This window comes from Pseudoselenomonas ruminis, from assembly GCF_008271295.1.
Taxonomy (GTDB): Bacteria; Bacillota; Negativicutes; order Selenomonadales; family Selenomonadaceae; genus Selenomonas_A; species Selenomonas_A ruminis.
Window position 1 is genome coordinate 1 of sequence record NZ_VTOY01000012.1, and the last position, 57,671, is coordinate 57,671.

At 51.8% G+C, this 57,671-nt stretch carries 48 protein-coding genes and 1 tRNA gene (1 of these 49 running past the window's edge); 13 read left to right on the top strand and 36 right to left on the bottom strand.

The window, feature by feature from the left end; translation table 11 throughout:
* Positions 1–145 precede the first annotated feature (145 nt).
* Positions 146–221: transfer RNA gene (locus tag FZ040_RS11165), tRNA-Gln, on the bottom strand.
* Between the two features lie 231 nt (positions 222–452).
* Here FZ040_RS11165 and FZ040_RS11170 point away from each other — a divergent pair.
* Positions 453–815, top strand: coding sequence for a PTS glucitol/sorbitol transporter subunit IIA (locus FZ040_RS11170; RefSeq protein WP_149172053.1), 363 nt, complete (start codon positions 453–455; stop codon positions 813–815).
* A 19-nt stretch (positions 816–834) separates the two neighbouring features.
* On the opposite strand, the gene FZ040_RS11175 is transcribed toward FZ040_RS11170, so the two are convergent.
* From FZ040_RS11175 to FZ040_RS11215, 9 genes are all read right to left on the bottom strand, one after another.
* On the bottom strand, positions 835–1,872 hold the full coding sequence (locus tag FZ040_RS11175) for a LacI family DNA-binding transcriptional regulator (RefSeq protein ID WP_149172054.1): 1,038 nt from the start codon (positions 1,870–1,872) through the stop codon (positions 835–837).
* A gap of 154 nt (positions 1,873–2,026) precedes the next feature.
* Entirely contained in the window at positions 2,027–2,707 is a 681-nt protein-coding gene (locus FZ040_RS11180) for a uracil-DNA glycosylase (protein WP_149172055.1), read from the bottom strand.
* Entirely contained in the window at positions 2,685–3,710 is a 1,026-nt protein-coding gene (gene folK, locus FZ040_RS11185) for a 2-amino-4-hydroxy-6-hydroxymethyldihydropteridine diphosphokinase (RefSeq protein ID WP_149172056.1), read from the bottom strand. The genes FZ040_RS11180 and folK overlap by 23 nt, the downstream gene beginning before the upstream one ends.
* Complete coding sequence (gene folB, locus FZ040_RS11190) at positions 3,707–4,069, bottom strand: dihydroneopterin aldolase (RefSeq protein WP_149172057.1); 363 nt, start codon at positions 4,067–4,069, stop codon at positions 3,707–3,709. The genes folK and folB overlap by 4 nt, the downstream gene beginning before the upstream one ends.
* Before the next feature lie 13 nt (positions 4,070–4,082).
* On the bottom strand, positions 4,083–4,928 hold the full coding sequence (gene folP / locus FZ040_RS11195; RefSeq protein WP_149172058.1) for a dihydropteroate synthase: 846 nt from the start codon (positions 4,926–4,928) through the stop codon (positions 4,083–4,085).
* Positions 4,928–5,491, bottom strand: coding sequence for a GTP cyclohydrolase I FolE (folE, locus tag FZ040_RS11200; protein WP_149172099.1), 564 nt, complete (start codon positions 5,489–5,491; stop codon positions 4,928–4,930). Before folE ends, folP begins: the two co-directional genes overlap by 1 nt.
* A gap of 102 nt (positions 5,492–5,593) precedes the next feature.
* A complete protein-coding gene (locus tag FZ040_RS11205) occupies positions 5,594–5,779 on the bottom strand; it encodes a ferredoxin (protein WP_149172059.1) in 186 nt (61 codons plus the stop codon).
* 157 nt (positions 5,780–5,936) lie between these two features.
* Complete coding sequence (locus tag FZ040_RS11210; RefSeq protein WP_149172060.1) at positions 5,937–7,325, bottom strand: aspartate ammonia-lyase; 1,389 nt, start codon at positions 7,323–7,325, stop codon at positions 5,937–5,939.
* Positions 7,326–7,592: 267 nt separating this feature from the next.
* Positions 7,593–9,023 (bottom strand): DASS family sodium-coupled anion symporter, encoded by a 1,431-nt coding sequence (locus FZ040_RS11215; protein ID WP_255448862.1) that lies wholly within the window; start codon positions 9,021–9,023, stop codon positions 7,593–7,595.
* Between the two features lie 198 nt (positions 9,024–9,221).
* On the opposite strand from FZ040_RS11215, the gene FZ040_RS11220 reads away from it, so the two are divergent.
* Entirely contained in the window at positions 9,222–10,577 is a 1,356-nt protein-coding gene (locus tag FZ040_RS11220) for a sensor histidine kinase (RefSeq protein ID WP_187620313.1), read from the top strand.
* Positions 10,558–11,427 carry a response regulator gene (locus tag FZ040_RS11225; RefSeq protein ID WP_149172062.1) on the top strand — a complete coding sequence of 290 codons (870 nt, stop codon included), beginning with the start codon at positions 10,558–10,560 and terminating at the stop codon, positions 11,425–11,427. Before FZ040_RS11220 ends, FZ040_RS11225 begins: the two co-directional genes overlap by 20 nt.
* Before the next feature lies 1 nt (position 11,428).
* Here the strand turns inward: FZ040_RS11225 and FZ040_RS11230 are convergent, their stop codons facing one another.
* Entirely contained in the window at positions 11,429–12,412 is a 984-nt protein-coding gene (locus FZ040_RS11230; RefSeq protein WP_149172063.1) for a LysR family transcriptional regulator, read from the bottom strand.
* A 116-nt stretch (positions 12,413–12,528) separates the two neighbouring features.
* Between FZ040_RS11230 and cuyB the strand changes: the two genes are divergently transcribed.
* A complete protein-coding gene (cuyB, locus tag FZ040_RS11235; protein WP_149172064.1) occupies positions 12,529–13,272 on the top strand; it encodes a cysteate racemase in 744 nt (247 codons plus the stop codon).
* Between the two features lie 146 nt (positions 13,273–13,418).
* On the top strand, positions 13,419–15,605 hold the full coding sequence (locus FZ040_RS11240) for a transporter substrate-binding domain-containing diguanylate cyclase (protein ID WP_149172065.1): 2,187 nt from the start codon (positions 13,419–13,421) through the stop codon (positions 15,603–15,605).
* A gap of 83 nt (positions 15,606–15,688) precedes the next feature.
* Here FZ040_RS11240 and FZ040_RS11245 read toward each other — a convergent pair whose 3' ends face one another.
* The 4 genes from FZ040_RS11245 to FZ040_RS11260 are packed head-to-tail and all read right to left on the bottom strand — an operon-like array spanning position 15,689 to position 18,029.
* Entirely contained in the window at positions 15,689–16,234 is a 546-nt protein-coding gene (locus tag FZ040_RS11245; RefSeq protein WP_149172066.1) for a glutathione peroxidase, read from the bottom strand.
* Positions 16,235–16,269: 35 nt separating this feature from the next.
* Positions 16,270–16,500, bottom strand: coding sequence for a glutaredoxin family protein (locus FZ040_RS11250; RefSeq protein WP_149172067.1), 231 nt, complete (start codon positions 16,498–16,500; stop codon positions 16,270–16,272).
* Positions 16,494–17,441: an NAD(P)/FAD-dependent oxidoreductase gene (locus tag FZ040_RS11255; RefSeq protein WP_149172068.1), complete on the bottom strand. Its 948-nt coding sequence runs from the start codon at positions 17,439–17,441 to the stop codon at positions 16,494–16,496. Before FZ040_RS11255 ends, FZ040_RS11250 begins: the two co-directional genes overlap by 7 nt.
* A gap of 45 nt (positions 17,442–17,486) precedes the next feature.
* Positions 17,487–18,029, bottom strand: coding sequence for a rubrerythrin (locus FZ040_RS11260; RefSeq protein ID WP_149172069.1), 543 nt, complete (start codon positions 18,027–18,029; stop codon positions 17,487–17,489).
* 204 nt (positions 18,030–18,233) lie between these two features.
* Between FZ040_RS11260 and FZ040_RS11265 the strand changes: the two genes are divergently transcribed.
* The 4 genes from FZ040_RS11265 to nadC all read left to right on the top strand — a co-directional run bounded on the left by FZ040_RS11265 (position 18,234) and on the right by nadC (position 22,217).
* A complete protein-coding gene (locus FZ040_RS11265) occupies positions 18,234–18,689 on the top strand; it encodes a MarR family winged helix-turn-helix transcriptional regulator (protein WP_149172070.1) in 456 nt (151 codons plus the stop codon).
* Positions 18,690–18,800: 111 nt separating this feature from the next.
* Positions 18,801–19,709: a quinolinate synthase NadA gene (gene nadA / locus FZ040_RS11270; protein WP_149172071.1), complete on the top strand. Its 909-nt coding sequence runs from the start codon at positions 18,801–18,803 to the stop codon at positions 19,707–19,709.
* A gap of 6 nt (positions 19,710–19,715) precedes the next feature.
* Positions 19,716–21,359, top strand: a complete 1,644-nt coding sequence (locus FZ040_RS11275) for an L-aspartate oxidase (RefSeq protein WP_149172072.1) — start codon at positions 19,716–19,718, stop codon at positions 21,357–21,359.
* 18 nt (positions 21,360–21,377) lie between these two features.
* Positions 21,378–22,217 (top strand): carboxylating nicotinate-nucleotide diphosphorylase, encoded by an 840-nt coding sequence (gene nadC / locus FZ040_RS11280; RefSeq protein WP_149172073.1) that lies wholly within the window; start codon positions 21,378–21,380, stop codon positions 22,215–22,217.
* A gap of 708 nt (positions 22,218–22,925) precedes the next feature.
* Here the strand turns inward: nadC and FZ040_RS11285 are convergent.
* The 4 genes from FZ040_RS11285 to FZ040_RS11300 all read right to left on the bottom strand — a co-directional run bounded on the left by FZ040_RS11285 (position 22,926) and on the right by FZ040_RS11300 (position 27,684).
* Entirely contained in the window at positions 22,926–23,417 is a 492-nt protein-coding gene (locus tag FZ040_RS11285; protein ID WP_255448863.1) for an SH3 domain-containing protein, read from the bottom strand.
* 141 nt (positions 23,418–23,558) lie between these two features.
* Positions 23,559–25,271, bottom strand: coding sequence for a phosphoenolpyruvate--protein phosphotransferase (gene ptsP, locus FZ040_RS11290; protein WP_149172075.1), 1,713 nt, complete (start codon positions 25,269–25,271; stop codon positions 23,559–23,561).
* A 170-nt stretch (positions 25,272–25,441) separates the two neighbouring features.
* Positions 25,442–25,708, bottom strand: coding sequence for an HPr family phosphocarrier protein (locus FZ040_RS11295; RefSeq protein ID WP_149172076.1), 267 nt, complete (start codon positions 25,706–25,708; stop codon positions 25,442–25,444).
* Positions 25,709–26,001: 293 nt separating this feature from the next.
* Positions 26,002–27,684, bottom strand: coding sequence for a sigma 54-interacting transcriptional regulator (locus FZ040_RS11300; RefSeq protein WP_149172077.1), 1,683 nt, complete (start codon positions 27,682–27,684; stop codon positions 26,002–26,004).
* A 253-nt stretch (positions 27,685–27,937) separates the two neighbouring features.
* Between FZ040_RS11300 and FZ040_RS11305 the strand changes: the two genes are divergently transcribed.
* Together FZ040_RS11305 and FZ040_RS11310 are read left to right on the top strand one after the other, a co-directional pair.
* Entirely contained in the window at positions 27,938–28,984 is a 1,047-nt protein-coding gene (locus FZ040_RS11305; RefSeq protein WP_149172078.1) for a tetratricopeptide repeat protein, read from the top strand.
* 27 nt (positions 28,985–29,011) lie between these two features.
* Entirely contained in the window at positions 29,012–29,968 is a 957-nt protein-coding gene (locus FZ040_RS11310; protein ID WP_149172079.1) for a PRC-barrel domain-containing protein, read from the top strand.
* Between the two features lie 75 nt (positions 29,969–30,043).
* Here FZ040_RS11310 and FZ040_RS11315 read toward each other — a convergent pair whose 3' ends face one another.
* From FZ040_RS11315 to FZ040_RS11345, 7 genes are all read right to left on the bottom strand, one after another.
* Positions 30,044–32,068 (bottom strand): OPT family oligopeptide transporter, encoded by a 2,025-nt coding sequence (locus tag FZ040_RS11315; protein WP_149172080.1) that lies wholly within the window; start codon positions 32,066–32,068, stop codon positions 30,044–30,046.
* A 191-nt stretch (positions 32,069–32,259) separates the two neighbouring features.
* Positions 32,260–35,739: a pullulanase X25 domain-containing protein gene (locus tag FZ040_RS11320; RefSeq protein WP_149172081.1), complete on the bottom strand. Its 3,480-nt coding sequence runs from the start codon at positions 35,737–35,739 to the stop codon at positions 32,260–32,262.
* 210 nt (positions 35,740–35,949) lie between these two features.
* A complete protein-coding gene (locus tag FZ040_RS11325; protein ID WP_149172082.1) occupies positions 35,950–37,629 on the bottom strand; it encodes an S-layer homology domain-containing protein in 1,680 nt (559 codons plus the stop codon).
* Positions 37,630–37,894: 265 nt separating this feature from the next.
* Positions 37,895–38,668, bottom strand: coding sequence for an HAD-IIB family hydrolase (locus FZ040_RS11330; RefSeq protein ID WP_033170841.1), 774 nt, complete (start codon positions 38,666–38,668; stop codon positions 37,895–37,897).
* Entirely contained in the window at positions 38,665–40,368 is a 1,704-nt protein-coding gene (locus FZ040_RS11335; RefSeq protein WP_149172083.1) for a glycoside hydrolase family 13 protein, read from the bottom strand. Before FZ040_RS11335 ends, FZ040_RS11330 begins: the two co-directional genes overlap by 4 nt.
* Positions 40,369–40,392: 24 nt before the next feature.
* Positions 40,393–42,504, bottom strand: coding sequence for an alpha-glucoside-specific PTS transporter subunit IIBC (locus FZ040_RS11340; protein WP_149172084.1), 2,112 nt, complete (start codon positions 42,502–42,504; stop codon positions 40,393–40,395).
* Between the two features lie 227 nt (positions 42,505–42,731).
* Positions 42,732–43,520 (bottom strand): MurR/RpiR family transcriptional regulator, encoded by a 789-nt coding sequence (locus FZ040_RS11345; RefSeq protein ID WP_149172085.1) that lies wholly within the window; start codon positions 43,518–43,520, stop codon positions 42,732–42,734.
* A 222-nt stretch (positions 43,521–43,742) separates the two neighbouring features.
* On the opposite strand from FZ040_RS11345, the gene FZ040_RS11350 reads away from it, so the two are divergent.
* On the top strand, positions 43,743–44,600 hold the full coding sequence (locus tag FZ040_RS11350; RefSeq protein ID WP_187620314.1) for a 4Fe-4S binding protein: 858 nt from the start codon (positions 43,743–43,745) through the stop codon (positions 44,598–44,600).
* 82 nt (positions 44,601–44,682) lie between these two features.
* On the opposite strand, the gene FZ040_RS11355 is transcribed toward FZ040_RS11350, so the two are convergent.
* From FZ040_RS11355 to FZ040_RS11365, 3 genes are read right to left on the bottom strand one after another with little or no spacing between them, the layout of a single operon-like run.
* The gene (locus FZ040_RS11355) at positions 44,683–47,727 is read right to left on the bottom strand and encodes an efflux RND transporter permease subunit (RefSeq protein WP_149172087.1); all 3,045 of its coding nucleotides are present in this window, start codon (positions 47,725–47,727) and stop codon (positions 44,683–44,685) included.
* Positions 47,724–48,815 (bottom strand): efflux RND transporter periplasmic adaptor subunit, encoded by a 1,092-nt coding sequence (locus FZ040_RS11360; protein WP_149172088.1) that lies wholly within the window; start codon positions 48,813–48,815, stop codon positions 47,724–47,726. The genes FZ040_RS11355 and FZ040_RS11360 overlap by 4 nt, the downstream gene beginning before the upstream one ends.
* Positions 48,802–49,284 (bottom strand): MarR family winged helix-turn-helix transcriptional regulator, encoded by a 483-nt coding sequence (locus FZ040_RS11365; RefSeq protein WP_149172089.1) that lies wholly within the window; start codon positions 49,282–49,284, stop codon positions 48,802–48,804. The genes FZ040_RS11360 and FZ040_RS11365 overlap by 14 nt, the downstream gene beginning before the upstream one ends.
* A 237-nt stretch (positions 49,285–49,521) precedes the next feature.
* Here FZ040_RS11365 and FZ040_RS11370 point away from each other — a divergent pair, with 237 nt between their 5' ends.
* Positions 49,522–50,361, top strand: coding sequence for a menaquinone biosynthetic enzyme MqnA/MqnD family protein (locus FZ040_RS11370; protein ID WP_149172090.1), 840 nt, complete (start codon positions 49,522–49,524; stop codon positions 50,359–50,361).
* A gap of 78 nt (positions 50,362–50,439) precedes the next feature.
* Here FZ040_RS11370 and FZ040_RS11375 read toward each other — a convergent pair whose 3' ends face one another.
* The 7 genes from FZ040_RS11375 to FZ040_RS11405 form a co-directional block, all read right to left on the bottom strand.
* The gene (locus FZ040_RS11375) at positions 50,440–51,768 is read right to left on the bottom strand and encodes an ATP-binding protein (protein WP_149172091.1); all 1,329 of its coding nucleotides are present in this window, start codon (positions 51,766–51,768) and stop codon (positions 50,440–50,442) included.
* Between the two features lie 262 nt (positions 51,769–52,030).
* Complete coding sequence (locus tag FZ040_RS11380; protein WP_149172092.1) at positions 52,031–52,270, bottom strand: hypothetical protein; 240 nt, start codon at positions 52,268–52,270, stop codon at positions 52,031–52,033.
* 109 nt (positions 52,271–52,379) lie between these two features.
* Entirely contained in the window at positions 52,380–52,832 is a 453-nt protein-coding gene (locus FZ040_RS11385) for a helix-turn-helix domain-containing protein (RefSeq protein ID WP_187620315.1), read from the bottom strand.
* 334 nt (positions 52,833–53,166) lie between these two features.
* The gene (locus tag FZ040_RS11390) at positions 53,167–54,834 is read right to left on the bottom strand and encodes a bifunctional metallophosphatase/5'-nucleotidase (RefSeq protein WP_149172094.1); all 1,668 of its coding nucleotides are present in this window, start codon (positions 54,832–54,834) and stop codon (positions 53,167–53,169) included.
* Positions 54,835–54,983: 149 nt separating this feature from the next.
* Positions 54,984–55,769 carry a phospholipase C/P1 nuclease family protein gene (locus tag FZ040_RS11395; protein WP_149172095.1) on the bottom strand — a complete coding sequence of 262 codons (786 nt, stop codon included), beginning with the start codon at positions 55,767–55,769 and terminating at the stop codon, positions 54,984–54,986.
* Positions 55,770–55,851: 82 nt separating this feature from the next.
* The gene (locus FZ040_RS11400; RefSeq protein WP_149172096.1) at positions 55,852–56,931 is read right to left on the bottom strand and encodes a hypothetical protein; all 1,080 of its coding nucleotides are present in this window, start codon (positions 56,929–56,931) and stop codon (positions 55,852–55,854) included.
* A 29-nt stretch (positions 56,932–56,960) separates the two neighbouring features.
* On the bottom strand, positions 56,961–57,671 hold the 3' portion of the coding sequence (locus tag FZ040_RS11405) for a 5'-nucleotidase, lipoprotein e(P4) family (protein ID WP_149172097.1). The gene runs 195 nt beyond the window's last position; only the last 711 of its 906 coding nucleotides appear in the window; the start codon falls outside the window, past its right edge — the gene reads right to left on this strand; it ends in the stop codon at positions 56,961–56,963.

Genomic DNA, 57,671 nt, shown 5'->3' on the forward strand with positions numbered 1-57,671 from the left:
GATAAACTGTAATTTGTAAAAAGTGCACGAAGTTATAGGAACCTCCATAAGGTAGATGAATCAAGCTTATGGAGGCTTCTATAACTTCGTGCACCTATAATCTATACACAAAAAAGCACCGCTCTCGCGGTGCTATGCTTTCATATGGCAGGGGTAGCTGGACTCGAACCAACGCATGCGGGATTCAGAGACCCGTGCCTTACCAACTTGGCGATACCCCTGTGTCACTAGCGCTCTGCGCCATCAACATAAAATATTATACTCAAGGATATTTCACTTGTCAACACATTTTTTATATTTTTTTACACCCAGCCAAAAATTCAAAAAAATGTCTGAAAACGAACCAGAAAAGGGCAATTGTCCCCTTTTCTTTAAGAAAAGTATGATATAATAAAAGATACCTAAAAATGTAAGTGACGATTCATGTGTATTTTATTGGAGGAATGTATCGTATGGATATTAAGTATGATGTATCAATTACCGCTATCGGCAATTTGGCTAAAACCTTCCTTTCGGATAACAGCAGTGCTATCCTGCTTGACGAAGGCATCCGTCCGAACCTGTCCGATATGGTCATCGAACACACTCCTGGCGAACTCAAGGAAGACATCAAGAAAGGCGATAAACTGTTGATGGGCGGTGTTAAGTACACGGTCGAAAAGGTTGGCGACGCAGTCAATGACAACCTCCGCGAGGAAGGTCATTGCACGCTCGTGTTCAACGCTACCGGTTCTATGCCGGGACAGATTATCGTGAAGGGCCCAAGCCTTCCGGTTCTTTCCAACGGTGCTCACATCACCTTCACCAAGAAATAATCCTCGAATCAAATACCATTCAGGCCAGGCCGTTCATCGAGCCTGGCTTTTCTTTTTCATAATCACGTTTCAGATTGCGGACGCTCTCGCGCTCGACAAAGAAAAGCGGCATTTCCATATTTTCCTGCACCGGCTCGTCACGAAGCAGGTTGAGCATATACTGCGCGGCCTTCATCCCCACGAGCTCATAGTCAAACGCGACCGTCGTAAGCGCCGGATACACGACAGCCCCCACTTCATAGCCGCCAAATCCGGCCACCGAAATCTCCTCCGGCACGCGGATGCCGCGTTCGTGAATATATCGCAAGATACCCAGGCTGATATTGTCCGTCGCACCGACTACCACACTGGCCTTGCAACGCAGCACATCTTCTGCCTGGTTATAGGCCGACAAAAAGTCAAACCCCGTCTCGACAAAATCAACCTTGGCTCCGAATCTTCCCGCCTTGAAGGCATCGATAAAGCCGCGCTTGCGGTCAACGCCCACCGCCGTATCCTGTTCGGTAACCCCGGCAAAAACCGCATGCTTGTGTCCCATCTCGCGCAGGTAAGCTCCCATCATTCGGCCAGCTGCCTCGTCATCAATTTTGACAAAGGGCACTTTATCGTTTTTCTGGCCCGTATAGAGGATGGGAATATTTCCCTCCTGCGAAATTTTCACATGTTCCTCGGTAATGCCGACCGAATCCACCAGGATTCCATCCACACCCTGCTGCTGCAAATTGCGGATATTTTCCAGTTCCTTCCGGCCCGAAAGCTGGCTGACCAGTAAAATTCCCTGATACCCAGCCGGTTCCAATACCCGGCTGATGCCTGCCAAAAGCTTGCCAACCGTTACCGAGTCCATCCGCGGCAGCACAATGCCAATCAATTTGCTCTCTTTTGTCTTGAGCCGCTTGGCGAAGAAATTCGACTGAAAACCAGTTTGTTCAATTGCGGCCCGGACGCGTTCCTGTTTTTCGGTGCTGATATATCCATGATTCAAATAACGGGATACCGTACTCTTGGAAACTCCCGCCAGTTCTGCCACTTCTTTTATCGTAACCTTTTGATCCATTTCCTCTGCGTCCCTCCATGGATTCATTTCTTGCTATAGTCTACTATTATTTTAGGGCATTTATCGCGAAAAGGCAAGAATAAAGCAGAACCGATTCCACAAGTAAGAACACCTCCCATAAAGAGGTGCTCTTACTTATATAAACGCAAAAAAGCTACACATTCGGCAACTGCCAATCGATGGGGTCCTGCCCCGTCGCCCGCAAAAAGTCGTTGACCTTCGAAAACGGCCGGCTGCCAAAAAATCCACGATGTGCCGAAAGCGGGCTGGGATGTGGCGATTCGACAATATAGTGTTTCGGATTCGTAATCATCTGCTTCTTGCGGCGTGCCGGCGCCCCCCAAAGAATAAAGGCCATGGGCTTTTCGCGTGCATTGAGCAGACTGATGATTTTATCCGTAAAAGTCTCCCAGCCATGATGCTGATGGGAACCGGCTTGATGCTCACGGACCGTCAATACCGTGTTAAGCAGCAGCACCCCCTGCTCCGCCCATGGCTTCAGGCAGCCGTTATTCGGAATGGTACAGCCAAGGTCTGTCTGGAGTTCCTTGAAGATATTTAACAGCGACGGCGGCGGCTGTACGCCCGGCAACACGGAAAAGGAAAGACCGTGAGCCTGACCCGGGCCATGATAGGGGTCCTGCCCCAAAATCACTACTTTCGTATCATGGTAAGCCGTATAATGGAGCGCATTGAATATCGCAAACATATCGGGATAAATGCGGTGCGTGCGGTATTCCTGTATCAAAAACTGCCGAAGCTCACGATAATACGGCTGCTGCAATTCATCAGCCAGCAGCTCTGCCCAGTCATTATGAAATATCTCCATTGTCATTTCTCTCCCTGTCTATGCGCAGCCAGCGTTGAAAACTGCCCTGCTCCATTTCTTGCTCATGATCAAGCTGGAACCCCGAAAGTTCCGGCAGCCAGGTGTCAGCTTTATAACAGCCCCGCAGTCTGGTAATCTCAGCCACCCGCACATACGGCAGCAGCTCACGATAAACCTCCCCGCCGCCGATACACCAAAACGTTTTATCCGGATGAGCCTTATGAATCTCGCCTAGTATTTGCCACAAGTCCGCCAGCCCATTGGAAACGATAAAGCCTGGAAGAGCCGGCAGGCTGCGGGACAGCACAATATTGATGCGGTCGTTCAGCGGAGCTTCCTTGGGCAGGCTCTCGGCGGTCTTTCGTCCCATAATGACCACATTGCCCGCCGTCAGCGACTTAAAATGTGCCATATCATCCGGGACATGTGCGAGCAAACGGCCCTCAATTCCGAGTCCCCGGTTTTCATCAATTGCCGCTATCAGCCGGAGCGGCCAGGGCGTATCCAGTTCTGCCGCTAGTTCGATTGCCTGGCTTTTAATCGCTGGCTCTTCGCACCATGCCGCGACAGTTTTGCCCTTCACGATGAGACGCCCCGCAATATCACGCAATGGATAAAGCACAAAGGCCCGCTCGGTAAGATACGGATGCGGCAGGCGCAGTTCCTCGGTATCAAAGCGCTGCCCCTCCGCGGCCAGCAGGTCTATGTCAATAGTCCGCGCCCCCCAGTGCTCATGGCGGACGCGGCCAAGATCCCGTTCAATGCGCTGGCACTCGTGCAAAAAGGCCAGCACGGGCAAGCTCGTCCGTACTGCAGCCGCCGTATTGATAAAGCCCGGCTGGTCAAGTTTCCCCCACGGGGCCGTCTCATAGAAAGAAGCCACCTGCCAAAGACAGGTGGCCGGAATAGCGGCAATTTTCCGCAAGGCCTCGCGGATCGTTTCTCCGCGATTGCCCAGATTGGCACCAAGGCTCAGCCAAATCGTATACGCTGTATCGTCTCTATTCATGAGCGCGTCCTTACTACACTGATTGCTGCATCCTCGAAAATTCCGGGAATCGGCGCCTGCGGCTTATGAACCGTCACGCGGACTTTCTGCACCTTGCCGAAATCCCTGAGGATTGCTGCTGCGGTCCGCTCGCCAACGGCCTCGATAAGCTGGCAGGGCTCGCCCTCCACAATCTTCTTTGCCGTCTCATAGACTTCCGCATAATTAATCGTCGCCGACAAATCATCCGTTTCGCCAGCCATCTTCAAATCCGCATACATCGTGATATCCAGCAGGAAATGCTGGCCCTTTTCACGTTCCTCGGGCAGGCAGCCATGATAGCCATAAAAATCGAGTCCCGTAAGTTTTATTTTATCCATCGTTTCTTTCACCTTAGCCTAATATAACATCTGTCATACGGCACATCCTGGCAATCGGCTTAACGTCATGTACCCTGACGATGCCGGCCCCTTTCATAATGCCGATGACGCAGGTTGCCCCGGTAGCCTCCATGCGCTCCTCTACGGGCAAATCCAGCGTCGCCCCGATAAAGCTCTTACGGCTAGTACCCAAAAGAAGCGGATACTCCTCGCCATCAATTGTCAAAAGCTCCTGCTGGCGGCGAAGGACTTCTACATTCCCCTCGGGCGTCTTGCCAAAGCCAATGCCCGGGTCCAAAATGATATTTTCCCGCTTCATCCCGGCAGCATCGGCCAAGGCAATCGACCGGCGGAAAAAGTCCTTCATCGAATCGATGATGTCCCCTTCGTATTCCTTGCCGTCCTGATTGTGCATGACGACAATGGGCAGCCCGCATTCCGCTGCTACTGCGGCCATCTTCCCCGGCTCTTTTTCATACTGCATGCCCCAGATGTCATTGAGCATGTGAACCCCATGCTCAGCCGCCACACGGGCCGTCTCAGCCTTAAAGGTATCCACCGATACCGGCACCGGGCATTCCGGAATAAGTGCATCAAGGAACGGCAGTAATCGCTCAATCTCTTCCTCCGCCGGCATCACGGTAAAGCCCGGACGGCTTGACTCCGCGCCAATATCAATGATATCGGCACCGTCTTTTACCATCTGCTCCATGTGATAGAGCATTTTGTCCCGGGTATTCCATTTGCCACCATCCGAAAAGGAATCCGGCGTAACGTTGAGAATGCCCATGACAAGCGTGCGCTCGCCAAGTACCAGTGATTTTCCATCGGCGAAGTTGTAAGTGCGATTGGCAGTCATTATGATTTTTCTCCTCCTAGAATCATCCATGCCTGCTGATAGAGCGCGGAATCCGTTTGAAACACCCCGTTTTTCTCCGACGTGACGGTCCGCGTGCCATGCGCGAGGTCGCCACGCATGGTCATGCAGAGCTGTTTGGCCTCGACCACAACCAGCACGCCTCGTGCTCCGAGGTCACGCTGGACTGCGGCGGCAATCTGAGCCGTCAGCCGCTCTTGCAGCTGCGGCTGATGAGAGAGGACTTCCACCAGCTTCGAGAATTTCGAAAAACCAGCTACCCGGCCATCCTTCGGCAGGTACGCAATGCTTACCTCGCCAAAGAACGGTACCAGATGATGTTCACACATCGAATAAAACGGGATATTGCGGACAGCCACAATACCATCCGAACCGGCATCAAAGGTCTCTCCCCAGATGTCCGACGTATCTTTTCCCATGCCATCGAATAAGAACTGATACATCTGTGCCACGCGCTCCGGAGTCTTCTCCATGCCCCGCGCTTCGATATCCACACCGACAGCATCAAGGAAATCGCGCATCGCCCGGATTGCCTTCTCATTCATCTTGCTCATGGTATCCGTCCCCTCTAAAATATCAATACTTCTTATATAATATACTAGAACGAATTACACCGCAAGCGAAACAACGCCCATACAGCGCAACCGTTACTTTACGGTTATCGCCCCCACCGGGCAGTCTTCAGCCGCCTGTCTGGCATCATCGATGCTGCTGTCCGGCAGTTCCTGCCAGCCTTCCGCCAAACCATCATCCCCCATGCGAAACCCTTCCGGGCACGCGCCCGTGCACATTCCACAACCTACACATAAATCTTTATCCACATAGCCTTTCACAATAAAACCTCCTATATAATATACAGCTTACAGATTCGAATCTGATTGTAACAAACTCCATCACACATTTCCGTAACCATGGTAACACAAAAACACCCCAGGACCTATGCCCTGGGGTGTTTTCTGGGAATCTATAGAAATTTTCTTGGTTAGGCGATTAACCAGCAATACCCGGAGTCGTCATCTGTTTCGGGGAAAGGATTTTCTCCATCTTCTCCTGGGAGATGAGTCCCTTTTCGAGGATGACCTGACGGACCGGTTTGCCCGTGTTGTAAGCTTCCTTCGCAATCATAGCAGAGTTCTCATAGCCGATGTGCGGCAGCATAGCCGTGACGACACCAACGCTCTTGTCGAGCCATTCCTGGCACTGCTCTTTGTTCGGCTCCAAATCGATGAGGAGCTTATCCACGAAAGTATCCACAGCATTAGCCATGTACTTCATGGAGTTGAACATATTGAAGCTGATAACCGGCTCCATGACATTGAGTTCGAACTGACCGTTCTCAACGCCGAGGGAAACGGCGATATCGTTAGCAATGACCTGATAGCAAGCCTGGTCGAGGACCTCAGCGATAACCGGATTGACTTTGCCCGGCATGATGGAGGAACCCGGCTGACGTTTCGGCAGCTTGAGCTCATTGAAACCGCAGCGTGGGCCAGATGCCATCATGCGGAAATCGTTAGCCATCTTGATGAGTACGAGAGCCGTCGTCTTCATAGCGCTCGATACATCGGAGAAGCCATCGGTGTTGTTCGTTGCATCGATGATGTTGTCAGCCGTAACATATTTCTCACCCGTAACTTCGGAGAGCGTCTCAGCGACTTTCTTGATGTACTCCGGCTCAGCGTTGAGGCCCGTACCTACTGCCGTGCCGCCCATGTTCATGACATGAATGCCATCGATAGCATGGTTGATGCGGGCGATGCCCCGGCGGATGGAGGAAGCGTAGGAGCCCATCTCCTGACCCAGCGTGATAGGAACAGCATCCTGCAGATGCGTGCGGCCCATCTTGAGGATATCCTTGTACTCAACCGATTTTTTCTCAAGTTCCGTTGCCAGACGATCGAGCGAAGCCGTGAGTTTCTTTGCCTTGTGGGAAAGGCAGACTTTAATGCTCGTCGGGAAGCTGTCGTTCGTGGACTGAGCCATGTTCGCATGGTTATTCGGGGAAATGATATCGTAGCTCCCTTTCGGTTTGCCGATAATCTCCAGGGCGCGGTTGCAGAGGACTTCGTTGACATTCATGTTGACCGAAGTACCAGCACCACCCTGAATCGGGTCAACCGGGAACTGGTCAAGCCATTTGCCCTCGATAATCTCGTCTGCTGCCTGTACGAGCGGTTCGCCAATCTCTTTTGGCAGACGGCCCGTTGCCATGTTAGCCATAGCAGCGGCTTTCTTTACTTTAGCAAAGGCCTGAACGAAATCCGGATCAATCGTCTGACCCGTGATTTTGAAGTTATCAATGGCACGCATCGTCTGAACACCGTAGTAAACCTCGTCTGGTACCTGAAGCTCGCCGATGAAATCATGCTCTGTTCTCATTTTTTCCACGTTCCTTTCTTTTGCCTGTCGCTAAATATCCCCGCGGCAGCACCAAAAACCTCACATCATAGTCTTTAGTAGATATAAATGATATTAATCATTCGATTAAACAATCGCTTGATTTACGTTTATTGTATCATGTATACAAAATACATGCAAGAACAATTTTAAAATTTTGTCCTTATTCACTGCACATTTTTCATAAACAATTTCGACAATTATTGCTAACACGGACAGGGCCCGCCAAGGCCCCGCCCGTTACACCAATTACAACATGCCGATGATCTTCATGACCGGCAGGCCTACGCCCATCCAGACTACGATATGAAGCATCGTGATGATGAAACCAATCTTCCACCACTGGCCCTGGCCCATGAAGTTAGCACCGAAGAAAATCGGGGTTACACCGCAGCCATAGTGCGTGAGGAAAGAGGCACTGTTGCAGAGTGCGCCCAAAAGAATCAGTACACCGAGAACCGGTGCGCCGGCAGCTACGAGAATCGTTGCAAAGGCAGCAAAGAGTGCCATGATATGCGCACTGTTGCTGGCCAGTACATAGTGTGCGAAGGTGTAGACAAGGCAGAGGATAATCAGCATCGTCATCCAAGGCATGCCAGCAAACTGAGCCGCCATCACACCTGCGAACCACTTCATCAGGCCGAATTTGGAAAGATAAGCCGCCATATTAACGAGGACGCCCATCCATACGAGAACATCCCAAGCACCATGCTGTTTCGTGATATCCGACCAATCGAGGATTTTCGTCAGCAGCATAGCGGAAAGGCCCAGCAAAGCAACGAAAGCGGAGTCAATATGGTGGATCGAACCCGTTGCCCACATGATGAGTGCCGCGATGAAAATCACGCAGAGGATTTTCTCTTTGATGCTCATAGCGCCCATCTCGCCGAGCTCTTTCTTAGCCAGCGCCATGGTCTCCGGAGAATCCTGAATCTCTGGGTTGATGAGTTTGTACAGAATATACGGCGTAGCAATCGTCAGGATAAGACCCGGAATGATGCAGGCCATAAACCACTCACCCCAGCCGATGGAGGTGCCAAACATCTCCTGTGCCAGCGTGTTGCAAAGGACGTTGTTCGATGCACCCGTCAGGAAGATGCAAGCCGACGTGATGACAGCGGCATAGGCACTGAACATCAGGAAAGCACCCGTCTTCTTGTTTTTGCCCGTCTCCGCATCAGCACCTACTGCTGCCGTGACACTGCGGACAATCGGATAGATGATACCGCCGCCGCGGGCCGTATTGGACGGCGTAAACGGAGCGATAATGAAGTCAGCCGCGCTCATAACATAAGCGACGCGCAGCGTGCTGCTACCGAACTTCGAAAGAAGCATATACGAAATACGTTTTCCCAAACCTGTTTTGATAAATCCCTCAGCAAACATAAATGCCGATACGATCAGCCAAATCGTCGTATTGGAAAAACCTGCCAGTGCTTCACCGGCTTTCATGATGCCGAGGACCGGCAGCAACGCGCAAGCGATGATCGCGATTGCACCGATTGGCATCGGCTGCAGGATGAAACCTGCAATCGTTGCGATAAATACCGCCAAGAGGCCCCATGCCTGTGGGCCCACCCCGGCTGGTGCCGGGATAAACCAGATAATTGCACCGATGGCCACACAGATGAGGCCACGAACCAGCGGGCTCATCCCCTGATTTCCCTTTGAATCTGCCATGATTGTTCCTCCCTATAATTCCGTTTCAGTGGTCAATTTTATTGTTTTCAATTGACGACTGAGTTATTTGATGATATTAATATAACTATCTGACTACGAGAAACTACAAAATTCTATGTATTAACTATAAATATATTGCTATATCTTTTATTTATGACAAATATGTTTTTCCATAAATTCTTTAACGGAGATGCTAACATGTTCAATCAAAAGCCACTGCGTCAAGACTGGTTCTTGTTCGTTTTCATGCTCATTCTCGTGCCAATTGCCGGCGAGCCAAAAATCCATCCCTTTACCGGCGATTTCGAAAACTTTCGCGTGAGTTTCGGCTCGCCGGTTTTCCTGCTTTTCCTCCTTTGGCTTCAATCTTTTTCACGGATTTTTCTCGGCATCTCCGTCGGTATCGCCGTGATGATATTCCGAGCTTGTCTCGATATTGCCCTGTACGGACAACCTGTAGGACATTCCTTTTTGATTCACGTTCCAAACTTTTTCTACTATTTTACTTATGCACTATTTTTTGCCCTGCCCCAGCTCACCCGCAAATCCATCTACGCACAAGCCCTGGAAATCGCCTTCTGGGCTATCTTTGCCGAGGTATTTGCCGGCATTGCCGAGCTTGCCGTCATGAATGCCATCGCCTATCAGCACGGCTACCGCTTTACCCTTGAGATGCTGCTGCGGCTATTATTCATTGCCATTTTGCGTTGCTTCTTTATCCTGTCGTTCTTCTTCCTGTTCCAGCTTTACAACACAGAAATCCGCCTCGCGCGTAAAATCAAGGAGCAAAACCGATTGGCACTATTGATCTCCAACCTCTATGAGGAAGCTTTCGAACTACGCTGCTCCCTGAAGAACGCCGAAGATGTCACGCATGACTGCTACAAGGTCTACGACAAGATAAAAAACTGGGCGAAAACCCCCGAAGAACAGGCAATCGCCCGGGAAGTCCTGCGCATTGCCGGAGAGTGCCATGAAATCAAAAAGAATCACCAGCGCATCTATGCAGGCCTGCAGGAGCTTACCAGCAACCGCCATGTCGAAGACTACCTGCCCCCAAACCAGATTGTAAAACTACTGGTTCACACCCAATCCAAATACGCCCGCTCGCTGGAGAAGCAGGTAGGGTTTCACACCGACATTCAAAAAGGACTGCCACCACTCCACGTTTTCATGCTGCTGTCAATTCTCGGCAATCTGGCGGCCAACGCCGTTGAGGCCATAAAGTATTCCGGCCTCATATCCATTGCCATCAGCGGCAAAAAAGGCGACGGCCTTTTACACATCAGCATCAGCAACACGGGCAGTTTTATCCCGCCGCGCCGGCTGGACAAAGTATTCCGCCCAGGCTATACCACCAAATTCGACAGTACCGGCAAAGCCTCCAGCGGCGTAGGACTGACCTACGTCCGCCACCAGACGGAAATGCTCGGTGGCACGATTGCCATTGACTCCGATGGCAAAAACATGGTCACCTGTGAAATCAAACTGCCCTGCGCCAAACTGCAAAAACAGCTGGAAAGGAAATCAGACGATGAACATAATGTTAATTGACGATGATGAAGCCATCCGCATGATGCTTCAGGATATCATCGAAGACTACGACCTCGGTGAGGTTGCCGTAAGTCTCGACTCGGCCGCCACGCTCGACAACGGCCTGCTCGCCCTCCACCATATCGACATTCTCATCATCGATATGCTGATGCCCGGCATCGACGGCATCGAAGCCGTGACCAAAATAAAAAACGGCTTTACCGGCAAAGTCATCATGCTCTCACAAGTAGAGAGCAAAGACCTTGTAGGCAAAGCCTATGGCGAGGGAGTCGATTACTACATCACCAAGCCCCTCAACCGGAATGAAATTGTCAGCGTCCTCAAAAACATCAGCGAACACCTGCGGCTTGAGGCGTTCGCACAAAATCTCCAGCATTCGCTGGCCAACCTTACGCCACAGGCAAATACGGCGCCACTAGCTTCCAAGCCCGCCGCCAAGGGACCTGCCATCCTGCAGGAACTCGGCATTGCCACGGCCCCCGGCGCCCAGGACCTGCTCGACATCTTAAAATGGCTGAACCAGCATCACGGACAAGTCCCGAGCCTCAAAATGCTCTTCACTTCTGTCGCCGGCATGCGTCCGGACACGACGGATGCCGCCCGCGAAGCCAAAGCAATGGAACAGCGCCTGCGCCGCACGATTTACCAGGCCCATCTCCACATCGCCACCCTTGGCGCCGTCGATTACACGGACCCGCGGTTTGAACAATATGCGCCGCTTTACTTTGACTATGCCGACCTCCGCAACACCATGCGCCTGATTGAAGACGAGCAAAAGCCCAGCCTGTCACAGGTACATATCAACATGAAAAAATTCATTTTTGCCTTGCACGATGCCGTGACCAGATAATCTAGCTACCGGATTTTCCGGCAACGGAGGAGTCTTGCTGGTAGAGTCCCAGACTCGACTGGATAAAGCCCTCCATTGCTTTCGTCCGGTAGCCTCTTTTTTTTACGGCCAGAAACGTCTCCCGCGTCGCCAGCTCGCCTGACAGCTGGTAGTAGACCAGCGCGTCCGTCGGTGCGGCCAGACTGACCAGCGTATCGGTCAAAATCGTAACGCCCAGCCCCTGTCTTGCCATGTGGAAAGCTGTCATCAGCTGATTGAGATAGAGCCGTACGTTTGGCACCACTCCCGCCGACTGAAACAATCCTTTGGCGCGGCGGTACATATCGTTTCCCTTGCCCAGCAGCAGAAAATCTTCCCCGGCAAATTCCTCAAGCGGTACCACAGGAACATCCCCCGACAAATGACGGCCTGCCAAAATATCGGCCCGCATCATTTTCCCTGCCGCCACTTCGCGGCGCTCATTGACCACCAGCCGGCTCGGCACAGCCAGCAGCAGATGGTCGGTATAAAAGGGCATAATCTCGTACAGCGAAGCATCATAGACACCGCTGTCCACAATGATATCCAGCTCCTCCGTCGAAAGTTTATCGTAAAGGTCCGCCGAATCCGACTCCGTCACAGAAAGCCGGATTTGCGGATATTTTTGACTGAATGCCTCTATCATCGGCGGCAAAAAGCAGGACGCAAAAAAATTAGTTCCGCCCAAATGCAGGGAACCGCTCTGGAGCCCTGCCAAATCACTGCAATAACGGGTAAGGTCATGCTGTATCCGATAAATCCGCTCCGCTGCTTCAATATAGGCCTTTCCTGCATCGGTCAGCTGCAGTGGGCTGCGGCTGCGGTCAAAAATCGGCAGTCCTAGTTCCCGCTCTACTTTTTTGACCGCTGCGGAAAGCGCTGGCTGAGATACAAACAAGCGCCGTGCCGCCGCCGAAAAACTTCGCTCCTGCCAGACCGCATAAACGTAATCCATGCCAGTTAACATGAATATCCCCTCCATATCTCATAGATTATTTTTATATAATTGTTAAAGTTATATGTATTTGCTTATATAATACGCCAATGCTATCCTATAGGCAAGAAGCAAAGGAGGGAACGATCATGAAGACTATCGGTATTATTGGCGGCATGGGCCCCATGGCCACTGTTGACCTCATGCAAAAGATAATCCTGGCCACCGACGCCCGGGAAGACCAGGAACACATCCACCTTCTCATCGACAACAACACCGATATTCCCGACCGTACGGCGGCGATTCTCGGTCAGGGAACCAGTCCGGTGCCAGAGCTTTTGAAGTCGGCGGACCGGCTCACAGCGCAGGGCGCCGACTTTCTCATCATGGGCTGCAATACAGCCCACTTCTTCCTGCCGCTCATGATGCCATTCCTCAAAATCCCCTTTATCAGCATGATTGAAGCCACGGCTGAATTCTGCCAGCAGCAGGGCCTCAAAAAAGTCGGCCTGCTGGCCTCTGCCGGTACCTGTCATTCCGGCATCTATCAACGCGCCCTTCACTATGCGGGAATTGAAACCATCCAGCCGGATGAAGCGCAGGAAACTGCCATCCACGACATGATTTACACCGGAGTAAAAGCCGGCAGAGACTATTACGATACCACGCAGGTACGAAAGGTGCTTGCGGACATGACGGCCGCCGGTGCCGAGGCCTTTATCCTCGGCTGCACGGAAATGCCACTAGCCATTTCGCAGTACCAGCTCGAAGGGAATTTTCTGGACGCGACCCAGATTTTGGCCGAAAAGGCAGCCGCTACGGCGGGTGCCAAAGTCATCAGCCGGCTTCCCGCCGGCAAAGCAGTTTTATCCACAGAAATATCCACATACTGACCGCAAACTGGGGATAACTTGTGTATTACTCGCAAGTTATCCCCAGTTTTTCTGTGACTATTTGACTAAAGGAGGAGAACACTGCTCCCGCACCGAATAAAAAGGTACAGTTTATTGCAAACCGCCTATTCGAAGGGAAACATATCATGATAAAACGAATCATTTCTATACTGCTTTTATTCTGCCTTTTATTGAGTACTACCGCCACGGCCACCGCTCCCAAATTGCGGATTGGCTACATCGAGCCGGACCAGAGTATCCTGTCGTCCATTTACATGCGCAACTATTATGCCTCCTATCTGGACGAGCTGGCCAAACATGCCGGCTGGAATTACGATCTCATCGATGTCTCCATTAACGACAGCCAAACGATGCTCACTAACGGCACCATCGATTTGCTGCTTTCGGTCGAAAATCCCTACACCGATACTCCCTCTGGCAAGTTTGCCTTCAGTAAGGAATTCTTTGGTTTTGACATCGAAAGCCTCTACACCCGTGCTGGCGACAAGCGCTTCAACGCTCATGACCTCAGTACCATAATGGGCGCTAAGGTCGGATTAATCAAAAACCGTCATGCCAATACACAGTTCATGACCTTCCAGCACGATAACGAACTCTCCTTTGATTTGCGCTATTTTGACAATCAGGATGAACTCATCCAGGCGCTGGTCGACCAGGAAATCGATTTAGCCGTCGATACGGCCACCAACTGCAAACCCGGCGAACAGTTCCTGCTGGCATTTGCCCGGATTCCGGTACGCGTTGCCAGCCGACTGGAAGATTCCGCACACCTGCGGGAATTTGAAACGGCTATGAACAATCTGCGCGTTGAAAATCCGTCCTTTGAACCCAACTTGAAAAAACAGCTCACCCAGCGCATTGACCACCAGCTGACACATTACACGCCAGCTGAGAGCCGCTTTATTGAAGCGGCCGAACCACTGCGCATCGTCATCTTCGGGGGCAGCGCCCCATACATCGAATTGGATGACAGCACAGGGATTGCCTCCGGCATCTACGCAGATTTGCTCAATCTCATCAGCCGCAACTCCGGACTGCGCTTTTCGTATGTTCACGTCAAAACCTACGACGAGGCGATTGCCGCACTGGAAAATGGTGATGCCGACATCATGATGGACATCTACACCAACCGTCCGGACGAAATTCCCTTCACCTATACCAATTCGTTCTTTACCGTCCCCTATACGCTGATTGGCGCCTTTGAGGCAAAATCGCCAACCACAACAGGAAAATCCCGCGTCATCATGTCCCAGCCCATGCCCTCCCTGGTTTATTTCCTGCAACAGGAATATCCGGATTGGGAAATCAATACCACGGCTAAGTCCTCTAATGACAGCCTGAATATGGTTGCACGCGGCGATGCCGACTTCGCACTGATTAACAACATCAATCTGGAAACGGAACGGAATCTGATTCTGCATCCGGATTTGACCATTGTTCCGGGCATAAACGTCCAGGTGCCCATGGCACTGGCCATAGCGGATGGCAAACCGCGCATCCTGAAAACCATCCTCAACAAGGCAATTATCCAGATTGACCCGCAGGACTTAGTCCGCATTATGCAGCAGCATACGGTTGCCACCAAACCGAATCTTTCCATCAGTCATTTGCTGGCCTTCTATCCCATCCAGATTGGCCTTGCCATCGGACTGTTCCTGCTGCTGCTGGCCGGCGGTGCGTTCCTCTGGCACTATGGCCGGAAGCTGAAACATCAACGGACACTGCTGGAAGAGAAAAATCAAGCGCTCCAAACAACGATCAATACGCTGGCTGAGGTAAACCGCAGCCGCGACAATTACAAAACCCTGGCTGAGACCGATGCCCTCACCGGGCTGCTGAACAAGGCCGCTATCGAAAAAACCGGCCAGGAAATTCTCGCCAAACCGCCAGCACCAGAACGCTGTCATGCACTGTTCATCATCGATTTGGACCATTTCAAAGAAGCCAATGACACCATGGGCCATCAAAAAGGCGACGACATCCTGCGCCGCTTCGCCCTCTGTCTCATGCATATCGTCCGAGCCAACGATGCGATTGGACGCTTTGGCGGCGATGAATTTATCCTGATACTTGAAAATCTGCCGCGGCCAGCGGCCATCGCCATTGCCACCCGTATCAACACAGCGGCCCGCAACCTCGAACTTAACGAAGAAGGCAAACCGGCCCTGTCCGCCAGCATCGGTATCGCGCTCTCCCCCGCCCACGGAACCACCTATGCCGACCTCCTGCACAATGCCGACCAGGCACTCTACCAAACCAAAGAAAACGGCCGCGACAACTGGACGCTGGCCTTCTACAAAAACAAGCAATAACGCTGACCGCAACAATGGACATAATAGCCATATATAAACCGCCCTCGCGGACTTTCGAAAGTCCGCGAGGGCGGTTTATTTCCTCAAAGCAGTTTCTCAATCTCTGCAGCCATCTCTGCCGGAGCAAAGGTAGGCTCGAAACGGGCAACCACCTTGCCATCACGGTCTACCAGGAACTTGGTAAAGTTCCACTTGATGGAATCCCCTTCCAGATACTCAGGGAAATTCTGCTGGAGGGCTTCCGTAAGTTTCGCCGCAATGGGGTGCGACGCATCAAAGCCCTTGAAGCCCTGCTGCTCAATCAGATACTTGAAAAGCGGCTGGGCCGTTTCGCCCCGGACGTCGCCCTTTTCGAAAATCTGAAAGGTTACACCATAGTTCAAACGGCAGAACTCCTGCACTTCGCTATTGCTGCCCGGCTCCTGTTCAGCAAACTGGTTGCAGGGGAAGCCCAGGATTTCCAGCCCCTGTCCCTTGTACTTCATATAGAGGTCCTGCAATTCCTTGAACTGGGGCGTAAAACCACACTTGGAGGCCGTATTGACGATTACCAATACCTTGCCCTTATAGTCCGCTAAAGATTTTTCCACGCCTTTATTGGTCTTTACCACAAAATCATAAATGCCCATAATAATTCTCCTCTCTTACAGCAAACTTGCTTTCATCAAAGGCCCAGCATTTCGTCCAGCCTGGCCTTGTCAAAACTCAGCACATAGTCTTTGTCATTGACCGTAGTGATCGGAACCATGGTGTCTCCCGTCAGCTCATAGCAGGCATCACGGTCAACATCATTTTCCTCGATATTGTGCTCTTCAAATTCCACATTCTTGCTCTTCAGGTACTTCTTTACCTTTTCGCACCAGGGACAATCGTTGATTGAATATACTTTTACCATACGGGATTACCCTCCTTTATTTTCACCAGATATTTCTCAGCCAGCAAGGCTGCTGCCGTGCCATCGGCAGCGGCGGTAGTCAGCTGGCGTATTTCCTTTTCCCGCACATCGCCGGCGGCAAAAACGCCGGGGATAGCTGTGCGGCAATCCTCCCCTGCCTCGACACGGCCAGCGGGAGTCAGTGGCAGTTCTTCCTTATATAGCTCTGTATTGGGCACCACACCGATATTGACGAAAATGCCGTCCACCGGCAGGCTGCGGAGCTTTCCCGAAACCTTATCCAGCACCTCAATGCTCTCCAGACGGCCCTCGCCCTGCAGACTCTTGATTTCCGTCTGCAGGAAGATTTCTGCCTTGGGATTTTCCTTTAACCGTTTTTGGGAGACTTCATCGGCCCGGAAATCCGAACGGTGTATCAGATAGAGCTTGCTGGCATACTTACTGAGGAAATTGGCGGCATCCACAGCCGCATTGCCACCACCCATAACGGCGATGACCTTATCCTGATACATGTGTCCATCACAGAGTTCACAATAATGCACGCCTTTGCCAGCAAACCTTTTCTCCTCCGGCAGGGGCAGCTTGCGGCGATTCATACCCGAGGCGATGATAACGGCATCGGCCTCATAGATATGCTCCTCCGTCTCCACCAGTTTGGGCTGCCCCTTCAAGGTGACCTTCACGATAGAGTCAAACTCATCGATGACCGCCCCAAAGCTCTCTGCTTGCTGCTGCAGGGTGCCCATGAGCTCCTTGCCGGAAACTTTGGCAAAGCCAGGATAATTCTCAATGCCTGCAGCATTGGCAATCTGTCCGCCTACAATGCCATTTTCCAGCACCAGCACATCCAGATTCATGCGTCCGGCATAGAGTGCTGCGGTCAGCCCTGCCATGCCTGCACCAATAATGACTATATCCTTGTGGATACGTTTTTTCTCCATACCATCAGCTCCTTGTCTCTACATGCCAATCATCGAATAGAAATATTATTTAGCTTCCTGGAAAACACTCTTGAGCTGGCCGCAGAGGGGGCAGACGTAATCGTCCGGCTCATCATTGATATCCCCTTCATGCTCGAAGCCGCAGACAGGGCAGATATAGACTTTCCCCGCGGGAGCTTTTTTCTCCGGCTGATATTTTTCCAGAATCCTGCCGATAACTACGCCATGATGGCCTTCCTGCTTGGCAAAGATTTCCATCTCATCGGCAGCCTCGGCAAAACCTGCCGCCCTTACTTTATCGGCCACGGCCTTGACCTGTGCCTCGCCATTTGTTTCTGCTTTCTGCACCGTACGCAGGAGGTTCCAGAAATCCTGCGGATACTTGCCATTCATCACAGCGTAGAATCCGGCATGAACAGCTTCCTGGTTGGCAGATTCAATGAGCTCAGCCGCAACATCGTCATAGCCCTGTTCCTTAGCTAAACGGGCCAGCGCGTAATACATCATGGTGCCATTGGCCTCAGCCTGCATGATAGCCTTCATCGTGTTCTCAAGATCCGTCCCCTTCGTCAGTCCGTAAATGCTCATAATGTTTTCCTCCTTAAATGCCATGCACCAAGCGGGCAATTCTGCACAGGACGCTTCAAGTCCTTAATTTCATCTTACACGCTTTATTATACAGCCAAATTCCATTTTGTCAAATGGAATTTTTTAAATCTCATTTGATTTGATATCAATAGGATGGTAGAATAGATGCTAGAAAAATTCACTTGTAACATTAAGGAGTAAACTATGAGTAACAAACCGACTTGCGACCCACTGCTGCTGGAAAACCAGTTATGTTTTCCACTATATGCCTGTGCCAGGAAAATCGTCGCGGCCTATACCCCTTTCCTGAAGGAACTTGGTCTTACCTATCCCCAATACATCACCATGATGGTGCTTTGGCAATATAATAAAATTTCCATGCGCGACCTCGGCAAACTTCTTTATCTCGATTCCGGAACGCTGACTCCGCTGCTGAAAAAATTGGAAGCCATGGGCTACCTCAAAAGATATCGCAATCCAGAAGATGAACGCATCCTCATGGTTTCCATCACCGATAAGGGAACGGCCCTCCGGAACGATGCGGAGAAAGTACCCTACCAAATGGGATGTCTTGTCAACCAAAAGGGCGAACTATTCGCCAGCGAAGAGGTTGATAAATTGAAAGAACAACTTTATCAGATTATCCATGCATTAGCGTAATTTACAGTCCTACCTTTTTCTTGCCACCAGCAACATTTGTGTTTATAATAATATTGTCTGCTGTCATGACAGTAGACAATATTATTTACTTTACAAAAATGGAGCGTTACTATGGAAGATATCATCGACGAAATCATGCGGCTGAAAAAAGAGCGCAATGCAATTATCCTTGCCCATGTCTACCAGCCAGAAGAAATCCAGGAAATTGCCGATTTCACTGGCGACTCCTACGGGCTTTCCCGTCAGGCGGCCGAAACGGATGCTGACGTTATCGTATTCGCCGGCGTCCGCTTCATGGCCGAAACCGCCAACATCCTGTCGCCAGACAAAATCACCCTGCTGCCAGCCGCTGATGCAGGCTGCCAGATGTTCACTGACGCCATCGAGGGACAGGTTCGTCAGGCCAAAATTGACAATCCTCATGCCCTCATCGTCTCCTATGTGAATACGCCGGCTTCGGTCAAAGCCATGAGCGACATCTGCTGCACCTCCTCCAATGCCGCCGCAGTAGTCGATTCACTTCCGAAAGACAAAGAAGTCATCTTCGTCCCGGACCGCAACCTCGCTTCCTGGGCCGAGGAGCAGTGCAACCGCACCCTGCTCAAATGGCAGGGTGGCTGTCCGATTCACGGAATGCTCACCGTAACCGATATCCGCATGGCCAAAATCAAATATCCAAATGCCTTAGTTCTCATGCACCCCGAATGCCGCGCCGAGGTCCGCGAACTGGCCGACTACGTCGGCAGTACCAGTGGCATCATAAAGTACGCAGAAAAAAGCGAAGCCACAGAATTCATCATCGCCACCGAGGAAGGTGTCCTGTATGAACTGTCTGAGCGCTGCCCAAACAAACAATTCCACCTGGCCTCCCGCCGCCTGCTTTGCACCAACATGAAGAAAACCACCTTGGAAAAAGTACGCGACGCCCTAAAAACGCTGGAACCACGCGTTATCGTTCCCGACGAGATCCGGGAACGCTCCGCCGCCGCGCTGGAAAAAATGCTTGCAATAAAGGGGTAATGAACAATGCAGCGCTATTTGATGAATTTTAACACCCGCAATATGGAAACCCGCAACACCGAATGCCTGGTCGTTGGCTCTGGCGTCGCGGGCCTTACGGCAGCCATCCAGCTGGCACGTCACGGCCACCATGTACTGCTCGCCGTCCGCGATACCCTTGCGGACAGCAACACCGCCAAGGCACAAGGCGGAATTGCCGCCTCCTTCGGCAAAGATGACAATCCCGCCCTTCATCTGCAGGATACCCTCACCGCTGGCGCCGGACTAAGCGACGAATCGGTATCCCAACTGGTCGTGACCGAAGGTCCTGACGACATCCGCTGGCTGGCAAATAACGGCGCCGAATTCGACCGTACCGAGGATGGCTCCCTCGCACTAGGGCGCGAGGGCTGTCACAGCCGCAACCGCATCGTCCACAGTCATGGTGACGCTACCGGTGCCGAAGTTGCCCGCGCCTTAACGGTACTAGCCGCCACCGAACCAAACATCCGCACTCTGGAAGGCTGTTATATCGTTGACCTGCTCACTCATGAAGGCCGCTGCTATGGGGCCATTTCCCTCTGGCACGGACGGAAAATCTGTCTGCGCGCCCAGCATACGGTACTGGCTACCGGCGGACTTGGCCGCCTATTTCTGCACACCACCAATCCGGAAGGGGCCACAGGCAGCGGCACAGCCCTTGCCGTTCGGGCAGGCGCCACGGTTGCCGATATGGAATTCGTACAATTCCATCCTACGGCACTGGCACTTCCCGGCTGCCCGAATTTCCTGATTTCTGAAGCCGTCCGCGGTGCTGGTGCGCATCTCGTCAATCTTGACGGAAAGCGCTTCATGCCAGCCCTTCACCCCATGGCCGAACTCGCCCCGCGCGACGTAGTAGCGCGCTGCATCTTCCAAGAGATGACCAAAGCCAATGCTACCCATATCTGGCTTGATGCCCGCCATATCAAAAATGCCGCCAAACTCTTTCCCATGATTGCCGCCACCTGCCGTGAATACGGCGTCGATATCGAAAACGATTTAATCCCCATCGCTCCAGCCGCTCACTATATGATGGGTGGGATCAAAACGGACACCTGGGGACGCACGAATCTAAAGGGCCTCTACGCCTGCGGCGAAGCCGCCTGCACGGGCCTGCAGGGAGCCAACCGCCTGGCCAGCAACAGCCTGCTCGAAGGCTTGGTATTCGGCCGCCGCGCTGCCACCATTATCGGCAAGACACGATTGCCACAGGCCGACCGCGGCCTCTATTGGCAGGAAGAAAATCTCTCCGAAGCCCCCTTAGAATCGGTCACGGAGGATTGCCGCCGCAGTCAGGAAATCATGAGCCGCTATCTCGGAATCACGCGCAATGCCGCCGATCTTACCCGTGGGAAGGAAAAAATACTAGATCTTACGAAACGTTACGAAGGCTGTGCCGCCCACACGCCAGAGGAACTTGACCTGCGCGCCCGCCTGACCTGCGACCTGCTGGTTGTCCATGCAGCCATGCGCCGCCAAGAGAGCCGCGGCGCACATTACCGCAGCGATTTTCCCCAAAAAGACGACGCCTACCGGAAGCACTTCAGTGATACGCGGCCTGTATACGACGATGCCCAAAACATAAAGGAAGAAAAAACAGCAGCCGCCGCCATCGGCTTTGCCCTATAACGAAAGGAAAATTCAACTATGACCATGTTAGACCTCGATTCCAAAATCATCGCTTGGCTCCAGGAAGATATTGGCAGCGGTGACATTACCAGCCTTGCCACCGTTCCCGAAACTGCCACCGCCCATGCCATCATCCACGCCAAGGATACCGGCATCCTCGCTGGTATCGAAATCGCCCAGCGCGTCTTTACGCTGCTTGACCCCACGATAAAATTCGCCGCCCAGCTCGAAGACGGTGCCGAACTCACCCCCGCCTCTGTCATTGCCACCATCGATGGCAAGGCTCGCACCCTGCTGTCCGGTGAGCGGCTGGCCCTAAACCTTTTGCAGCACCTGTCGGGGGTTGCCACCCGCACCCATAAACTCGCCGCCATCGCCGCACCCTTTGGCGCCAAACTCGTCGACACGCGCAAGACCACGCCGGGCCTGCGCCTGCTGGATAAATACGCCGTCAAAGTCGGCGGCGGTGCCAACCACCGTCTCGGCCTCTACGATGCCATCCTCATCAAGGACAACCACATCCAGGTAGCCGGCGGCATCAAAGAAGCCCTTGACCGTGCCCATGCCTATGCCTCCCATATGACCAAAATCGAAATCGAAGTGGAAGATATCGCAGGCGTCAAGGAAGCCCTCGAAGGCGGCGCCGATGTCATCATGCTGGATAATATGGCCCCGGCCAAGATGGCCGAAGCTGTAAAACTCATCGACCACCGCGCCATTGTCGAAGCCTCTGGCGGCATCGACGAAACCACCCTTGCCGCAGCCGCCCAAAGCGGCGTCGACATCATCTCTGTCGGAGCACTCACCCACAGCGTCAAAGCCCTCGATATCAGCATGGATATCGGCGAAATCAAATAATCAAAAAGAGACGGTGAAAAATCCCTTTACGGTGACATAAAATACAGAAGCCCCCATAAGTTAGATTGATTCGTCTAACTTATGGGGGCTTCCTGTGAAATTATCCATATACATTTTACAAATTACAGTTTGCAGGGGAGTAGTACCCAGTTCGTATTCGAGGTAAGTCGCCGGCGGCGGGGGCCCCAGTACCAACGCTCCACCGGTGACAACTCGCTACAAGAAATTTTTGCCTTTTAATTAAGAGTTGGAAAACAGTTAAACGCGCTTCGCTTGGACGAAACTGCTTTTCCAACGAGAACGCAGGCAAAAATTTCTTGCTTCACGCGGAACGTCAAGGCTACGCTTATGGTACTGGGGCCCCCGCCGCCTCGGTTAGAGTCGGCACGAATTGCTGCGCCCTCGGAGGGTGCAGCCCTACGAAACTTGCCACAGACTCAGCCGCCGCTAGGGGCAGTGCCATAAACGAAGCGTTTGATGTTTTTCGTGAAGAACGAAATTTTTATCCTCACCGTTCGTCGAAAAATTGCTACCGTTCAAGCGAAGCGCGTTTTGCAACTTTTTCGATGCTTAATTAAAGATAAAAATTTCGTTTAGAAAAACATCTCCCGCGTAGTGTTGGCACTGCCCCTAGCGGCGGCGAAGAGTTGCTTCGAATGAGATTCGTGTAACCTACAAACTGCAATTTTGCAGCCTTCTTTTCATCCCTCAGTCCAGATAATACGACAGGGCATACCCTAATCTGCCATTATATTCCACATAATAAAAGCCATTTTCCGCCTGTTTGACAAAGCGTACCTGTGCCCCTCGCGGAATGCGGGCTGCCACTGGTGCCTCCGTCGACGGTTCCGTGCGCAAGCTGATCCACTCATTGCAGTTGACCACGCGATACAACGTCCATTTCGGCGTCAGATAGCTATAGAGAACATACCCGCGCCGTCCCTGATACCGCACATGCGCAAATACCATCTCATTGTAACACGGGTCATTGTCATCGATAATCGTTACCTTCGCCCCCAGCGGAATCCGCTCGAGCACCGGCGCTTCCGTCGACGCATACGACCGCAGGCTGACCCAGCTTTCGCAGTTGGTCACATACATGCCACCCTCGGTATTAATCCCGCACATTGCAGCATCTCCCGCCTGCGGAAAAAGCAGAAATCCGGCCAGCATCATCATTGCTAAAAATACTTTTTTCAAAATCATTTCCTCCCCTATTGCGATTTGATTCCCTAGTAGTAATTCTTCATCAGCAGGCAAATCCCTGCGAAAAAGCCCTTGAAAAAAGGCTATGCTTCCTTTTCCCAAGGGCTTTTATTTCAAGCGATATAAAGTTTGTTCTTACAGAACTTTTGCCAGATATGCTTTGATTTCGTCGCCATCTTCCATCTTCATGACGTCAGCCAGGATTTCCTTAGCCTTGATGGAGCTGATGTTGCGAATCTTCTCTTTGACGCGCGGGATGGACGGTGCACTCATGGAGAGCTCGCTGATGCCCATAGCCATCAGCAGAACTGCTGCATTCGGGTCGCTGGCCATCTCACCGCACATACCAGCCCAGATGCCGTTCTCACGAGCGCTCGTAATCGTGCGCTGGATGAGCTGGAGGACAGCCGGGTTGAAGTGGTTGTAGAGGTAAGAAATGCTTGCATTACCACGGTCGCAGGCGAGCGTGTACTGAACGAGGTCGTTCGTACCAATGGAGAAGAAGTCAACGTACTTCGCGAGTACCGGCGTCATAACAGCAGCTGCCGGCGTCTCAACCATGATACCAACCTGAACATCATCAGCGAAAGCCTTGCCCTCATGGGTAAGTTCAACTTTAGCCTCTTCGATGAGCTCTTTAACCTTCTTGAACTCAGCAACATTGATGACCATCGGAACCATGATGCCAACTTTACCGAACTTACCAGCGCGCAGGATAGCCTTGAGCTGCGGCATGAAGAGGTCGCGGCGCTGCAGGCTGATGCGGACAGCACGGTAGCCGAGGAACGGGTTCTCCTCTGCCGGAATGTTGAGGTACGGCAGCGGTTTGTCACCACCGATATCCATCGTGCGGATAACGCAGAGGTTGCCGCCGCATTTCTCGACAGCTTCCTTATAAGCCTTGAACTGGTCTTCCTCGTTCGGGATGTCCTGACGGCCCATGAATACGAACTCAGAACGGAACAGGCCAACGCCCTCAGCACCGTAGGTCAGCGCGTTGTCAACGTCCATGTGCGTACCAATGTTAGCCATGAGGTCAACTTTTACGCCATCAGTCGTAACCGCCGGCAGGTCTTTGAGCTGAGCATAGTGAGCAGCCATTTCCTGCTGCTTCTTGATTTTCTCATTGTACTCAGCCATCTCAGCTTCGCTCGGATTGATGACAATCTGGCCGACTTCGCCATCGATGACAACATGGTCGCCATCAGCAATCTTGTCGATGCGGTCCTCTTTGTTGAGGCCGACAATCGTCGGGATAGCGCGAGCCTTAGCAATGATAACGGCATGAGCCGTCGTGCTGCCCGAGCCCAAGAGGACACCGGCAATCTTATCCGTCGGCATGCCAGCGATAACGGACGGCTCGATTTCACGGCCGCAGAGAATTACTTTCTCATCGCCGATTTCTGGCTCTTTAACGCCGAGGATGTATTTTGCTACGCGTTTACCAACGTCGCGAAGGTCAACAGCGCGAGCAGCAAAATACTCATCGTCCATAGCCTCGAACATCTGAGCCTGCTCCTCAGCAGCCTTGAGGACTGCATGTGGTGCACTCGGGTTCTCATCGAGTTTTTCCTCGATTTTCTGCGCCATCATCGGGTCCTGAACCATCATGCGATGTGCTTCCATGATAGCAGCCTGCTCAACCATCTCCTGTTTCTGCAGACGCTCAATGCTCTCGCGCAGAACCTCAGCAACAGCCGTCAGGGCTGCCGTAGCTTTTTCCTGCTCCGTCTCTTTGCTCTCCGGCTGGTAGTTCACGAGATAACCGTCCAGATTCTGTCCAGCCAACATGATTTTACCAACTGCAATACCAGAAATTACGCCTTTACCGCGAATCGTCTCTGCCATTTTCTTTATTCCCCCTGAAAAAAAACTCTCTATCAATCAATGTGCCAGTGATAAATGAAAGCCTTTTCTTATACTATCGAAATATTACTAAAACTGCACGAAAAGCCTCCCCCCAGGAGTCCTCCCGGGAGAAGGCTATTCTATTGTGCAACATTGCTCAGCGCCGTGAATTATTCCTCACCGAACTTGGAAGCAACGAGATCTTTCAGAGCCTTAACTGCCTCAGCCTCATCCGGACCATCAGCAACGATCGTCATCTCCGTGCCTTTGACAAGGCCCATGCTCATGATCATGAGGATGCTCTTAGCATCAACCGTCTTGCCTTTAGCCTGGATCTGAACTTTGGATTTGAATTTCGTAGCCGTCTGAACGAAAATGGATGCCGGACGAGCATGAATACCAGTTTTGTTCTCGATCGTGATAATTTCCTGAGTCATTATTATACCTCTCCCATCTAAAATGTAAAAAACTCTCTTTTTCCTGCCCCTGCAGGAGGTCAGCACGTTTTGACTAACTGCCATAATAATATGCAAGATGCGTGCCAACTTTTGCAGATTGGAAAAAATTTCTATATCTTTTCTCTGAATCCCCGTAAAATAAGGGTTCAGCAAAAGCCTAAAATTATATATCCATTTTCTCAAATAAATGGCGTTAATTATTTTGGTAAAAAATACCAAAATAATTCAATATGTTGGTAAATTTTACTACTCGTCGGTAAAATTTACCAGCTCTATTCCACCAAACCGTATTTTCGTGCTTTTGCCGCCACGGTCTTGTGGGTAATCTTTAGCATCTTGGCCGCCGCATTGAAACTACCACACTGTTTCAAGGCATTGGCGATAATCTGCTTTTCATACTCCTCCCAAGGCAGTACGGCGGTATCCGCAGCAAAATGCTGTACTTCCCGCACGGCCATCTCACCTTTTATATAGGAAGGAAGCGAAGCGATAATGATCCGGTCGCTGTCCATCAGCGTTATCACGCGCTCGATGACGTTTTCGAGCTCCCGGACATTTCCCGGCCATTTGTAGGCCATCAGGACCTCCATCGCTTCCGGCGAAATCCCACGGACATTCTTGCCGCTCTCCGCACTAACCTTTTCAATGAAATGCTCCACCAAAAGCGGGATATCATCGACGCGGTCGCGAAGCGGCGGCAGGCTGATAGGAATGACATTGAGACGATAGTATAGGTCATCGCGAAACGTGCCGTCTTTTACCATCTGTTCCAAATTGCGGTTGGTGGCCGCAATAATGCGCACATCAACATGTACGGTCTCTTCGCCGCCAATGCGGTCAAATTCTTTCTGCTGCAGCACGCGCAGCAGTTTTACCTGCATGTTTTTGTCCATTTCGCCGATTTCATCGAGGAAAATCGTACCCTTATCCGCCAGCTCGAACTTGCCGAGTTTGCGGCGGACCGCCCCGGTAAAAGCGCCCTTTTCATGGCCAAAGAGCTCTGACTCCAAAAGCGTTCCCGGAATCGCCCCGCAGTTCACGCGGATAAACGGCCCGCGGCGGCGTTCACTGGCATAGTGAATGCCTTCGGCAATTACTTCTTTACCCGTACCGCTCTCACCGCGGATCAGTACCGTAGCCGATGACCCCGCGGCCTTGGAAGCCAGTGCCAGTACGTCGACAACCTTGCCGCTTTTGCCGATATAATTCTTGAATGCCTGCGCCGTCTTCTTGGTACGCAGGAGTTCCTGCTCGAGATACTCAGCCCGAGCCGAAACCTGGGAAAGACGGGCCATGAGGTTCTGCAGCTCCGTGATATCCTTGATGACTGAGACGACACCGGCAATCTCGCCATCGACAAAAATCGGATTGACATTCGCCACGACAGTCGTGCCATCTTTCTTATGGCTGATGCTGCCGATGCGGGCTACCCCCGAGCGCAAGACGCCGCAGCGGTTGCCATCGGGTGCTGTCTTAAAGACATTCTGCCCGACTACCATCTCTGGTGTTTTGTGCACGATGCGCAGGTACGATGGATTTACATAGGTGATTTCGCCCGTGCGGTCGACGACGCAGATACCATCCTGTACCGCCTCGAGAATCATCTGCAAGCGTTCCTGCATCAGCGCATTCTCGTGGAGCAGCAAGTCCATCTCATGAATCTCCCCGGGAGAATTCATTTCGAAGTCGCCTTCCAGGAAGCGGACCATCTCGTAAACAGCCTGCCGCCCTTCATCGCCTTCGGCTGCCACAAAAAGCGAATCACCACAACTGATTTTGAGCGCGACCAATTTCATCAGGCTGTGCATCTCAAACCGCTCACTGCGCTCACTGCGAAGATAAAGCGGCGTACCGTATTTCTTTCCGAGTTCCTTTGCCCGTTGGACAATCATCGCCGCAATTCGGGCATGGATGCCGCTGTCGTGATGAATCACAGCTTCTTGCTCAAACATCATAGTGAATCGTTCCTTTCTGTTCTTTCTATTATACTATAAAACTTCGTCAAAATCTGCCACAAACGCGAAAAAATACTCTTTTCCCGTCAGCTTTTTCCTTCGTTTTGCCAGCGGCAATTTGCTATTGTTTCCACGCACCTCAACATGGTATAATAGTAGGGAAAATCTGCAAACGGCAGCAGGATTTTTCTCCACTATGTCGAATCTAGAAACTTAGTGGCATTATGCCCAAGCACAGGAAGAGGTGAGTAACATGACATTTATCCTGGTAACGGGCTCCATTATGGCCGTCAGCATTTTCCTAATCTATCATCTGTGCCGTTTCATCGGCATCGAGATGAAATGGATTTCGTTAGTGCTTTGTGCCATCATGGCCTTCCTGGTAAATGCCGTGGCCATCTCCATGAGTCCCTTCCTTGACCCATCCCATTATATGCGGTTGGGAATACTCGTAATCGTTGCAGCCGCCAGTGTCACTTTTGTCAACGAGCAGCTGCTTCGCCGTGGAGCAAAAGGAACCGACGCCACCGTCGAGTGTCCGAACGCCATCCCAGAGCCCATCAAGGAAGAACCCGTACCGGTTGCTGAGGTTCTCAGTACCGAGACAATTGCCGAAGCCGAAGAAAAGGCCGAAGCAGCAGTATCTGCCGTAATTGCCACTGAAGCAGCTCCCGCAGGCGAAACTTCTGAACCTGCCAAAGAGGAGCCGGCACCGGAGCCAGAAGGAACAGCATCAGCCGAGGAAGACGCTGCTGTCCAGGCGGCCAAAGCCCGAGCCGAAGCAAAAGAAAAAGCCCTGGCTCACGCCAAGGCCCTTCAAGCCGAAAAGGACGAGGCCCGCAAAAAAGCTGCTGCCGAGCTCAAAGCCAAACAGCAAGCCGAAGCAAAACGAAAGGTATACGAACAGGAAATCGCTGCACTGGGTACCCTGGACAGCATTCTCGACTATGCCTACGACAAAGCAAAAGACCTGCCGGATGCTGCCATCTGCGCCTACCAGCAGGCAATCAAGAGCTACCCCGAGGACAGTTACATGCCGTTCCTCATCATCGAGCTCGTCAATCTTTACAAGGAACAGGCAAACTACACCGAGGCCATCAAAGCCTATAAAAAAGCCCTGTCCCTTCCCATCATTGCATCGAACGATGACATGAAGCAGGAATTCATCAAGAACACCCGCTATCTGACCATCGTCCAGGATATATTATCCAAACATCACGCGCTCTCAACTCCGTTCCCGGATATCCCGGCGAACATCCTGCAGGAAATCGAAGCTGAATTCCAGCAGCCAACAGAATAGAGCAGCTAATACAATGGAGGAATATTCATGAAGAAAAGCGTAGAAATCCTTGGCCTTCCCGTTATCAGCATCACCGAAGGCCGTGAGCTGGGAATGAGCAAAACCCTGCTCATCGATGCCAAAAATGGTACTGTCGCAGCTGTTACCATCGAAGATGACGATTGGTACCGCGGTGTTAAACTGATTCCGTATGAATCCGTTATCGCCATCGGTGATGATGCCGTAACCGTTACCAACAGCGAGAACATCCTCAGCCTCGCCGATGCTGGCGACTTCGAAGCACTGCTCGATGAAAACATTCGTGTCATCGGCACCAAAGCCATCACGAAATCCGGTACCATTCAGGGCAACATTTCCGAGCTTTTCATCGGGGACGACGGCAAAATCGAAAAATGCGAAATCACTGCACCGGACGGAACGACTACGGAAGTTACCAGTGACCAGATTTCTATCTTTGGTAAACAGGTAACCGTCATCGATCCGAACGGTGAAAAAAAAAATAAGCCAGTAACTCCGGCAGCAGCTCCAGCTCCAAAAGCCGAAGCACCGAAGGCTCCAGAAGCTCCAAAAGCTGAGGCTCCAGCAGAAAAAGCTGCTCCGGCCAAAGCACCGGAAGCTGAAGCTCCGAAGGCCGCTCCAGCAGCCAAAGCCGAGCCAAAGAAAGAGGCTCCGAAAGCTGCTCCGGCACCGGCTGCAAAAGCTGAACCGAAAAAAGAGGCTCCAAAAGCCGCTCCGGCACCGGCCCCAGCTCCGACTCCGGCAGCACCTGCTGCTCCGGCTGCTGATGCTGCCAAACAGGCCGCTGCTGACAAAGCAACGGAAGAGCGTCATCGCCGCTTCCTGCTCGGCAAAAAAGCTACGCGCGACATCAAAATGGACAACGGCATTGTAATCGTACAGGCTGGCCAGGACATCACCGAAGAAGTCCTCCAGAAAGCCAAGCTCGCCAACAAATTCATTGAGCTCTCCATGAACGTCCGCTAAACAACAAAAACCAAAGGCCGCTGACTCAACCGAGTCAGCGGCCTTTTTGCATCACCAAAGTGTCATTTATAAGGTTTAATTATTCTTGTTGCCGAGAACTACCTTGCCAAAGATTCCCAGCGTGATCAGGAATACCAACAAGCCCAGCCATTCAGCTGTATCGGCAAAATCCTTGCCGACGAGGGCCAGCGGGCTGTCGCTGCCGCCGCTCGATACCGATACGACGATAATGCCGGCGAGAAGCACACCGATGATGGATTCACCGACAATCAAGCCAGAGGCAAAAAGCGTGCCACGGCGCATGCCATTCTTGCGGCCTTCTTCGCCTTTTTCCTTCCGGAGCTTTTCATTGAGGAAATAGCCCATAACCGCACCGATAACCAGCGGCGTCTGAACCGAAGGCGGCAGATAGATGCCCATGCCAACGGCGAGCGGCGGCAGGCACAAATGTCTCGTGCGGCGTTTAAGTACCAGGTCGATAATTACGAGAACGACGCCAAGGCCCATGCCAAGATAGATGTATTCCCATGCCAGCTGGCTGGAGAAAATGCCCTGCGCAATCGTCGTCATCAGGGCAGCCTGCGGAGCGGCCAACGCCTGGCCTGGGTCCATATCCGGACGCGGCAGTGCACCTGGGAAGCCATAAGCCTCATAGAGAAGGTTCAGGACTGGCGCGATAACGAGTGCACCGACAACACAGCCCAGCAGCAGGGCAACCTGCTGACGCCACGGCGTAGCTCCGACGAGATAGCCCGTCTTGAGGTCCTGCATGTTATCATTGGAAATGCAGGCAATCGCCATAATAATCGACGTCGTGAAAATAGCTGTTGCCGTAGCAAATTTCTCACCGCCCGGCAGGCTGAAAATACCAAAGCTCGAGCAAAGGGCATACATGACAAGCGATGCCACGATAATACCCAGAATACCGATACCCGAAATCGGGCTGGAGGACGTACCGACAAGACCTGCCATATAAGCGCAGGCGGCCGCTACAAAGAATCCCATGAGCACCGCGACACCGACGCCGACAACGACGAACGTGAGGTTCTGTGCCAGCGTCAAGCCCTCGGGGATGACAAAAGCATAGAAGATACCGAGCAGACCAATAACCGTCACTGCAAAGACCATGCCGATGCTCTTAATCGACATATCGATATCCATGCGGTGCTTGCCCTGTTCATCAGCCGGCATATTGAGGGCCGCAATCGACTCTTTCACGCCGTCGATAACTGGTTTTGCCAGCGTCAGCAGCGTCCAGACGGCAGCCACGCCCATGGCACCAGCACCAATCAGACGAACGCGCTCCTGATAGACTGCACCGGCGAATTTCTGCAGCGTCATGCCATCCGGCACCGCGCCCGTAATCGTGTAGAACGGCACAAAACCAGCCCAGGCAATCAGAATGCCGACGAGCATAGCCAGGCCAGAGGCAATACCGATAAGGTAACCGGCACCAACGAGAGCCGTCGAGTAACCAATGGGGAACTGGGTCATACCTCTACCGACATGGAACCAGAGGGAAAGACCTCCCGAAAGGACCTGGAAACCATTCGAAAGGAGAGCCACAATACCAGCGACAACACCGCCGGACATGATTTCTTTCAGGCCATTGCCCTGCTTGGAATCCTTGGCCGAATTGCTGCCGATCTTCAAAATCTCCGCAGCTGCCACGCCCTCCGGATAGGCCAAATCACTATGCACTACCATCGCACGGCGAAGCGGAATCGTGAACAGTACCCCCAGGCAGCCGCCGCAGGCCGATACCAATAAGGTCTGCCAGAACTGGAAGCCCTGCCAATAGCCAATCATCAGCATGCCTGGAATGATAAAGATGATAGCCGAAAGCGTACCAGCCGCCGAAGCCTGCGTCTGTACCATATTATTTTCCAGGATATTCGAATCCTTTGCCATCTTGAGGACCGCCATCGAAATGACTGCCGCCGGGATAGCTGACGAAAACGTCAAACCGACCTTCAAGCCGAGATACACATTTGATGCCGTGAAAATAACTGTCAAAACAGCACCAAGCAGCATACCACGGACCGTAAGCTCAGGCAGACGCAACTCATGCTGCATAAACTCATTGTCTTCTTGTTTCATATAGAATGCTCCTTCTACAACGTATAGTTACTACTGCATGTACACCTGTAAAGTACATCAGTAATGAACATTATAGCACATTATTGCTCATTATTAAAGAATGTTTATATGTATACATGTAACAATATTCAACATAAAAAGCTGCCGGAAACATTGCTTCTGTTTCCGGCAGCTTTTTGTCAACCGATTGTTCAGCCGACCATCATAACCGCCTGGTTAGCACCAAGCTTAAAGGAAATTTCCCCATTTTTTACGGTTGCCTTGAGGCCCGTCAGCTGGTCTTTCAGCACCGTGCCATCCTTGGCTGTTACTTTGAGCGTTACCTGCTGGGCTTTGCCATTGTTGAGGGCTACGACACCGACCTTGCCCGAACCGTCAACGGCAGTACGCTGATAAGCGTAGATATTATCCTTAGCCGCAATGGTTGCAAGGTCGCCGAGTGCAAAGACATTCTTGTTGCTGTTGCGGGCTGCAATTGCCTTCTTGTAGAAGTTCTGCAAGTCCTTATCCTCTTTGCCCCACGGGAAGGTACGGCGGCAATCCGGGTCCTTCGAACCGAACTGGCCAGCTTCATCGCCATAGTAAACAGTCGGCATGCCCGGATAGCCCATCTCGAAGGCCACGGCCATCTTGAGGCGGTTCTTGCCAAGATTATAGTCAAAGTCGGCTTTCTGGGCCTGGGTCACGCCATCCTTGCCACCACCATAAGTGTAGATAGCCCGCGCCGTGTCATGGGAATCGACGATGTTCATGAGGTTATAGAGCGCCTGCTTCGGGTAGTTCTGGCGCAGCTGCGTGAGTACGTCGTCCGTATCCTCTGCCTTGCCGCCCATGACGAAATGCATGAGCGTATCGGAAAGCTTGTAGTTCATGACCGAATCCATCGAATCGCCCATAAAGAACTGGGAGCCATCCTGCCAAATTTCCCCTAAGAGCAGCGGCGTATCGCCATTCTGCGTCTTCACAGACTTGACGGCATCACGCGTCTTAGCCCAGAATCCCGGCGGAACTTCCTTGGCTACATCAAGGCGCCAGCCCGACAAGCCATAGTCAAACCACTTCATGATTACGCCCTTATCGCCATTGCGGCCATAGAGCAGGTAATCGCCGAGATCCGTATGGTCAGGTGTCGTCTTATCATACCCCGGATAGTCTTTGTCGCGGAACGGCGCGAGGCTCGAGAAGCTCTGCCAATCATGGTAGGCGTACTTATCGCCCATCTCATCATGCGCTTTCGTATTCTTGATGTCGAACCAATTCTCCCAATGATACGGGCTAAACACCTGGCCTTCGGCCTCAAGCTGTTTCTTAGCCTCAGCCTTAGCGGCGTCAAGGGAGAGTCCCTTGCTGTTCTGCAAGTCATAGATGCGGCTCCAGTATTCATAGGCACCGACCGTCTTGTACTTGCCATAGCGGTCGAAATAGATGGAATCATCGCCAACATGATTGTAGACGCCATCCATGATGAGGTGCATGCCGCGTTTCTTCATCTCATCGGCGAGTTTCTGCAAATCCGTAAAATTGCCAAGGAACGGGTCAACGGCATCATAATCACGCGCATCGTAGTGATGATTGGACGAAGCGGCATAAATCGGATTGAGGTAGATAGCCGTTACGCCCATGCCTTTGAGATAGTCGAGTTTCTTCGTGATACCGGCAAGGTCGCCGCCATAGAAATCGTTGCAATCCCACTTATCGCCATCAAGGGCACCGGCGCCAGCGTTAGCCGGCGGCGTATTCCAACTGCGGTGCTGAACCGGCTGCGTACCGCGCGCCGTATCGCGGGCATTGTCGTTAGACGGATCGCCATTAAAGAAACGGTCCGGGAAAATCTGGTAGCAGACGGCTTCCTTAGCCCAGTCCGGCGTCTCATAGCCCTTCTTGTATGCCGTCACCTGGAAGTATTTCGTCCCGGCAAGCTTGAGCTCACCCGTGCCGCCCGTCTTGGTATCGTCGCCATACTCTTTCGTGTCATTGAGCACGAATTTGTAGCCATAGATACCGTAATCTTTCGGCGTGAAACTGCCCTGCCAGATGTCCTGGCCATCTTTCGTGCCGACTTTCTTCATCGGGTAATACGTGGTCACACCGGCGTCATAATCCGGATTGTACTCGTCGCCGCCTTTGGCCGTCATTGCGGCCTTGGTGACCATGATCTTGGCCGTTTCGACATCGCCAGCGCCCGTGCGGATTTTAAGCGTTATTGGCGTGCCTTCTTCCACGGCGCCCCAAGGACTGCGCTCGTCCTTATTCCAGCTGTCATGGACGACTTTATCGGCACGGATACTGCCATCATCGGCAATGATGCGCTTCTTGGCCGCATCATAGTAGAACGTGACGTTCGTCGTCTTGGCGATATGGATAACCTGCGTAACCGGTGCCTGTCCGGCCTGGGTGACTTTGGCGGTATAATTGCCAGCTGCCACCTTGGCCTCCGTCTGGTAAAGTCCCGAAAGCATCAGGTCGTACATCGTACCATCGGCAATACCTGCAATGCCCGAAATTCTCGGCAGTTCACTGCCTGTCAGCATCTTGTAATTATGGCTGTCGGCAATGCGATGCGTCTTATCATTATAATAGAACGTAACCGTCTCGGGTTTATCGAGCGTCAACGAAACATTAGCGCCATCGGCAATGCCGTTTAGGCCATAGTTTTCGGCCCAGCTGCCATTGATGGCAATCTTATAGTTATAAGTACCCGCTGGCATATTCTTAATCGTAAACGTGTAGAAACCATGGTCGCCCGCCGTCATCTTGGTCGCCATATCGGACGGAGCCCACTTCGCGCTGGCGCCGCCGAAGGTCTGCAGATCGCCGCAGAGCACGACATCGCGCTCATTGGCAAACTTGGCCTGCTCAGCCGCCTTGCCCTCGTAGTCGTACGAGATCTGATGCGTCTTTTCATCGTAGGTGAAGGTGACCTTGTGATCGGCCGCGAGCCGCAGAGCGATATTGCCGCCGTTCGGCTGGCCGTCCTTGCCGTAGTTCAGATCCCACGAGCCGCCGACGGCGACCTTGAAGTCATAGTTGCCCTTCTTGATAAGGCCCGTGATCACGCGATGGCCCTTGCCGTCCGGCTTCATGATCGTCTTGGCATCCGCTGGATCCCAGTCCTTGGCGGCGCCGAGCGGAGTCTGCACCGTGCCGACGAGCACAACATCATCCTTCTGGACCGCACCGGCCGGGCGCGGAGCCTCGGCTTCCTTCGCTGCCGCCGGAGCTGCAGCCGCACCGGCGACGGTCGCCGTCGTCTTGTGCGTGATGCTGTCATAAGTAAAGGTGACCTCGGCCGGAGCCGTGAGTTTCAGCTTCATATTGGCGCCGTCACGCGCGCCGTCCGCACCGTAGTTCTCGCCCCAGCTGCCGCCGATGGCGATCTTGTACTCGTAGTTGCCCTTCGGCAGCTTGCCTTTGTACTCGTACATGCCTTTGCCGACCGACTTCATCTTCGTCTTGCCGTCCGCCGGCGCCCAGTCCGTACCGGCGCCGAACTTCGTCTGCACCGTACCGACGAGCACGACATCCTCGGCACCGACCGACTCAGCCGCCTCCGCGACCGACCAGCTGACTGCCGCAGGCATAACATCCGCCGGAGCCACATACGGCGCCGCCAGAAGGCTCAGAGTCAGGGACATGCCCACGGCACGTCCTAAAAGTTGCTTGCGATTCATTGTAAATCTCCTTTCAACAAGGAATTTTATGTGATAGATTAGAAGCTGTGAAAACGGATTTTCACAGCTTCCTTATTACCTATATGACCAATACTTCTCCCAAAAGCCGTGCTCCTCATGCCTTCCCCTTGGGGGGAAGGTGGGTGAGCGGAGCGAACCCGGATGAGGGGGTGGGCGCTTGGGAGAGTGCTTCAAGCTGCTGTCAGCAGATTAGAAGTGGAAGTCGAGCCAGCTGCGGAGAATGTGGCGACGATACTGTCCTCCATCATAAGTAGCCTGAATATTTTCTGCCAAACGCGGAGCCCACATCGTCTCCCACTCGACATTGTGAGCCGGTATGCACTTGAAACCGAAATACCAACCGCGAACGCCATTTACATAGGTCGGTTCACGCGTAGCCCATTCGTCATCGTGAGCAATATCAGCCAATGCACCAATGTTAACCCACTTAGCGTACACTCCCCAACTACCGACCTTGTTAAGATCAGTACCACGATAATCAAAGCGAACAGCCCAAGCCGTATCAGCCTTACCACCACTTGCCCAATTGTTAGTAGGATTCCAATCATTAATCCGCTCATCAGATTTCAGATAAGATCCCGTAATGGAGAAATCTTTAATCGGGCGAATCTTTAAATCAACACCATAGAAATTATGTGCCCCTGTATAATACGTATTCGTATTTGCCTCAGTTGAATTGTTTGCCTGATGTTGCACAATACGTGAATAAGCCAGATTCAAATCGGCATATTTGCCAATCGGTCCCCAGAAATTCAACGTACCAACAATCGGAGCACGACGCGAATAGACATTCACGCTATCAACAACAGCAACCTTCTGCGTAATGGTTTTTTCTTCTCCATCTATAGTCACCTTGGATGTGGAATCCTCTGATTTCCACTTAACGTCGGTGTTCGTCCAATCCGATGCAGACTTCCAATACTGGGCACTCATCCACCAGCCATGGCCATGCTCAATCGGATGATAGGTCTGAATACCATCAACCTGACCTCCAAGCATCAGATTCTGCATGCCGATGCCATTCCATTTACGGCCAATGTTCGTGTACCAGTCATGCTTCGGGCCAAGTTGTAATTCAACCCAAATATTCGATATCGAACCATTATGGTTATCATCGCCCAGCAGGCTGTCGCGGTCATTTCCCGAAATATAAGAACCTGTCGTGAACTTCTGTCCGCCATTGGTTACCTTAGTCGTAGTGCCATCTTTTTCTTGTATTTGCGATGGAGCCGAAGCGATATTAGCAATCTTTGACCTGCGGTATTCGCTATCGCGATAGTGGGCATTCTTCTCAATGGTAAACCTAGCAACTGCATGATCATTGACCTTCATCTGACCTTCAAGATCCATATAGAAGCGGTTATTGTAGTTTCCATTAGGAGAGCCATTATTCCACTCGCCCCAGCCTGGATGCTTGGAACCATAATCCGACTGCAGCCCATTATCATCGCCTACCTGCACGCGTGCCGTACCCCAGACCTTGAATTTATCGGTCTTCTCGTTGAGGTCTTTGATGGCTTTCGTGTTGGCGTCGACTTTTTTGTTCAGGGTGTCGAGTTCGCCGGCGTATTCCGCGGAGAGTTTGTCCAGTACAGCTTTGTCCCCGAAGCTGATGTCTTTCTTCTGCATGGCTTTGGCTACGACGCTGGCCATTTCATAACGGGTCATCGAGCGGCCCCCCTGGAAGGTGCTGTCGCCCATGCCATCGATTACGCCTTCCTTGGCGAGGTAGTCGAGGGCCTGATAGGCCCAGTGGTCTTTCGGCACATCGGTGAAGCTGTCCGCCGATGCTGCGAAAGCCGTACTGCCGAGTCCTGCGCTGAGGGTGAGTCCCGTGAGGATTGCCAAAGCTTTTTTGTTTAGTCGCATTTTCCAAAAACTTCCTTTCCCTTTGTTTAGCTTTATCAGTATTATCTGTTTCCGCTAAACATTCTCACAATTTACCTTATATGAGAAGAGATTTCCGTATCTATCCATGTTTCGATATGAAAACCTCTACACATATTCATACATTTATATATGATTACAGAATACTGCCGTCAGGCGTATTCTGTTGTCATCGGGGAATGTCACGCGGCAAGGGGATTGCCACGCAACATCATTGAGGAAATAGGGGTTATGTTCCTGGGGGAAATTAAATATTTGCTTCCAGCATGGCGCCGACACCAGCATACGCTTTTTGGGCGCGTGCTTTGATGGCATCGCGGGCCGTGTCGACGGTAAAGCCATGGAAAGCTTCTATCATGGGCAGGTCGTTGATTTCATCACCGATGGTGCAAATCTCCGCGCAGTCCCAACCCATGAGCTCTAACATCTTGCGAATTCCCTGTTCCTTGCTGATTCCCTTGGGAGTAACGTCAAGGCTGCAGCGGTTCGGATAGGCATGAATCACATCGCCATAACGGGCGTTGAGGATTTCTCCCACCTCTGCGGCTTCACTGGCCTCCGGATAACCCAGGGAAAATTGATGGATCTGTGGCAGGCTCATGATGTCCTGCTCCGTAATCGTTTTTATCGTGAAATCCCACTGCTTCGCTTCCCGCGAAATCCACGAGCCTTCGCGCTCATGGTAAAGATAGGTTGTATCCGCCGCAGAAAAAGCGAAGTGGAAGGAGCGGCGTACGCCGGGTTCCTTGACCATTTCCGCAAGCGTCCGATGCGGGATTTCTCCCTGCCAGAGCGGCGTACCATCCGCCCGGCAGATAAGGCCACCATTGTTGCAGACCGCGTAGTCCGATTCGATACCATAAAACTTCAGCTGCGGAGCAAGCATGCCATAGTCACGACCGGTGACTACGCCAAACTTGTTGCCAGCCGCCCGCCAGCGGCGGATTCCTTCCACATCAGCCTTAGCAATCACTTCATTGCGGAACAGCGTTCCATCGTAATCACTGGCGGCAATCTTCATTTCTCCTCTCCTCCTTTCGCATTTTCCATTAGATAACAAACGGCTTCATAAGGTCTTAGAACGCCCTTGGCACTGCCCTCCTGCGAGGATACCAAAAGCTCTGCGCCCTCTATTTTCTTCGCATCATAGATGACTTCGTAGCGGCTGAAATTTGCCAGTGTCACCACCTGCCGGCAGCCAAAGCGGCGGCGGAAAGCGTAGACGTCAGGATTCTCCGGCAAAAGCTCCGTATAGTCGCCCTGCTGCAGAACCCCGGCTGCATCGCCAGCCTCTCGGATACGAGCCAATTTGCGGTAGTACAGCAGCGGCGAAGTTTCATCCAGTGCTTCACTTTCCACGCAACAGTTCCGATAATCGTCATGCACCGGCAGCCAAGGCTTTCCTTTGGTGAAGCCAGCCTGACGCCCTTTGGTCCACTGCATCGGTGTCCGGGCATTGTCGCGGCTGTACCGATGGATGACTTTCAGTGCCTCATGAGGAGTCATCCCCTCCTCCAAGGCCAATTCATACTGCCCGTGGGAGGAAATATCGTTATAGGCTTCAATCGTATCCCAAGCGACATTATCCATGCCCAGTTCCTGACCTTCATAGAGGAACGGCGTTCCCCGGAGCGTAAACAGAACCGTTGCGAGCATCTTGGATGTAATCTTCGGGTCCGAATCGTCGGGGAAGAAATGGCGAACGCTGCGCATCTGGTCGTGATTCTCGAAGAAAATCGGATACCAGCCGTTTTCAGCCGTAGCCTGCTGGCTGGCCGAAAGGACCTCCTTGAGCTTTTTCACGAGTTCCGGCTTCCAGCCCGTAGCATGGCACCAAAGCTCACCATCGGGAAACTCCAGATTCGTATGGCTGAACTCAAAGAGCATATCAAAAGCGCCCTTTTCCCCCACCCAGTCCTTGAGTTCCTCCGGCTCAACGCCATTGGCCTCCGCCACGGTAAAGATATCGTGCCCATCAAAGACCTCACGGCGGAACTCATGCAGGAAGTCCAGGATGCCCGGCGTATCGGCAATCATCGAGTGAATGCTGACCATACCGTCGGCACCGTCCGGTTCTCCATCGAGAAATTCCTGCGGCTTTTTGATGTAGACAATCGCATCGATGCGGAAACCACCTACGCCCTTGTCGAGCCAAAAGTTTGCCGCTTCGTAAAGTGCCTGCCGTACCGCGGGATTTTCCCAGTTTAGATCTGGCTGTGCTTCGGCAAAGGTATGCAGGTAATACTGCTGCCGCTCCTCGCACCAAGTCCAGGCACTGCCGCCAAAAATCGAGCGCCAGTTGGTCGGTGCCGAGCCATCCGGCCTAGCATCGCGCCAGATATACCAGTCCGCCTTGGCATTATCCCGGCTGGACTTTGATTCTTCAAACCATTTGTGTTTATCGGATGTGTGGTTATAGACCAAATCCATGACAATGCGGATATTGCGCTTTTTGGCTTCAGCAATGAGCTCTTCCATATCCTCCATCGTGCCATAGGATGGGTCAATCGCGGTGTAATCGGCAATATCGTAACCATTATCTACCATCGGCGACGGGTACACGGGGGTGAGCCAAACGGCTCCGACCCCCAATGTCTTTAAATAATCCAGCCGCTTGGTGACGCCGGGGATATCGCCCTGGCCGCTGCCGGTAGTATCCAAAAAACTTTTGGGATAGATTTGGTATACTACCGTTTTCTGCCACCATTTCATGTCTTTCATGATAAATCTTACCTTCCTGGGATTTTAGAACGTCAGAATCGGCGTTTCATCAGCGGTAACCGGCTGATCCGGCTGTTTCTTCATCTGCGGGTAATCGCTGGAATTCGTGACCGCCATGATAACCGTCGTCTGGTAGCCAGCCTCCTTGATTACCTGCGGGTCGAACTTGATGAGCGGTTCGCCGGCTTTGACTTTCACGCCCTGCTTCGTGAGCAGCTGGAAGCCACGGCCGTTGAGTTTTACCGTATCAATGCCGATATGAATCAAAAGCTCAGCACCGTTGTCCAGGCGAAGGCCGATTGCATGGAGGCTTTCTTCCATGACCATCGTGACTTCCGCATCAGCCGGCGCAACAACCGTATCCCCAGTTGGTTCGATTGCCACGCCATCGCCCATCATCTTCTGGGAAAACATATCGTCGTTGACCTCACTCATGTCGATGAGATTGCCCGAAATGCAGGCATTGAGTTTCATCGCCAGATTCGCCATCGTCGGCGTTTTGATAGTCTTTTCTTCCGGCTGCTCGCTGATTGCCTCGCCTTTGAGCAATGCATCGAAATAACCGCGGACCTGAGGAACCGAAAGGCCAACGATGACCTGAATGGCATGGCCGTTCTTGACCAGGCCAAACGCACCAGCCTTCGTGAACTTGGATACTGGTTTTACTTTATCCGGATCGGCAACGGTCACGCGCAGGCGCGTTGCACAGTTGGTGACTTCCTTGATATTTTCCGGTCCGCCCAGGCAATCCAGGAATACCTTGGCTTTAATCGCCAGAGCATTACCAGCCAGGCCCATATCTTCCATTTCCTTCTTGGCCTTGTACTCGTCCTTGGAAAAGAGTTTATCTTCCACATCATCAGCCGTACGGCCCGGCGTTGCATAATCGAACTTCAAAATCATGAAGCGGAATACCACAAAATAAATTGCGGTGAAGCAGAGGCCAATGCCAATCTGCATGATGTACGTACCCGAATGATACGGGAACAGCGGAATCCAGTTCTGCACGAAGCAGTCGATGAGACCGCCGCCAAAGTTACCGGCCAGGCCAAAGAAGTACAGCGTAGCCGAAAGGGTTGCGGCCAACAGCGAATGAACGAGATAGAGAAGCGGTGCTACAAACAGGAATGTGAATTCCAGCGGTTCCGTGATACCGCAAAGAACAGCCGTAATCGTCGCCGGAATCAACAGCGCAGCTGTCTTCTTTTTCTTTTCCGGTTTCGCACACATATACATAGCCAGTGCAGCGCCCGGCAAACCGAAGACCTTGGCACTGCCATGCAGGGCAAAGCCGCCCTCTGGGAACAATTCTTTCAGGCTCTTGGCACTCGTCGCAAAATCATTGAGGTGCTGGAGCCAATACTGCTGGATACCGCCATCGCAGACAGCCGGTCCAAAGATAAACGGCAGATAAATAAAGTGGTGCAAACCAGCCGGCAGCAAAATTCGCTCCGAGAAGGTGTAGGCCCAAACTCCGACGATCCCGCTCGACTTCAGGAAGTCCTGGAAGTTCATGATACCGTGCTGGATAGCCGGCCAAACGACACAGAAGAGCAGGGACAGCGGCAGCATCACCGCAAAGCCAACGGCTACAACGAAGGCCGGCCCCTTGAAGATTCCGAGCCAGTCGGGGATGTCCGTATCATAGAAACGGTTATGGAGCCAAGCCGTCACACAGGCGATAAAGATAGCTCCGAGCATGCCCATATCGAGCGTCTTGATGTTGGCAATCATAGCCAGCCCTGTACCAGCGCCAGCGTTCTGACTGTAATCCACCCCGAAGAACGCACCGTTTAGCGTTAGGATACCGGAAATGAAGTAGTTGAAAATCATGTAGATCACGAAGGATTCCATCGCAAAACGTGCTGGTTCTTTCTTCGCAAAACCAATCGGCACCGCGATGGCAAAGAGGATTGGCATCTGGGAAAACACCGTCCAGGCGCCCTGTTCCACCACGAACCAGAAGTCATACCAGAGTGTTCCTTTAGCAGCCAGGCTGCCAAGCAAGCCTTCGTTCTTACAAACGATCGATACGGCTACCATGATACCGAAGAATGCGAACAGAATGACCGGCGTATACATCGCGCCGCCAAACCGCTGCATCCCTTGCATGATGCGGTCTTTACTCAAGGACATTTCTTATACCCTCCCATTTATCTGTCTTGAATCAATAAAAGGATTGCTACCAAACATTCGGATGTATTGGCGTCCTGCCCTGTACACCCTGTAAGATATCTTGTAACCCAAGAATACAAAAAAAAGGCCGCGAACGCAATAGGTTCGCGGCCTTTCGGCATTTTACCCCCACGCCGTACCTTGGTACATTTCCTGTACTTTGGTACACGCCCTTATCCACACTGGAATCACGGGGTGTCCAGCGAGCGCCGTTCCAAACTTTCACAGTAAATCCGGTACTTGACGTACCAGATTTCCACCAGCATGAAATACGGCATCATCGACTGGAACGCCGTATGCTCATCATCGTTATCGTAAATCTGAAACCGGGCTGGCGAAACGTAAAGATTGACCGTAGAAAGGCTGGCCAAGGTGTTGTCATGAAGTTTCGTAATCGATATCAACGGCAGTTCACGAATCTGCAGCTGACGGGCAAAATCCACCACAGCCGGAGTCTCTCCCGATAAAGAGACAAAAATAAACAAATCATCCTTCGTGGCATTGCGTATTACCGAACGGAACTCCTCACCCCCCCGAATCTCGTAAATCAGCACATTGTCGTAGAAAAAAAGGCGCTTCAATTCCTGTACCACATTGCTCTGCACATAGCCAGAAGCAAAGGCATAGACGCGGTTTGCCTCACGGATCAGCCGGCTGGCACTATCAAAATTGCGGGCAAAGATTTTTTCCCCGGTCTGATTGTAGAACCCCTGCATATCCTGTAACACATCTTCATGGTAAAAAGATTTGGCCGGTTCCTCCATCTTCATAACCGCCTTCAGTTCACCAAAGCCATCAAACCCCAGCTTTTGCGCAAAACGGACAATCGTCGTACTCGACACCGCGCAGGCTCTTGCCAGTTCATGAATCGAAATATGGCGCGCCTCCCGGCGGTGCTGGAGAATATACTTCCAGACCGCCATATCCGTCTCATTTAAATCTTTCATGTGCCGGTTGATGATTTCTTCCAATCGCATCGCCGATTCCCCCATTCATGGAATCATTATATCATAAATATTGACTTTGTTTGTAAATAAGCTATAATTTAGATAGTTTAATCGAGTATAGTAATAGTGCAGGCCGTGGGAGTGGTTACCCACGGCTTTTCACATGGCATCTATACGAATTGAGGAAAGGTGGCTAAAACCATGGCCAAGCGTGAAATCGACCTGAACCGCTGCCTGTTTCACTATACCAACGTGACCTGCAGCCACTGCGAAACCATCTGCCCCAAACAGGCGATAAAGAACCGGGAAATTGACGCCGGAAAATGCGATAACTGCGGCTTGTGTACGGCCATTTGCCCCACGGGCGCCATTCATAGCGACACGGACTACGACAGCGCTCTGACGGCAGTACAAAATCTGGAGCCTCAGGTGCTCATGTGCCAAAAAACTGCCCCGGACAGCCTGCCCTGTCTCGGCGCCCTTAACCGCCGCCTGCTCTGGGCGTTGGCCGACCAAAAGCCCTTGGCCATCGATACTTCCCATTGTGCCAGCTGCAATCCGGCGGTTGCCAAGTGGCTCGAACAGGAGATTGCCGCCTGTAACGAAGCCCTGCAGGAAGCGGGCAAAGCACCGTTAAAATTAGTCCGAGTAAAAGCCGCGCCTGCGCCGGCTCCCTCCGTCCCCCGGCGCTCCTTCTTCCGGTCGCTCTTTACGGCAGCCAAGGAAGGCGCCACCGAGATTGCCGCCGCGCAAGTCGAGCACCGCTACGCCTTTGACCCGGTCATCTGGCTGGCTAAACAAACACCGCCCGTCAAACCAGCCGCGCTTTTCCCCGGGCTCGCCCTAAAATCGCCCTGCAACAGCTGCGGGCTCTGCACCATGCTCTGCCCCGAAAAAGCCCTGGCGCTGACAAAGCCTTCGGACAATGCTCCCGCCTGCCTGCAATTTTCTCCCATAAAATGCACCGCCTGCGGGCTCTGCACGGGCAACTGCCCCCAGCAGGCCTTAGAACTGCTGCCAAAGTTCCAGGGAGCGTCCAGCTTCCCGCTCGATGGCCAGCCGCCTTCTAAACCTTCCACCTGTGACAGCTTCAAACTCTCCCGCGGCTAAAAGAAAACATAAAAAAGTCTCATTGACTCCAAAAATGCAGAGTCAATGAGACTTTTTATTTATGGCGTCTCCAACGCCTTATTTACCTTTTGGGTACGTGATACGCCACGGCGTACATCGCTGGCAGAACCAGCAGGGTCAATACCGTCGCGACGAGCAAGCCGCTGGCAATCGCCACGGCCATCGGGCCCCAGAAAGAGCTTGCCATCAGCGGCAGCATGCCGAGGATAGCGGCGGCGGCCGTCAGCATAATCGGACGGAAACGCAAAATCGCCGAATCAACTACGGCATCCCACGGCGTCTCGCCATCCGCCAGATGTTTCTGTATCTGGTCGATGAGGATAACCGAGTTGCGGATTATCATGCCGAAAAGCGCCAGTATGCCAAGCTCGGCCACGAAGCCCATAGCCGACCCTGTCAGCAACATGCCCCAGGACACACCGATGAGTCCGAGCGGTGCCGTCAGCACGGTAAGTATCATCTGCTTGGCACTGCCGAGCTGGAACATCAGCAATGTCATGATGATGAAAATCATCACGGGAACCGGCTGTAACAGGAAGCCAACGCTTTTGTTGCTATCCTCAAGTGCTCCCGCCGGCTCAATGCTGCAGCCAAAGGGCAAATCCTTGCGCAGTTGCTTAGTTGCCTCATAGGCCTTCTTCGTCGCATCGTTCGCCGTACCGTCATGGACGTCGGCCTGAACCGTGATAGTCGGCATCAGATTGCGGCGCTCGATAAAGCCGTCTTCGGCATCATAGGAAATCTTGGCAATCTGCTCCAGCGGCACATAACCGGCCTGCCCCAGATAAATCGGCAGGCTCTTCATCTTCGCCAAATCCTTGCGGTCTTCATCGGAAAGGCGCAGGTCGATGTCAATCGTGCGGTCGCCTTTATAGAACTCCGCGGCCTTCGCGCCCGTCACCGCCGTATAAATCTGCTGCGAAACCGACTGGCTCGATACGCCGAGCGAGCGCAGCTTATCCTGGTCGAGTTCCAGATGCATGACCTTGCTCTTATCGCCCCAGGACATATTGACGTTATAGTTATTCGGGTCCTTGGCCACGATATCGGCCACCTGCTCGGCAAGTTCCTTTGCCTGCTCCGTCGTATAACCCGTCACGCGCAGCATCACCGGATAGTCAGCTGGCGGCCCCGTCTGGATGAACTGAATCTTCGCGCGCACATCGGCGAATTCCTCATTGAAGGCCTGATTAAGCTGCTCGGTGAGTTTCTCCCGCGCCTTCGTATCTTTAGCGACAATAACGAACTGCGCGGCATTATCTGTCTCGGCCTTCGGATTGACCGTCAGCACGAAACGCGGGGCATAGCGGCCCACGTAATACGAATAATTGGACAGCAACTCCTGCCGATCCTGCAGCCATTCGGACATGCGGTCGCAAACCTCCTGGCTGGCCGCCATCGAGGAGCCTTCCGGCAATTTCATCTCAATCAGGATTTCCGGTCGCGTCGACGTTGGGAAGAATTCCTGCATGATGAATTTCATCATGCCGACCGAAATGACGAACAAGACCGCCGTTGCCACGAGCACGAGTTTCCGATGTTCGAGGAACCAGACGAGCACCTTGCGGAACATCGTATAGAACTTGCTCTGATAGGGGTCGATCTTGCCGTCTTCATCCTTCTTGACCTCTACGCGAATCAAATGGTAGCCAAAAAGCGGTGCGACCATGACCGACACCAGCCAGGAAATCAAAAGCGCAGCCCCGATAACCGGGAAAAGCGCCTGACAGAACTCACTGGCCATGCCTTTGGAGAAGGCAACCGGGATAAAGCCCGAGCAGGTAATGAGCGTTCCTGTCAGCATCGGCTTCGCCGTTGCCCGGAAGGCATAGCAGGCCGCCTCAAAGCGATTCAAGCCCAGCTCGAGCTTGACGCTCATCATCTCCACCGCGATAATCGCATCGTCGACCAAAAGGCCCAAAGCGATGATAAGTGCACCCAAGGAGACCTTGTGCAAATCGATGTTCAGCGCATACATGATGAGGAACACCGCACAGAGTACGAGCGGGATACAGCCGGCAACCACCATGCCCGTCCGCACGCCCAGCGACAGGAAGCTGACCCCCAAAACGATGATGATGGCTTCCACCAGCGTCTTGACGAAATCATGAATTGACTGGTCAACCACCTTCGGCTGGTCCGAAACCTGATGGACTTCAATGCCGATAGGAACTTCCTGCTGGATTTCCCCGATTTTCGCCTTGAGATCCTCGCCCAGCTGCAGGATATTGCCGCCATTTTCCATCGACACCGCAATGCCGATAGCCGGCTCGCCGTTGTAGAACATCTTCGGCTTGGCCGGCTCTACGAACCGGCGCTCAACGGTGGCAATGTCGCCCAGGCGGAACACCTTGCCATTCGCATTGATTGGCATCTCGCGAATCGCCTCGACATCCTCGAACATGCCGCTGACGCGCAAATAGACGTTATTAGACTCCGTCTCCACCTTGCCAGATGCCGTCATCTCATTCTGCGTCTTGAGCGCATTCATGATGACCTGCGGACTGATGCCGAGTTCGGCCAGCTTGTCCTTCTGGATTTCCACATAGACCTTCTCGGGCTGGACGCCGATAAGCTCTACTTTTTGAACGCTTGGTACATTGAGCAGCATGCGGCGCGTCTTTTCCGCATACTCGCGCATTTCCTCATAATTGTAGCCATCGCCCGTAACCGCATAGATAGAGCCATAGACATCATCGAAGCGGTCATTGTAGTACGGACCATAAACGCCCTCTGGCAAATCCTTTTTGACATCCTCGCAGAAATTGCGGACATCACGCCAGGTCGGACGAATCTGGTCTTTGGCAACGGTATCTTTCAATTTGACGTAAATAACCGTCTGGCCCTCGCGGGTCTCACTATTAATGGAATCAAGCCCCGGCGTATCCTGGAGCCGTTTCTCCAGTTTGTCCGTAACCTGCTCCTGCATTTCTTCGGCCGTAGCCCCCGGCCAGGCAGCCGTAATGACCATCTGCCGAATAGTAAACTGCGGGTCCTCCATGCGGCCGAGCTGAAAATAGGCCACCAGACCGCCAATAGCCGTCATAATAATGAAGTACCAGACCAACGCCCGATGCTTCAACGATAGTTCCGTAAGATTCGTCATGAGTCTGCCTCCGTCCGAACGGATTGCCCCTCATGAAGCTTATGGACGCCAGCTGTAACCACCACATCGGCAGCATCGAGACCATGAACCAATACCTGATTATCGCCAAAGTCCTCAACCGAAACCGATTTGAGGCTGACCGTATTATCGTCACCAACGACCCAAACCTGCGGCGTATCTCCGTTCTGATAAATAGCCGCCAATGGCAGGACTGCCGAACCGGAATCCCCCTCGCCGCCGCTTATTTGCGGCGCAAACGACACACTGGCCGTCATGCCAAGCTGCATGCCCGTCGGCGGATTCGGAACCGAAATGCGGACGCGATACGTGCGGGCCGCATTATCGGCCATCGGTGCCACCTCGCGGACAACACCGTCCGCCCGGTCATGCAGCGCCCAGAAATTCACGGTCACCGGTGCGCCCACAGCTACATCCGCCACGCGGTTCTCCGGCACATTGATTTCGATTTCCAGCTCATTCGTCTGGACGAGCGTCAGCACCGTCTGACCAGCACCAACCACCTGCCCTTCCTCGGCATTGATTGCCGATACGACACCATTAGCCCCCGCCGTGAGATTGGTATACCCCATGGCATTATGCCCCTGGGCTGCCTGGGCCAGCGCATTTTGGTACGACGCAAACGCCGAATCATAGCTGGCCTGATACTGGTCAAGCGTAGCCGCCGCCACCGCATTTTCCTGATAAAGCTGGCTATAGCGGGCAAGATTGCGCTGAGCCAGGTCGAGGTTTGCCCGGGCCGAAGCCACCTGCGCATCGCCCTGATTGGCCTTTTGTACCACATCACGACTGTCGATAACCATCAGCACATCCCCGGCGCGGACCGGCGAACCGACCTGCACGTTGCGGCTCAAAATCTGACCGCCGACCTGAAACGACATATTCGTCTCATAGCGTCCGCGCACGGTTCCCGAATAGGAACTGCTGTCATTGAGTGAGCCACTGCCAACCTGCTGTGTTTTGACCAGCGGTGCTTTATCGGTCTTAGTATCCTTACTGCCGCAGCCAACGGCCAAAAGACACACAACCACCAAAAAGCAAGCCAAAAAACTCAGCTTAGATTTTTTCATGAACGTCGCCTCCTGAAGGCAAATTGCGTGCGAGCTTCACGAGGTCAGCCTCACAGGCCTTCGTAACCAGCTCGTTAAACCCGTTGAACAAATGCTGGATATCGTCCTGCTTCATATCGCGGACCAGATAATCAATCCACCCCTGAATGATATTGCGCAGGAACTGATGCTGCTCACGGCCGTATTCCGTGAGGAAAATATGCTTGACGCGTCGGTCTGCAGGATCGACTTCCCGATAGATAAAGCCCTTCTCTTGGAGCAGATTCACCGTACGCGTGACCACCGCCTTATCCAGATAAAGCATATTCGCCAACTCATCCTGTTTTGCCCCTTCGTTATCAAAGATGCGGATGAGCATGATGTATTCCGAGAATGTAAGATGTAAGTTCTGGCAGGCCTCGACGATAAAAAGCTGCGAACGGCGATGCAGAATCGAGAACCAACGACCAACATTTACATAATCATCCATAACGATTCCTCCCTAAAAACTTCCCTTCCAAAATCCCTGTCAATCTTGTTGACTCTATCAAATAATTTTAGCGAACCCCTAGCGAAAAGTCAATATTGCTCGCTATTTTCAGATATTTTCTAACCTATATATAATACAAAACCAGTGCAGCAGCCAGCCAATATATTTTTCTGCGCGCTTTGAGAAGAATCATGTATAATAGAACTACCAATTGAAACGAAAAGGAGGAACTCCTATATGAGCTGTCCCAGAGTTGGACATATCAATTTTCTGAACGTGCTGCCACTCACCTGGAGCTATGCCCACGGCGCTGACCAAGGGCTTGCTATCACGCGCGGCGTGCCAGCCGTTCTCAACAACGACATCGTCAACCACCGTCTCGACGTCAGCAATGTATCGTCGATTGTTTACGCCCGCGACAGTGAAGAACTCGTCGTCCTGCCGGACGTCTGCATCAGCACGGATGGAGCGGTACAAAGCATCCTGCTGGTCTCCCGCAAGCCCATCGATGACATCAAAGACGACAAAATCATCCTGACGGCAAAATCTGCGACTTCGCACTGCCTGCTCAAAATCATCCTGCGCGGTGCCTATGGCGCGATTCCCAACTACTTCGTGCGCCACATCACGCCAGAGGACCCGATTCCCGAGGATGCAACGGCATCACTGCTCATCGGCGACGATGCGCTCTGGCTCTATCATCATAAACAGCCAGACCTCTACTACTACGACCTCGGTTACGAATGGAAAAAAATGACCGGTCAAAAAATGGTCTATGCGCTCTGGGTTGCCAACAAGAATTTTGCCGAGCAGAACCCCGAGCTGCTGCAGCTCGTCTACGACCGCATCCACCGCGCCTTCCAGACCGGAATGGACCACAAGAAAGAAGTCATCGAATCCGCCCTGCCGCATAAACCATTCACCTACGAGCAGCTCGACGACTACCTCGGCCCCACCATCCATTGGGATTTGACCGCTGAATACCTCGAAGGCCTAAGAACCTTCTACAGCCTCGCCCATCAAATGAACCTGATTGAACACATCCCAGAAATCAAACTGGCTGATGTAAAACGATAAAAAATCGCCATGCTTCAACGCCTCCCAGGCAAAGCATGGCGATTCTTTTTATCGCACAAGTGGACATCTTATTCGGGGTTATAAAAACGAAGTCATATATACCGGCAAAATCCGAAGATCTTGCTCTTTTTGCTGCTCTTTTGTCCCCAGCAGGTATTTCTCGGCAATCTGTGCGGTATATTTCTTGCCGAATGCATCTATCGAAGCATGTCGCTTAATTGAAGCCGATTTAACTTCAATAGGACAAATCTTGTTCCCTTTTGCTATGAGAAAATCGATCTCGTAATTCTTCGTTTTCTCCTTATTGGGGAATGTATGATAATACAACTCATAGCCTGCAGCGGCAAGGCACTGCGCAATAAGATTTTCATAAAGGTACCCAAGATTAGCCGGCAATTTATCTCCCAGTAGTTTTCGATATAAATCATTATCGGTAAACGCTTTATTCTTGAACATCAATGTCGTAAATAATCCCGTGTCAGAAAGAAACAGCTTAAACTGTGTCAAGTTTTTATACGAGGCCATCTCTGAAGATGGCTGGCTCGTATGATAGGAAACCAACACCGTTCTGGAGTCCATCAATTCAGCAATCAACTCCAGCGAAGTGCTGGGGCGCAATTGCGGAACAACACTAGAAACCGTATAACGAGACGCATTTTTATTCAGCTGGGCAGGAATTGCATCAAAAAGCTGCGTCAAACGACCTGTCGAATCAATTTTATAGAAATCATCTTCATAAAGCTGTAAAATATCGCGCTTAATCCTGTCAACAGGTTCGAAGTTATATTCCTCCAAATAAGTCGCAACTGCCTGCGGCATCCCGCCTACCAGCATATACAGCCGCATTTTTTTCATAACCTCTCGATGCACACCATCTCCCAAAGAAAGATTTGCTTGAAACGCCTTCTGTATCAACGGCATAGTAACAGAATCCCCTAACGCCCATAGGAACTCCTCAAAATCCATTGGATACATATAAATACGTTGTTCTTCACTGGGAATCAAAATATCTTTGACTTTCTTTTTAATTGAAATAAGCGAGCCTGTCTCAATATAATCAAATCGATGATCCTTCACCAATGATTTTATTGACTGCCTTGCCAAAGGACACATCTGAACCTCATCAAAAATGATAAGCGACTTTCGCTCCACCAAATTCGTGCCAGTCAAAATCTGAAGTCGCAAAAAAAAGAAATCCAAATCAGAGATATCTTCAAATAGTCTTCGAATCTCTTTTGAACACGTAGAAAAATCAATCAAAATATAACTGTCATATTCTCGCTTCGCAAACTCCTCCACAACGGTTGATTTTCCCACACGACGCTGTCCTTCTATCAAAAGTGCCGTTTTTCCGCAACGATCCCTTTTCCATTCCTTCAGCTTCTCATAAACCTTTCTCTTAAACATGTCCCCACCTCCATTTTACAGTATAGCCAAACTTATTATACACAAATCCTACAGTATAGCCAAACTTTTTATTAGATATTCTACAATATAGCCATAAATGTCAATTAAAGCTTCTATTCCCCCTAAGATGCCAAAAAAGGATTCGCCATGCTGCGCCTGTCAAGGCAGCGCATGGCGAATCCTTTTATTATTCCTTTGATAATTGCCCCAGCTTTTCTATCAGGCTAGCACATAAAACGCTCGCTTTCAAGACGATTTTACATTACTTCCCCAAACGCTGGCCCAACCGCTTGGTGCTAGCGGCATTTGTAACAGATTTCAGCTGCGCAACGGCTGTGGAACGAAGTCTTTGCAGGCGTTCGCTTTGAGGAAATCCCTCCTTGATATATTCAGCATTGAGCATTTCCAAGTTAGCAAGAACTATGAGCTGACCAAGGTCTGCAGCATCGCGGATATTCCCCTTTTCATCTGGATGCTTGTCACGCCACTCTTTGGCAGTCATGCCAAACAGTGCAACATTGATAATGTCCGCCGGTGCCTCAGGGTTGCTGTATTTTACAATATCCTTTCTTTTAAACCCGTCGAATTCGACGGGATTTGACTTTTTGCTTTTATCGATTGTCCTCCTGGATAATCATATTGACTTTCTGCTGAGCCTGCACGCTGGCATCCAGTATTTTATTCCCAATTAATTCTGCAACGGTAGGTTCTGATTTTGGCTGAGCCTTAGACATCGCCACCACCCCGTCAATCACAGCTTTCGCTGTTTCGCTAAGATTCGGATACTGCTTAATCAGCTCACAGAGACGAGGGTCCGCGGTAGGATTGGCAACGCCTGCCAACAGAGTTTGAGACTCTTCCCCCGCTAACTCCTCCGTACAACCTAACAAATAGTCAGCTGAAACGTTAAAAAAGGCGGCGAGTTTTTCAACATTTCTCCTTATACTGCCGCCCGCTTCATATTTTGCATAAGTCGTTCTGTCTATATTCATCGCCTTAGCACAGTCAGCCTGCGACAGCCCTTTTTTTTCACGTAAAGCCTTTAGCTTTGCGCCTGCATCCATAATCATCACTCCTTAACTCTATTATAAGTGAAGTTTCTTCACATCGCAATAGAATTACATCACGAAATAACAAATTTAACAATCAAAAACGAACATGACATAGCTAATAGTTAACACCCTCAAGAAAGTGAAGAAATATCACTACGCCAAACACAAAAATGACAGGCCCCCTAGGGACTGGGAGCCTGTCAATGCAGCATGGCGAATCCTTTTATTTTTGCCGAATCCTGTAATTTTCCAATCACATACGGGTTTGACGTCTATCTTTCCTTTTTTGACCTCGCGGATATAGCGAATGGTCATGTTGCGGATAGTACCTTCTGTTTCCCTGTACTCACTTGATTACCGTCCAGTTATGATCACAGTTTGGCGTGATAGTGCCTTTTTCTTTGACATAGCGGATCATCAGGGAACGCATCTGGCCGTCGTCGCCGTATTTGCGCATGGAGTCGAAGACAACTTTGGGCTTTTTGCCGTTGGTGTAGCCCATGGCGGCCATGTAGCCGCTGCCGCCGTTCATACGGTAGTCGTTGATCGCCAAGGTGTATTTATCCGTGTCCTTTACATCCTTGCCCTGATACTGAAGCTTGGTGATACGGCTGCCGACGGGTTTCGTCAGGTCGATGGTATAGTCTGCGCCCTGCAGCATATCGTAGTTGTAGTCCGGGCTCGTCCCATAGAAGCTGGCGGCGTGCTCCATGTATTTTTTGAGCTCGGCGCCAGTTATCTCAATGCCGTAGAGATAGTTCTCATAGATGTAGAGACCCGACATCTCCTGCAGGGTAATCGGTCCCTTGTCGATGTTCTGGATCGTGTTGAACGAGGCCGCCGCCGAAAGCTGAGTGCCCGCATAGTGACGCTGGACTTCATTGACGAGGTCGACGATGGCCGAATCCTGATGGTTCGACTCGGCACCGGGGAAGACATCCGTTGCCTCGCCGACTACGGTCTGCAGATGCTTGAGCGTCTTTTCATGCCAGGGCTTGGCCAATTTGACGATGGCTGGATCATCGGCTACGCCCTTCGTAGGAATCGCCTGCGTCGTGACTTTTTCGACCTGCCATTTCCCCGCAACTTTTTTGAGGGTCAACTGGCTCTTGCCCACGAATTTGCCATCTTTGCCGCTCTCGACCACGGGTACACCATTTATCACCGCATCTTTATAGGCCGTACCATCCGGGCCTGTCACCCCGTTGGCATTGTCGATGACGACATGATTATGCGCGCAAATCAAAAGGTCGAGCTCGGGGCAGGCCTCCGCAATCGCTACGACTTGGTTTTCCTCGCTGTTGCGGTCCCCACGCGGCACGCCGGAATGAGACACGCCGATGAGAATATCCACGCCCTGCGCCTTGAGTTCCTTGATGCACTGCTGCATGACCGGCACCTGGCTGACAAAATGAACCCCAGCGAAATGGGACGGGTCCTCGAAATTCGGAATCGCCGGGGTATCGGTACCGATGATGCCGACCTTTACCTTCTCGCCGTCGACCTTGACCGTCTTGATGAGGTACGGACGCACGCCGGCCCAGGTCTTGCCCGTCTTATCGTCGATGACGTTGGCACCAAGGACATTCTTGTTCTTGCCGATAACCTTCTGGAGATAGCCTAGGCCAAAATTAAACTCATGATTGCCCAGCTCGATGGCATCGTAGCCAATCTTGTTGAAGGCCGTAAACATCGGATGCTGGCCAGCCTTCCACTCCTGCGGATGCTGGACCATATACGTATCCAGCGGCGTGCCCTGGATGATATCGCCACCATCGATGACAAGGACGGCATCATCCTTCGTCTTGGCCTTGCGCCCTTCGTTAATAATCGTACTGACCTTGGCAAGGCCCAAGTCCGCCTCTTTGGCGCGGAAATAATCCCAGCCAATGACACTGCCATGGATATCCGACGTCGAGTAGACGGTAAGATCGCCCGCAAACGCCGTGCCCGTTGTAACGGCCGCCGTAAGTGCGGCCAATGCCATAACCTTTAACGATTTTTTGCCAAACATAATAACCCTCTTTTCCGTAGAACTCCATTCCTTATTTTACACCGAAAAGCTCGCCAGTAAATACCGGCGAGCTTTTCTGGCACATTGTAGATTTCAGGGGTAAAAAAAGGAGTCAGAGATCTGATTATTAAATAGTAGCGATAACGCTATTATTTGACGTATTTTACCAATTCATCATCGGTGATGTTCTTGCCGCAGTAGCGCATGATGGCACGGAAGAACGTAGCCGAGCGGTTAACGCGCTGGATAGCTTCCTCGTGCGTCAGCTCGCGGTCCTCAGCGCGCAGTTTCTGGGCAAGCTCAAAGGACTCATTGGCAATCTTCAACATGTAGTCGATGATTTCATCCTCGCTATTGAAGCGGACGCTGTCATCTACCGTCATTTCCTTCGTAATCAAAGGAACACCGTCGACATCGTATTTTACATCACTGCGATTGAGCGTCTGGTCGATGTTCAGATGATGTTTCTTGTTGAAATCATCATAGACCGACATATGCAGCGGCATCGAGAGGTCGCCGCAGTAGTGTCCAAGGATCGCATAGTTGTAGTCGTCGAAACGGCCCATCTCCGTCCAAGCCTTGGATTTGCGCGTAGCGTTGATGATGGCGCCGAGAATCCAGCCGTCCGGCGAATCGTCGCGGCCCTGTCCAATCATCTCGAGCTGCTCTTCTACATCTTTGCGCGTTGGCGGTTTGCTGGCATCAAAGAAATGCCCCTGACCGTCGTTTTTCTTGAGCTTGTTGATAGCCGATACCGTCTTGGAAACATCCGGTGCGCAGGCATTCTGATAGCTCGAAAGACCTGCCGCACGCTCGATGGCCATGTGGGTCTGGTCCGTCCAAGCCTCTGCCGTCAGCGGCGCCAGTGACAGCGTGCCAAACGAAGCCAGCATAGCCGGGATAATCAAAAGTTTTGATTTCTTACCGAATTTCATTCTATTTCCTCCTAAAGAGAAGAATCGTACCGGCAGGGCAGAAACATCCTGCTCCCGCCCACCGGAATCTAATATTTACAAATTAGCGAAGTTTGAATGCAAGCTCTGCAATAACCTGCGTCTTCCATTTCCCGTTTGCCGGATCATTCTTAGCGCTCAAACCTTTATCCTTTACGCGAGCAACCGAGATATCCGTGGATACACCTTTCTTGATTGCATAACCATAAGTAAGTTTGAATCCGCGAGCATCATCAATGAAGGTCGGGTTATGTACATACTGAGCACCTTTACCAAGGTCCTGATATTTCAGAGACCAGACCTGGGTACCCGGTTTCTGAAGTGGCAAACCAGACGTCATATCGCTGGTCGGCCCCGTATATGCTTCGACATACCAACCTTTACGTGCTGCCGAAGAAGAGTCTTCTTTACGCATCTTATCCGAAGTATTGTGTGCATACTCACCCACAAACGTTACACCTGGAGTTTTGATTTTGGACCCAAAGGACCAAATTCTAAACTTATTGTATTTATTTTCTGCATACTCATTATTAACATTAAGATTCAGCACAGATACCTGCCAATTCTTAACAATATCCTTCGTTGCATTGAACGCGAGGACACGGTCACCGCCATCACGATCACCATAAATAATCTGGAGGCACTGCGGGTCATACCAATTACCAAAGGAAACCTGTGCGCCCGTCAAATTGCCCGAGGAATTAAACGCCATGCCTTGCCCCAAATATGCACCCTTCTTACCAAGGATACCCGTGATATTAGCTTTACGGAAATTCTGCTGGATAAACAACTGGTCAAAATATGCATGTTTCGTATTCGTATTTTTACCATACTCAGCAACACCATCAAAATCACTGTGCAAACGAGCCTGGAATTTCGTATCTTTATCAACGAAATAATTCAGCTGCAGACGACCATAATTATTCCAATGATTGTGCTTATATTTATTATTACCATAATTATCCTTAACCGTGTAACCGCCAGCATTATCTTTATCCGAGTAATTGGCGATAACGCCATTGAGTTCCATACGGAACTTATCGGAAATCTCTGCGCTGGCAGAGCTCGGTGCTACCATGTTGACGCCGGCCGTGGTGCCCATCATCAGTGCGAGGGCGAGGGAAAGTTTTGCGGATTTTTTCATGATAAATTCTCCTTCTTCTCAAGTATCAATTACTTCTGCTCGTTGCCTGGTTTCGTGTTTTCTTTGTCCTGGGCAGTCTTGACCGGACGCCACGTGCGCAACGAATCACGGCGGACATCGCTCTTCTCTTTATTGTTCAGTGCCCAATAGGAACCCTTATCCTTCTTCAGAGCCGATTCCCAATCGCCGTAGGTCGGATTCGGGAAGGCGATGAAGCGTTTGCCGAATTCATCTTTGTATTTGTCAACCAGAGCGTTGCGCTCTTCCTGGCTCTTATGATAGGTACCGATTGGCAGATCGCCGGCGTTGTCGCCCATGAATACAACAACATCATAGTCTTTCATGACCTGATCAAAACGAGCCTGTTTGTCGCTGGCATCCGTTTTGAAAATCATATGCTTGCGGTCAGCCTGCGGGAAGCCAATTTTCTTGAAGTTGCGAACCGAGCTCTCGTAATGGTCTTTGAGGCTGCGGTTCGAAGCGTAAAAGATATCGACGCCAAGTTTGTCAACGGCCTGCAGATATTCAGCGGCACCCGGCATTGCTCTTGCTACCCCAGCATCGCACCATTCTTTCCAGGTTGCATTGCTGTAGCTGTTACCCGTACCGATGAGGCCAGCCTCAAACGCGCTGTTGTCGAGGACTGTTTCATCCGCATCAAGGACGATAGCCAGCGGTTTGTCCCCTTTTTTGTGATGAGCGACGGCTTTGATAACCCGATCGAGTGCGACGTTGTATGC

Excerpts from the sequence above, each read along its gene's own strand:
- FZ040_RS11170 (WP_149172053.1), top strand. The coding sequence starts at position 453 with ATGGATATTAAGTATGATGTATCAATTACCGCTATCGGCAATTTGGCT.
- FZ040_RS11175 (WP_149172054.1), bottom strand. The coding sequence starts at position 1,872 with ATGGATCAAAAGGTTACGATAAAAGAAGTGGCAGAACTGGCGGGAGTT.
- FZ040_RS11180 (WP_149172055.1), bottom strand. The coding sequence starts at position 2,707 with ATGACAATGGAGATATTTCATAATGACTGGGCAGAGCTGCTGGCTGAT.
- folK (WP_149172056.1), bottom strand. The coding sequence starts at position 3,710 with ATGAATAGAGACGATACAGCGTATACGATTTGGCTGAGCCTTGGTGCC.
- folB (WP_149172057.1), bottom strand. The coding sequence starts at position 4,069 with ATGGATAAAATAAAACTTACGGGACTCGATTTTTATGGCTATCATGGC.
- folP (WP_149172058.1), bottom strand. The coding sequence starts at position 4,928 with ATGACTGCCAATCGCACTTACAACTTCGCCGATGGAAAATCACTGGTA.
- folE (WP_149172099.1), bottom strand. The coding sequence starts at position 5,491 with ATGAATGAGAAGGCAATCCGGGCGATGCGCGATTTCCTTGATGCTGTC.
- FZ040_RS11210 (WP_149172060.1), bottom strand. The coding sequence starts at position 7,325 with ATGAGAACAGAGCATGATTTCATCGGCGAGCTTCAGGTACCAGACGAG.
- FZ040_RS11215 (WP_255448862.1), bottom strand. The coding sequence starts at position 9,023 with ATGGCAGATTCAAAGGGAAATCAGGGGATGAGCCCGCTGGTTCGTGGC.
- FZ040_RS11220 (WP_187620313.1), top strand. The coding sequence starts at position 9,222 with ATGTTCAATCAAAAGCCACTGCGTCAAGACTGGTTCTTGTTCGTTTTC.
- FZ040_RS11225 (WP_149172062.1), top strand. The coding sequence starts at position 10,558 with ATGAACATAATGTTAATTGACGATGATGAAGCCATCCGCATGATGCTT.
- FZ040_RS11230 (WP_149172063.1), bottom strand. The coding sequence starts at position 12,412 with ATGTTAACTGGCATGGATTACGTTTATGCGGTCTGGCAGGAGCGAAGT.
- cuyB (WP_149172064.1), top strand. The coding sequence starts at position 12,529 with ATGAAGACTATCGGTATTATTGGCGGCATGGGCCCCATGGCCACTGTT.
- FZ040_RS11240 (WP_149172065.1), top strand. The coding sequence starts at position 13,419 with ATGATAAAACGAATCATTTCTATACTGCTTTTATTCTGCCTTTTATTG.
- FZ040_RS11245 (WP_149172066.1), bottom strand. The coding sequence starts at position 16,234 with ATGGGCATTTATGATTTTGTGGTAAAGACCAATAAAGGCGTGGAAAAA.
- FZ040_RS11250 (WP_149172067.1), bottom strand. The coding sequence starts at position 16,500 with ATGGTAAAAGTATATTCAATCAACGATTGTCCCTGGTGCGAAAAGGTA.
- FZ040_RS11255 (WP_149172068.1), bottom strand. The coding sequence starts at position 17,441 with ATGGAGAAAAAACGTATCCACAAGGATATAGTCATTATTGGTGCAGGC.
- FZ040_RS11260 (WP_149172069.1), bottom strand. The coding sequence starts at position 18,029 with ATGAGCATTTACGGACTGACGAAGGGGACGGATCTTGAGAACACGATG.
- FZ040_RS11265 (WP_149172070.1), top strand. The coding sequence starts at position 18,234 with ATGAGTAACAAACCGACTTGCGACCCACTGCTGCTGGAAAACCAGTTA.
- nadA (WP_149172071.1), top strand. The coding sequence starts at position 18,801 with ATGGAAGATATCATCGACGAAATCATGCGGCTGAAAAAAGAGCGCAAT.
- FZ040_RS11275 (WP_149172072.1), top strand. The coding sequence starts at position 19,716 with ATGCAGCGCTATTTGATGAATTTTAACACCCGCAATATGGAAACCCGC.
- nadC (WP_149172073.1), top strand. The coding sequence starts at position 21,378 with ATGACCATGTTAGACCTCGATTCCAAAATCATCGCTTGGCTCCAGGAA.
- ptsP (WP_149172075.1), bottom strand. The coding sequence starts at position 25,271 with ATGGCAGAGACGATTCGCGGTAAAGGCGTAATTTCTGGTATTGCAGTT.
- FZ040_RS11295 (WP_149172076.1), bottom strand. The coding sequence starts at position 25,708 with ATGACTCAGGAAATTATCACGATCGAGAACAAAACTGGTATTCATGCT.
- FZ040_RS11300 (WP_149172077.1), bottom strand. The coding sequence starts at position 27,684 with ATGATGTTTGAGCAAGAAGCTGTGATTCATCACGACAGCGGCATCCAT.
- FZ040_RS11305 (WP_149172078.1), top strand. The coding sequence starts at position 27,938 with ATGACATTTATCCTGGTAACGGGCTCCATTATGGCCGTCAGCATTTTC.
- FZ040_RS11310 (WP_149172079.1), top strand. The coding sequence starts at position 29,012 with ATGAAGAAAAGCGTAGAAATCCTTGGCCTTCCCGTTATCAGCATCACC.
- FZ040_RS11315 (WP_149172080.1), bottom strand. The coding sequence starts at position 32,068 with ATGAAACAAGAAGACAATGAGTTTATGCAGCATGAGTTGCGTCTGCCT.
- FZ040_RS11320 (WP_149172081.1), bottom strand. The coding sequence starts at position 35,739 with ATGAATCGCAAGCAACTTTTAGGACGTGCCGTGGGCATGTCCCTGACT.
- FZ040_RS11325 (WP_149172082.1), bottom strand. The coding sequence starts at position 37,629 with ATGCGACTAAACAAAAAAGCTTTGGCAATCCTCACGGGACTCACCCTC.
- FZ040_RS11330 (WP_033170841.1), bottom strand. The coding sequence starts at position 38,668 with ATGAAGATTGCCGCCAGTGATTACGATGGAACGCTGTTCCGCAATGAA.
- FZ040_RS11335 (WP_149172083.1), bottom strand. The coding sequence starts at position 40,368 with ATGAAAGACATGAAATGGTGGCAGAAAACGGTAGTATACCAAATCTAT.
- FZ040_RS11340 (WP_149172084.1), bottom strand. The coding sequence starts at position 42,504 with ATGTCCTTGAGTAAAGACCGCATCATGCAAGGGATGCAGCGGTTTGGC.
- FZ040_RS11345 (WP_149172085.1), bottom strand. The coding sequence starts at position 43,520 with ATGCGATTGGAAGAAATCATCAACCGGCACATGAAAGATTTAAATGAG.
- FZ040_RS11355 (WP_149172087.1), bottom strand. The coding sequence starts at position 47,727 with ATGACGAATCTTACGGAACTATCGTTGAAGCATCGGGCGTTGGTCTGG.
- FZ040_RS11360 (WP_149172088.1), bottom strand. The coding sequence starts at position 48,815 with ATGAAAAAATCTAAGCTGAGTTTTTTGGCTTGCTTTTTGGTGGTTGTG.
- FZ040_RS11365 (WP_149172089.1), bottom strand. The coding sequence starts at position 49,284 with ATGGATGATTATGTAAATGTTGGTCGTTGGTTCTCGATTCTGCATCGC.
- FZ040_RS11370 (WP_149172090.1), top strand. The coding sequence starts at position 49,522 with ATGAGCTGTCCCAGAGTTGGACATATCAATTTTCTGAACGTGCTGCCA.
- FZ040_RS11375 (WP_149172091.1), bottom strand. The coding sequence starts at position 51,768 with ATGTTTAAGAGAAAGGTTTATGAGAAGCTGAAGGAATGGAAAAGGGAT.
- FZ040_RS11380 (WP_149172092.1), bottom strand. The coding sequence starts at position 52,270 with ATGACTGCCAAAGAGTGGCGTGACAAGCATCCAGATGAAAAGGGGAAT.
- FZ040_RS11385 (WP_187620315.1), bottom strand. The coding sequence starts at position 52,832 with ATGGATGCAGGCGCAAAGCTAAAGGCTTTACGTGAAAAAAAAGGGCTG.
- FZ040_RS11390 (WP_149172094.1), bottom strand. The coding sequence starts at position 54,834 with ATGTTTGGCAAAAAATCGTTAAAGGTTATGGCATTGGCCGCACTTACG.
- FZ040_RS11395 (WP_149172095.1), bottom strand. The coding sequence starts at position 55,769 with ATGAAATTCGGTAAGAAATCAAAACTTTTGATTATCCCGGCTATGCTG.
- FZ040_RS11400 (WP_149172096.1), bottom strand. The coding sequence starts at position 56,931 with ATGAAAAAATCCGCAAAACTTTCCCTCGCCCTCGCACTGATGATGGGC.